At 71.4% G+C, this 55517-nt stretch carries 59 protein-coding genes (1 of these 59 running past the window's edge); 40 read left to right on the top strand and 19 right to left on the bottom strand.

Annotation, left to right across the window (positions count from 1 at the left end):
- The 7 genes from I3F58_RS11210 to I3F58_RS11180 form a co-directional block, all read left to right on the top strand.
- A protein-coding gene (locus I3F58_RS11210; RefSeq protein ID WP_240108174.1) for an ABC transporter substrate-binding protein crosses the window boundary here: on the top strand, positions 1-542 show its end. It extends 1849 nt beyond the left edge of the window; only the last 542 of its 2391 coding nucleotides appear in the window; the start codon falls outside the window, past its left edge; the stop codon is at positions 540-542.
- A 324-nt stretch (positions 543-866) separates the two neighbouring features.
- Complete coding sequence (gene typA / locus I3F58_RS11205; RefSeq protein WP_240108173.1) at positions 867-2774, top strand: translational GTPase TypA; 1908 nt, start codon at positions 867-869, stop codon at positions 2772-2774.
- Positions 2775-3187: 413 nt separating this feature from the next.
- The gene (locus I3F58_RS11200; protein WP_240108172.1) at positions 3188-4804 is read left to right on the top strand and encodes an ABC transporter substrate-binding protein; all 1617 of its coding nucleotides are present in this window, start codon (positions 3188-3190) and stop codon (positions 4802-4804) included.
- Between the two features lie 133 nt (positions 4805-4937).
- Entirely contained in the window at positions 4938-5867 is a 930-nt protein-coding gene (locus I3F58_RS11195; protein WP_240108171.1) for an ABC transporter permease, read from the top strand.
- Complete coding sequence (locus I3F58_RS11190) at positions 5860-6819, top strand: ABC transporter permease (protein WP_240108170.1); 960 nt, start codon at positions 5860-5862, stop codon at positions 6817-6819. The genes I3F58_RS11195 and I3F58_RS11190 overlap by 8 nt, the downstream gene beginning before the upstream one ends.
- A gap of 11 nt (positions 6820-6830) precedes the next feature.
- Positions 6831-7889, top strand: a complete 1059-nt coding sequence (locus I3F58_RS11185) for an ABC transporter ATP-binding protein (protein ID WP_240108169.1) — start codon at positions 6831-6833, stop codon at positions 7887-7889.
- Entirely contained in the window at positions 7882-8964 is a 1083-nt protein-coding gene (locus I3F58_RS11180; RefSeq protein ID WP_240108168.1) for a dipeptide ABC transporter ATP-binding protein, read from the top strand. The genes I3F58_RS11185 and I3F58_RS11180 overlap by 8 nt, the downstream gene beginning before the upstream one ends.
- Positions 8965-9070: 106 nt before the next feature.
- Here I3F58_RS11180 and I3F58_RS11175 read toward each other — a convergent pair whose 3' ends face one another.
- A complete protein-coding gene (locus tag I3F58_RS11175) occupies positions 9071-9310 on the bottom strand; it encodes a hypothetical protein (RefSeq protein WP_240108167.1) in 240 nt (79 codons plus the stop codon).
- Positions 9311-9752: 442 nt separating this feature from the next.
- On the opposite strand from I3F58_RS11175, the gene I3F58_RS11170 reads away from it, so the two are divergent.
- From I3F58_RS11170 to I3F58_RS11115, 12 genes are all read left to right on the top strand, one after another.
- Positions 9753-11366: an ABC transporter substrate-binding protein gene (locus I3F58_RS11170; RefSeq protein ID WP_240108166.1), complete on the top strand. Its 1614-nt coding sequence runs from the start codon at positions 9753-9755 to the stop codon at positions 11364-11366.
- A 12-nt stretch (positions 11367-11378) separates the two neighbouring features.
- Entirely contained in the window at positions 11379-12302 is a 924-nt protein-coding gene (locus I3F58_RS11165) for an ABC transporter permease (protein WP_240108165.1), read from the top strand.
- Positions 12303-12528: 226 nt separating this feature from the next.
- Positions 12529-13464 (top strand): ABC transporter permease, encoded by a 936-nt coding sequence (locus I3F58_RS11160; RefSeq protein ID WP_240108208.1) that lies wholly within the window; start codon positions 12529-12531, stop codon positions 13462-13464.
- An 8-nt stretch (positions 13465-13472) separates the two neighbouring features.
- Positions 13473-14471, top strand: coding sequence for an ABC transporter ATP-binding protein (locus I3F58_RS11155; RefSeq protein ID WP_240108164.1), 999 nt, complete (start codon positions 13473-13475; stop codon positions 14469-14471).
- The gene (locus I3F58_RS11150) at positions 14455-15549 is read left to right on the top strand and encodes a dipeptide ABC transporter ATP-binding protein (RefSeq protein WP_240108163.1); all 1095 of its coding nucleotides are present in this window, start codon (positions 14455-14457) and stop codon (positions 15547-15549) included. The genes I3F58_RS11155 and I3F58_RS11150 overlap by 17 nt, the downstream gene beginning before the upstream one ends.
- Positions 15550-16146: 597 nt before the next feature.
- Positions 16147-16341 (top strand): hypothetical protein, encoded by a 195-nt coding sequence (locus I3F58_RS11145; protein WP_240108162.1) that lies wholly within the window; start codon positions 16147-16149, stop codon positions 16339-16341.
- Positions 16342-16403: 62 nt separating this feature from the next.
- Positions 16404-17297: an N-acetyl-1-D-myo-inositol-2-amino-2-deoxy-alpha-D-glucopyranoside deacetylase gene (mshB, locus tag I3F58_RS11140; protein WP_240108161.1), complete on the top strand. Its 894-nt coding sequence runs from the start codon at positions 16404-16406 to the stop codon at positions 17295-17297.
- The gene (locus I3F58_RS11135) at positions 17294-17653 is read left to right on the top strand and encodes a DUF6113 family protein (RefSeq protein ID WP_240108160.1); all 360 of its coding nucleotides are present in this window, start codon (positions 17294-17296) and stop codon (positions 17651-17653) included. Before mshB ends, I3F58_RS11135 begins: the two co-directional genes overlap by 4 nt.
- A gap of 143 nt (positions 17654-17796) precedes the next feature.
- Entirely contained in the window at positions 17797-19806 is a 2010-nt protein-coding gene (locus I3F58_RS11130) for a hypothetical protein (protein WP_240108159.1), read from the top strand.
- A 170-nt stretch (positions 19807-19976) separates the two neighbouring features.
- On the top strand, positions 19977-20504 hold the full coding sequence (locus I3F58_RS11125; RefSeq protein ID WP_240108158.1) for a hypothetical protein: 528 nt from the start codon (positions 19977-19979) through the stop codon (positions 20502-20504).
- A gap of 95 nt (positions 20505-20599) precedes the next feature.
- Positions 20600-21418, top strand: coding sequence for an alpha/beta fold hydrolase (locus tag I3F58_RS11120; RefSeq protein WP_240108157.1), 819 nt, complete (start codon positions 20600-20602; stop codon positions 21416-21418).
- 32 nt (positions 21419-21450) lie between these two features.
- Positions 21451-21906 (top strand): GNAT family N-acetyltransferase, encoded by a 456-nt coding sequence (locus tag I3F58_RS11115; RefSeq protein WP_240108156.1) that lies wholly within the window; start codon positions 21451-21453, stop codon positions 21904-21906.
- Here I3F58_RS11115 and I3F58_RS11110 read toward each other — a convergent pair whose 3' ends face one another.
- A complete protein-coding gene (locus I3F58_RS11110) occupies positions 21907-22173 on the bottom strand; it encodes a hypothetical protein (RefSeq protein WP_240108155.1) in 267 nt (88 codons plus the stop codon).
- Between the two features lie 114 nt (positions 22174-22287).
- Between I3F58_RS11110 and I3F58_RS11105 the strand changes: the two genes are divergently transcribed.
- Positions 22288-23169: a helix-turn-helix transcriptional regulator gene (locus tag I3F58_RS11105; protein ID WP_240108154.1), complete on the top strand. Its 882-nt coding sequence runs from the start codon at positions 22288-22290 to the stop codon at positions 23167-23169.
- Between the two features lie 25 nt (positions 23170-23194).
- Positions 23195-23326, top strand: a complete 132-nt coding sequence (locus I3F58_RS29620; protein WP_308354979.1) for a DUF397 domain-containing protein — start codon at positions 23195-23197, stop codon at positions 23324-23326.
- A gap of 145 nt (positions 23327-23471) precedes the next feature.
- On the opposite strand, the gene I3F58_RS11095 is transcribed toward I3F58_RS29620, so the two are convergent.
- Positions 23472-23876 carry a DUF3224 domain-containing protein gene (locus I3F58_RS11095; protein ID WP_240108152.1) on the bottom strand — a complete coding sequence of 135 codons (405 nt, stop codon included), beginning with the start codon at positions 23874-23876 and terminating at the stop codon, positions 23472-23474.
- Positions 23877-23987: 111 nt separating this feature from the next.
- Between I3F58_RS11095 and I3F58_RS11090 the strand changes: the two genes are divergently transcribed.
- Positions 23988-24983, top strand: a complete 996-nt coding sequence (locus I3F58_RS11090) for a YafY family protein (protein ID WP_240108151.1) — start codon at positions 23988-23990, stop codon at positions 24981-24983.
- A gap of 81 nt (positions 24984-25064) precedes the next feature.
- Positions 25065-26057 carry a RimK family alpha-L-glutamate ligase gene (locus tag I3F58_RS11085; RefSeq protein WP_240108150.1) on the top strand — a complete coding sequence of 331 codons (993 nt, stop codon included), beginning with the start codon at positions 25065-25067 and terminating at the stop codon, positions 26055-26057.
- Between the two features lie 96 nt (positions 26058-26153).
- Here the strand turns inward: I3F58_RS11085 and I3F58_RS11080 are convergent, their stop codons facing one another.
- Both I3F58_RS11080 and I3F58_RS11075 read right to left on the bottom strand, forming a co-directional pair.
- The gene (locus tag I3F58_RS11080; RefSeq protein ID WP_240108149.1) at positions 26154-26972 is read right to left on the bottom strand and encodes a transglutaminase-like domain-containing protein; all 819 of its coding nucleotides are present in this window, start codon (positions 26970-26972) and stop codon (positions 26154-26156) included.
- Between the two features lie 5 nt (positions 26973-26977).
- Positions 26978-27988, bottom strand: coding sequence for a GNAT family N-acetyltransferase (locus tag I3F58_RS11075; protein ID WP_240108148.1), 1011 nt, complete (start codon positions 27986-27988; stop codon positions 26978-26980).
- A 114-nt stretch (positions 27989-28102) separates the two neighbouring features.
- Here I3F58_RS11075 and fdxA point away from each other — a divergent pair, with 114 nt between their 5' ends.
- The gene (fdxA, locus tag I3F58_RS11070; protein WP_240108147.1) at positions 28103-28420 is read left to right on the top strand and encodes a ferredoxin; all 318 of its coding nucleotides are present in this window, start codon (positions 28103-28105) and stop codon (positions 28418-28420) included.
- 107 nt (positions 28421-28527) lie between these two features.
- Positions 28528-29622 (top strand): bifunctional succinyldiaminopimelate transaminase/glutamate-prephenate aminotransferase, encoded by a 1095-nt coding sequence (locus tag I3F58_RS11065; protein ID WP_240108146.1) that lies wholly within the window; start codon positions 28528-28530, stop codon positions 29620-29622.
- 67 nt (positions 29623-29689) lie between these two features.
- Here the strand turns inward: I3F58_RS11065 and I3F58_RS11060 are convergent, their stop codons facing one another.
- The 4 genes from I3F58_RS11060 to I3F58_RS11045 form a co-directional block, all read right to left on the bottom strand.
- The gene (locus I3F58_RS11060) at positions 29690-30451 is read right to left on the bottom strand and encodes a hypothetical protein (protein WP_240108145.1); all 762 of its coding nucleotides are present in this window, start codon (positions 30449-30451) and stop codon (positions 29690-29692) included.
- A 36-nt stretch (positions 30452-30487) separates the two neighbouring features.
- Complete coding sequence (locus I3F58_RS11055) at positions 30488-31063, bottom strand: hypothetical protein (RefSeq protein WP_240108144.1); 576 nt, start codon at positions 31061-31063, stop codon at positions 30488-30490.
- Between the two features lie 195 nt (positions 31064-31258).
- A complete protein-coding gene (locus tag I3F58_RS11050) occupies positions 31259-31726 on the bottom strand; it encodes an ATP-binding protein (protein WP_240108143.1) in 468 nt (155 codons plus the stop codon).
- Positions 31727-32101: 375 nt separating this feature from the next.
- On the bottom strand, positions 32102-33139 hold the full coding sequence (locus I3F58_RS11045) for a hypothetical protein (protein ID WP_374207953.1): 1038 nt from the start codon (positions 33137-33139) through the stop codon (positions 32102-32104).
- Between the two features lie 99 nt (positions 33140-33238).
- Between I3F58_RS11045 and dapE the strand changes: the two genes are divergently transcribed.
- A complete protein-coding gene (gene dapE / locus I3F58_RS11040; RefSeq protein WP_240108142.1) occupies positions 33239-34378 on the top strand; it encodes a succinyl-diaminopimelate desuccinylase in 1140 nt (379 codons plus the stop codon).
- A 123-nt stretch (positions 34379-34501) separates the two neighbouring features.
- The gene (locus I3F58_RS11035) at positions 34502-35257 is read left to right on the top strand and encodes a TIGR00730 family Rossman fold protein (protein ID WP_240108141.1); all 756 of its coding nucleotides are present in this window, start codon (positions 34502-34504) and stop codon (positions 35255-35257) included.
- A gap of 99 nt (positions 35258-35356) precedes the next feature.
- On the opposite strand, the gene folP is transcribed toward I3F58_RS11035, so the two are convergent.
- Positions 35357-36217 carry a dihydropteroate synthase gene (gene folP, locus I3F58_RS11030; RefSeq protein WP_240108140.1) on the bottom strand — a complete coding sequence of 287 codons (861 nt, stop codon included), beginning with the start codon at positions 36215-36217 and terminating at the stop codon, positions 35357-35359.
- 52 nt (positions 36218-36269) lie between these two features.
- On the opposite strand from folP, the gene I3F58_RS11025 reads away from it, so the two are divergent.
- Both I3F58_RS11025 and I3F58_RS11020 read left to right on the top strand, forming a co-directional pair.
- Positions 36270-36692 (top strand): DivIVA domain-containing protein, encoded by a 423-nt coding sequence (locus tag I3F58_RS11025; RefSeq protein ID WP_240108139.1) that lies wholly within the window; start codon positions 36270-36272, stop codon positions 36690-36692.
- Positions 36685-37317: a DNA-3-methyladenine glycosylase I gene (locus I3F58_RS11020; protein ID WP_374207949.1), complete on the top strand. Its 633-nt coding sequence runs from the start codon at positions 36685-36687 to the stop codon at positions 37315-37317. Before I3F58_RS11025 ends, I3F58_RS11020 begins: the two co-directional genes overlap by 8 nt.
- Before the next feature lie 161 nt (positions 37318-37478).
- On the opposite strand, the gene I3F58_RS11015 is transcribed toward I3F58_RS11020, so the two are convergent.
- Positions 37479-38261: an enoyl-CoA hydratase/isomerase family protein gene (locus I3F58_RS11015; protein ID WP_240108137.1), complete on the bottom strand. Its 783-nt coding sequence runs from the start codon at positions 38259-38261 to the stop codon at positions 37479-37481.
- A gap of 328 nt (positions 38262-38589) precedes the next feature.
- Between I3F58_RS11015 and I3F58_RS11010 the strand changes: the two genes are divergently transcribed.
- The gene (locus tag I3F58_RS11010) at positions 38590-38757 is read left to right on the top strand and encodes a DUF3117 domain-containing protein (RefSeq protein ID WP_009997451.1); all 168 of its coding nucleotides are present in this window, start codon (positions 38590-38592) and stop codon (positions 38755-38757) included.
- Between the two features lie 148 nt (positions 38758-38905).
- Here I3F58_RS11010 and I3F58_RS11005 read toward each other — a convergent pair whose 3' ends face one another.
- The gene (locus I3F58_RS11005) at positions 38906-39607 is read right to left on the bottom strand and encodes an O-methyltransferase (RefSeq protein WP_308354983.1); all 702 of its coding nucleotides are present in this window, start codon (positions 39605-39607) and stop codon (positions 38906-38908) included.
- An 89-nt stretch (positions 39608-39696) separates the two neighbouring features.
- Here I3F58_RS11005 and sigE point away from each other — a divergent pair, with 89 nt between their 5' ends.
- The 5 genes from sigE (at position 39697) to I3F58_RS10980 (ending at position 44382) form a co-directional block, all read left to right on the top strand.
- On the top strand, positions 39697-40485 hold the full coding sequence (gene sigE / locus I3F58_RS11000; RefSeq protein WP_240108136.1) for an RNA polymerase sigma factor SigE: 789 nt from the start codon (positions 39697-39699) through the stop codon (positions 40483-40485).
- Positions 40482-41474 (top strand): anti-sigma factor, encoded by a 993-nt coding sequence (locus I3F58_RS10995; RefSeq protein WP_240108135.1) that lies wholly within the window; start codon positions 40482-40484, stop codon positions 41472-41474. The genes sigE and I3F58_RS10995 overlap by 4 nt, the downstream gene beginning before the upstream one ends.
- Before the next feature lie 112 nt (positions 41475-41586).
- Positions 41587-43047, top strand: coding sequence for a S1C family serine protease (locus I3F58_RS10990; RefSeq protein WP_240108134.1), 1461 nt, complete (start codon positions 41587-41589; stop codon positions 43045-43047).
- Positions 43048-43168: 121 nt separating this feature from the next.
- Positions 43169-43621 (top strand): sec-independent translocase, encoded by a 453-nt coding sequence (locus tag I3F58_RS10985; protein ID WP_240108133.1) that lies wholly within the window; start codon positions 43169-43171, stop codon positions 43619-43621.
- Positions 43622-43710: 89 nt separating this feature from the next.
- Positions 43711-44382: a hypothetical protein gene (locus I3F58_RS10980; RefSeq protein WP_240108132.1), complete on the top strand. Its 672-nt coding sequence runs from the start codon at positions 43711-43713 to the stop codon at positions 44380-44382.
- Positions 44383-44442: 60 nt separating this feature from the next.
- On the opposite strand, the gene I3F58_RS10975 is transcribed toward I3F58_RS10980, so the two are convergent.
- Genes I3F58_RS10975 through I3F58_RS10965 form a run of 3 tightly spaced genes read right to left on the bottom strand, consistent with a single transcriptional unit; the run spans position 44443 to position 47561 of the window.
- Entirely contained in the window at positions 44443-45576 is a 1134-nt protein-coding gene (locus I3F58_RS10975) for an Mrp/NBP35 family ATP-binding protein (protein WP_240108131.1), read from the bottom strand.
- A gap of 43 nt (positions 45577-45619) precedes the next feature.
- Positions 45620-46291, bottom strand: a complete 672-nt coding sequence (locus I3F58_RS10970; protein WP_240108130.1) for a DUF1003 domain-containing protein — start codon at positions 46289-46291, stop codon at positions 45620-45622.
- Positions 46281-47561, bottom strand: a complete 1281-nt coding sequence (locus I3F58_RS10965) for a magnesium transporter MgtE N-terminal domain-containing protein (RefSeq protein WP_240108129.1) — start codon at positions 47559-47561, stop codon at positions 46281-46283. The genes I3F58_RS10970 and I3F58_RS10965 overlap by 11 nt, the downstream gene beginning before the upstream one ends.
- A gap of 179 nt (positions 47562-47740) precedes the next feature.
- Here I3F58_RS10965 and I3F58_RS10960 point away from each other — a divergent pair, with 179 nt between their 5' ends.
- Positions 47741-48508 carry a hypothetical protein gene (locus I3F58_RS10960; RefSeq protein ID WP_240108128.1) on the top strand — a complete coding sequence of 256 codons (768 nt, stop codon included), beginning with the start codon at positions 47741-47743 and terminating at the stop codon, positions 48506-48508.
- 370 nt (positions 48509-48878) lie between these two features.
- Here the strand turns inward: I3F58_RS10960 and I3F58_RS10955 are convergent, their stop codons facing one another.
- Both I3F58_RS10955 and I3F58_RS10950 read right to left on the bottom strand, forming a co-directional pair.
- Positions 48879-49397, bottom strand: coding sequence for a hypothetical protein (locus I3F58_RS10955; RefSeq protein WP_240108127.1), 519 nt, complete (start codon positions 49395-49397; stop codon positions 48879-48881).
- Positions 49398-49410: 13 nt separating this feature from the next.
- Positions 49411-50541, bottom strand: coding sequence for a magnesium and cobalt transport protein CorA (locus I3F58_RS10950; RefSeq protein WP_240108126.1), 1131 nt, complete (start codon positions 50539-50541; stop codon positions 49411-49413).
- 625 nt (positions 50542-51166) lie between these two features.
- Between I3F58_RS10950 and I3F58_RS10945 the strand changes: the two genes are divergently transcribed.
- From I3F58_RS10945 to I3F58_RS10930, 4 genes are all read left to right on the top strand, one after another.
- The gene (locus tag I3F58_RS10945; RefSeq protein WP_240108125.1) at positions 51167-51787 is read left to right on the top strand and encodes a suppressor of fused domain protein; all 621 of its coding nucleotides are present in this window, start codon (positions 51167-51169) and stop codon (positions 51785-51787) included.
- 103 nt (positions 51788-51890) lie between these two features.
- Complete coding sequence (locus I3F58_RS10940; RefSeq protein ID WP_240108124.1) at positions 51891-52529, top strand: DUF6758 family protein; 639 nt, start codon at positions 51891-51893, stop codon at positions 52527-52529.
- A 94-nt stretch (positions 52530-52623) separates the two neighbouring features.
- On the top strand, positions 52624-53490 hold the full coding sequence (locus I3F58_RS10935) for a PHP domain-containing protein (RefSeq protein WP_240108123.1): 867 nt from the start codon (positions 52624-52626) through the stop codon (positions 53488-53490).
- 140 nt (positions 53491-53630) lie between these two features.
- Positions 53631-54239 (top strand): MarC family protein, encoded by a 609-nt coding sequence (locus I3F58_RS10930; RefSeq protein WP_240108122.1) that lies wholly within the window; start codon positions 53631-53633, stop codon positions 54237-54239.
- A 2-nt stretch (positions 54240-54241) separates the two neighbouring features.
- Here the strand turns inward: I3F58_RS10930 and I3F58_RS10925 are convergent, their stop codons facing one another.
- Positions 54242-54391: a hypothetical protein gene (locus I3F58_RS10925; RefSeq protein WP_240108121.1), complete on the bottom strand. Its 150-nt coding sequence runs from the start codon at positions 54389-54391 to the stop codon at positions 54242-54244.
- 86 nt (positions 54392-54477) lie between these two features.
- Positions 54478-55347 carry an alpha/beta fold hydrolase gene (locus I3F58_RS10920; RefSeq protein ID WP_240108120.1) on the bottom strand — a complete coding sequence of 290 codons (870 nt, stop codon included), beginning with the start codon at positions 55345-55347 and terminating at the stop codon, positions 54478-54480.
- Between the last annotated feature and the right edge of the window lie 170 nt (positions 55348-55517).

Below are 55517 nucleotides of genomic sequence, written 5' to 3'. Positions count from 1 at the left end.
TCGGCAAAGACGGTCAGCCGCTGAGCCTGCGCTTCGTGCTTCCCTCGGGCCCCGGCTCCGAGGCCCTGCGCACGGTCGGCGACCGGATCGTGCGGATGCTGGACCGGATCGGCATCCGCACCGAGATCGTGAAGGTCTCCGACGACAGCTTCTTCAAGGACCACATCGCCTCCGGCGACTACGACCTGGCGCTCTACTCCTGGCCCGGCACGGCCTACCCGGCCACCGACGGCCGTCCTATCTTCGCGAAGCCGTCGCCCGCGACGGACGGCTCCCTGCTCGTCGAGCAGAACTACACCCGGGTCGGCACCGACCACATCGACCAGCTCTTCGAGCAGGCGGCGGCGGAGCTGGACGAGAAGGCCGCGCGGGATCTCGTACGGCAGGCCGACGCGCGCATCTGGGCGGCGGCCGGGTCCATTCCGCTCTACCAGCGTCCGCAGTTGGTGGCGGTGAAGAGGACGGTGGTGAACGCGGGGGCGTTCGGGTTCAGGACGCCGCGGTACGAGAACGTGGGCTTCCGGGCGCCGGAGAAGAAGTAGCCTCCGAGACCGGGGCTTCGCCCCCCGGACCCTCCTGATCGTGCTTCCGGTGCGCCTCCTCGGGCTCCGGTGGGACCGGACCCGGTCCCACCGGAGCCCGAGGAGGCGCCGGGGAAGCGGCCCCGCTCCCGGGGAGCGGCGGTGCGGGGAAAGCCCCCTGCGGGGCGGCCCCGGGGGCCCGGGGAAAGCTCCCCGATCATGCCCGGGGCGCCGTTCGCGCGGCAGCCCCGTACCATGGGACACAGCCGTGGCGCATCTGCCCGGCGGGCGTACTGAGGAAAAAGAGACGCCGCACCCACGATCCGAGAGAAGCGCCAGCCACTCATGCCCACGCGCCACGACATCCGTAACGTCGCCATCGTCGCCCACGTCGACCACGGCAAGACGACCATCGTCGACGCCATGCTGAAGCAGGCGGGTGCCTTCGCCGCCCACCAGCTCGACTCGGTCGACGACCGCGTCATGGACTCGAACGACCTGGAGCGTGAGAAGGGCATCACGATCCTCGCCAAGAACACGGCGGTGAAGTATCACCCCAAGGACGGCGGGGCCCCGATCACGATCAACATCATCGACACCCCCGGCCACGCCGACTTCGGCGGCGAGGTCGAGCGCGGCCTGTCGATGGTCGACGGCGTCGTGCTGCTCGTGGACGCGTCCGAGGGTCCGCTGCCGCAGACCCGGTTCGTGCTCCGCAAGGCCCTCCAGCAGCGGATGCCGGTCATCCTCTGCATCAACAAGACGGACCGCCCGGACGCCCGGATCGACGAGGTCGTCAACGAGACGTACGACCTGTTCCTGGATCTGGACGCGGACGAGGACCAGATCGAGTTCCCGATCGTCTACGCCTGCGGCCGTGACGGCGTCGCCTCGCTGACCAAGCCGGAGGACGGCACGGTCCCGGCGGACTCCGAGAACCTGGAGCCGTTCTTCTCCACGATCCTGGAGCACATCCCGGCCCCGGTGTACGACGACGAGGCGCCGCTCCAGGCGCACGTGACCAACCTGGACGCGGACAACTTCCTCGGCCGTATCGCGCTGCTGCGTGTCCAGCAGGGCGAGCTGAAGAAGGGCCAGACCGTCGCGTGGATGAAGCGTGACGGATCCGTTCAGAACGTCCGCATCTCCGAGCTGATGATGACGGAGGCGCTGACCCGCAAGCCGGCCGAGAAGGCGGGCCCGGGCGACATCTGCGCCGTCGCCGGCATCCCGGACATCATGATCGGCGAGACCCTGGCGGACCCGGAGAACCCGGTCGCGCTGCCGCTGATCACGGTCGACGAGCCGGCCATCTCGATGACCATCGGCACGAACACCTCGCCGCTGGTCGGCCGCGGTGGCACCGGCAAGGGCGCCGACGCCAAGGCGGCCGTCAAGGACCGCAAGGTCACCGCCCGCCAGGTGAAGGACCGCCTGGACCGCGAGCTGATCGGTAACGTCTCGCTGCGCGTCCTCGACACCGAGCGCCCGGACGCCTGGGAGGTGCAGGGCCGTGGCGAGCTGGCCCTGGCGATCCTCGTCGAGACGATGCGCCGCGAGGGCTTCGAGCTGACCATCGGCAAGCCGCAGGTGGTCACCAGGGAGGTCGACGGCAAGGTCCACGAGCCCGTCGAGCGCATGACGATCGACGTGCCCGAGGAGCACATGGGCGCCGTGACGCAGCTCATGGGCGTCCGCAAGGGCCGCATGGACAACATGTCGAACCACGGCTCCGGCTGGGTCCGCATGGAGTTCGTGGTGCCGTCCCGCGGCCTCATCGGCTTCCGTACGGAGTTCCTGACGCAGACCCGCGGCACGGGTATCGCGCACTCCATCCACGAGGGCCACGAGCCCTGGTTCGGCACCCTGACGACCCGTAACAACGGCTCGCTGGTGGCCGACCGCTCCGGCGCCGTCACCGCGTTCGCGATGACGAACCTCCAGGAGCGCGGCGTGCTGTTCGTGGAGCCGGGCACCGAGGTGTACGAGGGCATGATCGTCGGTGAGAACTCCCGCTCCGACGACATGGACGTCAACATCACCAAGGAGAAGAAGCTCACCAACATGCGCTCCTCCACGGCCGATGTGGCGGAGTCCATCGTTCCGCCGCGCAAGCTGTCCCTGGAGCAGTCCCTGGAGTTCTGCCGCGACGACGAGTGCGTCGAGGTGACCCCGGAGGCCGTGCGTATCCGCAAGGTGAACCTGGACGCCCGCGAGCGTGCCCGCGCCGCGTCCCGCGCCAAGCACGGCTGACGGTTCCCGTCCCGGCCCGAGGGCCCGGCCCTGTGTCGCATCCGACACAGGGCCGGGCCCTTCGTCAATCCGTTTGCCCCTCCGCCTCCCCGGCGCTGTCCGGATATCGATCTCCGCGCACCGGAACATGGGTTAACAGTCCGTTTCGCGGGTGTCTGTCTGTGATCGTTTTGTCCGGATTTCGGTCACCCGGGGTGGAGTGATGTTGTCAAAACGAGACCCTTTAAGTGTGGTTTACGGACCCGTCGTACTTAATAGTTGGCTCCACTGAGCTCGGGTCAATGGGTCACGCGCTGTGGGGAGCGCGCCGACTCACGAGCACACACAGGGGCAGGTGCGCGAACGCCGTCAGGGGTGTCGGTCGCTCGCGCATGCCTCTCATTCAGTGACAAGTGACTCATGAGGAGGAACCCATGCGGGGTGCGAAGAGCGCCAAGTGGGTGGCAGGCGCGATCGCCGTTGCCATGGCCGCCACTGCTTGCGGTGGAAGCAAGAGTGACGACAGCAAGAACGACAGCAGCGGCAAGCCGGCCGGTTATGTCTCGATCGATGTCGGTGAGCCGCAGAAGCCGCTGATCCCGGCCGACACGAACGAGTCCAACGGTTCGTACGTCATCCAGTCGCTCTTCACCCAGCTGCTCGACTTCGACGGCAACGGCGAGATCGTTCTCACGAACGCCGAGTCCGTCGAGACCGAGGACTCCAAGGTGTGGACCGTCAAGCTCAAGGAGGGCTGGAAGTTCCACAACGGCGAGGCCGTCACCTCGCAGTCGTACATCGACGCGTGGAACTGGTACGCCAACGCCAAGAACAAGCAGCAGAACTCCTTCTGGTTCTCGGACATCGAGGGCTACGACGACGTCCACCCGGAGAAGGGTGACCCGAAGGCCGACAAGATGTCGGGCCTGAAGGCGATCGACGACACCACCTTCACCATCACGCTGAAGACGAAGGTCCCGTACTTCAACTACAAGCTGGGCTACGCGACCTGGGCCCCGCTCCCGAAGGTCTTCTTCGACGACCCGAAGGCGTTCGGCCAGAAGCCGGTCGGCAACGGTCCCTACCAGTTCGAGAAGTGGGACCACAAGAAGCTCATCCAGGTCAAGGCCTTCGACGACTACAAGGGCCCGAACAAGGCTGCCAACAAGGGCATCCAGTTCAAGAACTACGCCACGGTCGAGGCCGCCTACCGCGACGTCGTCTCCGGCAACCTGGACATCATCCGCCAGGTCGGCCCGACGGACCTGCCGAAGTACAAGCAGGACCTGGGCGACGGCGCCATCGAGCAGCCGTACTCGGCCATCCAGACGCTGGTCCCGGCGTTCTACAGCAAGACGTTCAAGGACATCGACCCCAAGGTCCTCCAGGGTCTGTCCATGGCGATCGACCGTGACACGATCACCAAGACCGTCCTGAACAACACCCGCACCCCGGCGAACAGCTGGACCCCGCCGCAGGTCAAGGGCAACCAGGACCTGGGCACCGACGTCTTCACGTACAACCCGGAGAAGGCGAAGAAGCTTGTCAAGGAGGGCGGCGGCGTCCCCGACAACAAGCTGTTCATCCAGTACAACAGCGACGGCGGCCACAAGGAGTGGGTGACCGCGGTCTGCGAGTCCATCCGCAACGCCACCGGTGTGGACTGCGTCGGCGACCCGAAGCCGGACTTCCCGACCGACCTCGAGGCCCGCGACAACGACCAGGTGAAGTCGATGTACCGCGGCGGCTGGGTGGCCGACTACCCGGTCAACGTCAACTTCCTCAAGGAGCTGTACCACTCCAAGGCCGAGTCCAACAACGGTCGTTTCTCCGACAAGGAGATCGACGAGATGATGGCCAAGGGCGACGACGCCACCTCCATGGAAGAGGCCGTGAAGGCCTACCAGGAGGTCGAGAAGAAGCTGCTCGAGAAGATGCCGTCGATCCCGCTGTGGTACTACCGCATCAACGGTGGCCACGGTAAGGGCGTCGACAACGTCGTCGTCGACTTCCACGGCGACATCGAGCTGCCGCAGGTCACCGTCAAGTAAGCCTGCGGGCCCACCCCACTCGGCCGTCAACCGCCGCCGTCGGTGATCCGACGGCGGCGGTGGTCCGAGGGCTGCCACCCACCGACACCCCGGCAGCCCTCCGGACCGCGTCAACCCCTCACGGAGGCACCACATGGGGCGCTACGTCGCACGACGACTGCTCCAGATGATCCCGGTGTTCATCGGATCGACATTCCTGATCTTCAGCATGATGTACGCGCTCCCAGGCGACCCCGTCAGAGCGCTCGCCGGTGAGCAGAGCCGGGACCCGGCGATCATCGAGGCCCTGCGCCACGACCTGGGGCTGGACCAGCCGCTGCTGGTCCAGTACTGGAACTATCTGACCAACCTGATCCAGGGTGACTTCGGTACGGAGATCGCCAGTAAGCGCCCCATCGCGGAGATCATCGCTGACGCGTTCCCGGTCACGATCCGGCTCACGCTGTTCGCCTTCGCGTTCACGGTCCTGGTCGGCATCGGCCTGGGCGTGATCGCGGGTCTGCGCCCCAACTCCGTGCGGGACAAGGGTCTGCTGACGCTGACCCTCGTGCTGATCTCCATGCCCTCCTTCGTGCTGGGCTACCTGATGCAGTACATCTTCGCGTTCCAGTTCCAGCTCGTGACGCCGACGGTCACGGACTCCGAGAACTTCGGGGACCTCTTCCTGCCAGCCATCGTGCTCGGTTCACTCTCACTGGCGTACGTGGCCCGGCTGACCCGTACGTCGATGGCCGAGAACCTGCGTGCCGACTACATGCGCACCGCGGTCGCCAAGGGCCTGCCGCGCCGCCGGATCGTCGGCATCCACCTGATGCGCAACTCTCTGGTTCCCGTCGTCACCTTCCTCGGCACCGACATCGGCAACCTGATGACCGGCGCCATCGTCACCGAGGGCATCTTCAACGTGAAGGGTGTCGGTCTCGCCATCTACGAGGCGCTCTTCCGCCGTGAGGGCGCCACCGTCGTCGGCATCGCATCGCTGATCGTCCTCGTCTACCTGCTCGCCAGCCTGCTCGTCGACCTGCTGTACGCGGTCCTGGACCCGAGGATCCGGTATGCCTGACAAGACCGCTGAGACCACGGCCGAGAAGGCCACGACGGTCACGGCGACCGACGCCGCGACCGTCTCCGAGACGGGTCCCGCCCCGGGCAAGCCGCGCAGCCTCTGGTCCGACGCCTGGCACGACCTGCGCCGCCAGCCGATGTTCCTGATATCGGCCGGGCTCATCGTGCTGCTGCTGGTGATCTCGTTCTTCCCGTGGCTGTTCACCAGCGCCTCGCCGCGGGACGCCGACCTGGCGAACCACTACCTCCAGCACCCGAACTGGACGCACTTCTTCCAGCCGGACTGGCTCGGCTACGACGGCCAGGGCCGCTCCATCTACGCCCGTGTGCTGTACGGCGCCCGCGCCTCGATCCTCGTCGGCGTCGGCGTGACCATCCTGGTCACGCTCCTCGGCACGTTCGTCGGCATGCTCGCCGGCTACTTCGGCGGCTGGGTGGACGCCCTGCTGTCCCGGGTCACCGACATCTTCTTCGGCGTTCCCTTCCTGCTCGGCGCCATGGTCATCCTCACCGCCTTCGAGACCCGTGAGGTCTATGTGGTGATCCTGGCTCTGGCGTTCCTCGGCTGGACGTCCATCGCGAGGGTCTCCCGGGGCTCGGTCATCACCATCAAGCAGGCCGACTACGTCGTCGCCGCCAAGGCGCTGGGCGCCTCCACCTGGCGGATCCTGATGCGGCACATCCTGCCCAACGCGCTGGCCCCGATCATCGTCGTCGCGACCATCGCGCTCGGCGGCTACATCGCGGCCGAGGCGACGCTGTCCTTCCTGGGTGTCGGTCTGGCCGAGCCGACCGTCTCCTGGGGCGTGGATGTCTCCAGCGGCCGTGAGCAGCTGCGCAACGCGCCCTATGTGCTGATCATTCCGTCCGTGATGGTCTCGATCACCGTGCTCTCGTTCCTGATGTTCGGCGATGCGGTCCGCAACGCCCTCGACCCCAAGCTGCGCTGAGGGAGGCGTACGTGACCACCATCTCCAAAACCGCGGACGTCCCCGCGCCTCGCGGCGCCGAGGACGACGGCAGCCCGCTGCTCGACGTCCGGAACCTGCACGTGGAGTTCCACACCCGGGACGGCGTGGCCAAGGCCGTCAACGGCGTGAACTACTCGGTCCGTTCCGGCGAGACGCTGGCCGTGCTCGGCGAGTCCGGCTCCGGCAAGTCTGTGACGGCGCAGGCCGTCATGGGCATCCTCGACATGCCGCCGGGCCGTATCCCGCAGGGCGAGATCCTCTTCCACGGCAAGGACATGCTCAAGATGTCCGCCGAGGAGCGCCGCAAGATCCGCGGCAGCAAGATCGCGATGATCTTCCAGGACGCCCTGTCCTCGCTGAACCCGGTGCTCTCCGTCGGCTACCAGCTCGGTGAGATGTTCCGGGTGCACCAGGGTCTGTCCAAGAAGGACGCCAAGGCCAAGGCCATCGAGCTGATGGACCGGGTGAAGATCCCGGCCGCCGCGGCCCGGGTCAACGACTACCCGCACCAGTTCTCCGGCGGTATGCGCCAGCGCATCATGATCGCCATGGCGCTGGCGCTGGAGCCGGACCTGATCATCGCGGACGAGCCCACCACAGCGCTCGACGTGACGGTCCAGGCCCAGGTCATGGACCTGCTCGCGGAGCTGCAGCGCGAGTACAACATGGGGCTGATCCTCATCACCCACGACCTCGGCGTCGTCGCGGACGTCGCGGACAAGATCGCGGTGATGTACGCGGGCCGCATCGTGGAGGAGGCGCCGGTGCACGAGCTGTACAAGCGCCCGGCCCACCCGTACACCCGGGGTCTGCTGGACTCGATTCCCCGTCTGGACCAGAAGGGCCAGGAGCTCTACGCCATCAAGGGCCTGCCGCCCAACCTGACGCGCATCCCCTCGGGTTGTGCGTTCAGCCCGCGCTGTCCCAAGGCGCAGGACGTCTGCCGTGAGGACGTCCCGGCGCTGCACCAGGTGACCGAGCAGGACGGCACCGAGCTCACCGGCCGCGGCAGCGCGTGCCACTTCTGGAAGGAGACGATCCATGGCTGAGCTGGCCAAGAAGGACGAGGCCGTGGACGCGAAGCCGGCCGCGGACCGGGGTGAGCCGATCCTCCAGGTCCGCAACCTCGTCAAGCACTTCCCGCTGACCCAGGGGATCCTCTTCAAGAAGCAGGTCGGCGCGGTCAAGGCCGTCGACGGCATCTCCTTCGACCTCTACCGGGGCGAGACCCTCGGCATCGTCGGCGAGTCGGGCTGTGGCAAGTCCACGGTCGCCAAGCTGCTGATGATGCTGGAGACCGCGACGTCCGGTGAGATCTTCTACAAGGGCCAGGACATCACCAAGCTGTCCGGCCGCGCGCTGAAGGCCGTGCGCCGCAACATCCAGATGGTGTTCCAGGACCCGTACACGTCCCTGAACCCCCGGATGACGGTCGGTGACATCATCGGGGAGACCTTCGAGATCCACCCCGAGGTGGCCCCGAAGGGCGACCGGCGCCGCAAGGTCCAGGAGCTGCTGGACGTCGTGGGCCTCAACCCCGAGTACATCAACCGGTACCCGCACCAGTTCTCCGGCGGCCAGCGCCAGCGCATCGGCATCGCGCGCGGGCTGGCGCTGAACCCGGAGATCATCATCTGCGACGAGCCGGTCTCGGCGCTGGACGTGTCCGTCCAGGCCCAGGTCGTCAACCTGATGGAGAAGCTGCAGAACGAGTTCGACCTGTCGTACGTGTTCATCGCGCACGACCTGTCGATCGTCCGGCACATCTCCGACCGGGTCGGCGTCATGTACCTCGGCAAGATGGCCGAGATCGGCACGGACGCGGAGATCTACGACCACCCGACGCACCCCTACACCCAGGCGCTGCTGTCGGCGGTCCCGGTCCCGGACCCGGACCTGCGCGAGGGCCGCGAGCGGATCATCCTGACCGGTGACGTCCCGTCACCGGCCGACCCGCCGTCGGGCTGCCGCTTCCGCACCCGCTGCTGGAAGGCGCAGGACAAGTGCGCCCAGGAGGTGCCGCTGCTGGCGGTCCCCGAGCGCTTCCAGAACACGGACACGCCGGCGGCCCACGAGTCGGCGTGCCACTTCGCCGAGGAGAAGGACGTCATCCACGCGGCGTAACCTCCGAGCACGGCAGGCGCCCGCAACCTGATGAGGTTGCGGGCGCCTTTCGTGAACCTGGTATCCCCACGCCGAGACGGCCTTCAGGTTCCTCGGCGTGCTGCGGTCAGCGGGCCAGGGCGTAGAACTTGGTGCCGGTCACGGTGACGGTCGTGCAGTAGTAACCCGGGCCGGCGAGGTTGGCATCACTGTTGCACTTCTTCGCACCCTGAGTGGTGTACGAGTACCACCTGAGGATTGTCTCCGCCGAGGCCGGTCCTGCAGAAAAGGCCACGGCTGCGGCGGTCGCTGTGACGATGGTGCCCACCTTCACGGACCAGTGCCTCACGGCATGCTTCGCGATCATTTCTCCCCCTTCGAAACTGAGATGCGGGCGTGAGCCTTGCACGGATGCGACCTGCACGCGAAGGGTTTTCCTGTCAGCTGCTGAAGAAGGCGGACGTCCTCCGACAGGATGGCTGAATCGCTCCGAGAGCTGGCAGGTTGTGGCCGTAACGAGCATGACGACCGGCCCGGGAGGGTTCACAGCCGGTCTGTCTGTTTCGGGCAGCGCAGTGGACCCGGCTCTGTGGCCGCGTAACCTGCGCCCGCCCCACCCGCCAAGGTCGCTGTACCTCTCCGGGGCGACTGTACGCCGTCGGGCCATGGCCCCCACCCCACCCGTACGGGCGGTTTGGCGCGGCGGCATGGTCCCGGATGGGTGTCGTACAGGTGCGGGAGCAGCATGCCCGCGATCTATTGGGGCGCAGTCGGAAGCACACGGCACCGTCCCGGTCAGGAGGCACTCCATGCGTGGAGCCAGGTACGCCAAGTGGGTCGCATGCGCCATGGCCGCCGCCCTCGCGGCGACCGCCTGCGGCGGCGACTCCGGTGGCGGCGAGGGGATCCTGAGCTCGTCGTGGGGCGACCCCCAGAACCCCCTGGAGCCCGCCAACACCAACGAGGTCCAGGGCGGCAAGGTGCTGGACATGATCTTCCGGGGGCTGAAGAGGTACGACCCGGAGACCGGCGAAGCCGAGAACATGGTCGCCGAGAGCATCGAGACGACCGACTCCCAGAACTTCACCGTCACCCTCAAGGACGGCTGGACCTTCAGCAACGGCGAGAAGGTCACCGCCGAGTCCTTCGTCGACGCATGGAACTACGCCGCGGACATCGACAACACCCAGGCCAACGCCCCCTTCTTCAGCGACATCGTCGGCTACGACGAGGTCCACCCGGCCGAGGGCTCCGCCACCGCCGACACCATGAGCGGTCTGGCCGTCCAGGACGACCTGCACTTCACCGTCGCACTGAAGAACAAGTTCTCCACCTGGCCCGACACCCTCGGCTACAACGCGTTCATGCCGCTGCCCCAGGCGTTCTTCACCGACCACGCCGCCTGGCTGAACAAGCCGGTCGGCAACGGCCCGTACACCGTGGACTCGTACGAGCGCGGCAGCGTCATGCGGCTGCGCCGCTGGGAGAACTACACCGGCCCCGACAAGGCCCAGAACGCCGGTGTCGACCTGCGGGTCTACACCGACAACAACACCGCCTACACGGACCTGCTCGCCGGCAACCTGGACCTCGTCGACGACATCCCCGCCCAGCAGCTCCGCAACGTGGAGAGCGATCTGGGGGACCGGTACATCAACCAGCCGGCGCTGATCATCCAGACGGTCGTGTTCCCCTTCTACCGGCCCGAGTGGAACAAGCCCGGCATGGAGAAGGTCCGCATCGGCATCTCCAAGGCGATCAACCGCGAGGAGATCACCCAGCAGATCTTCCAGAACACCCGCACCCCCGCCGAGGACTGGACCTCACCCGCCCTCGGCGAGCAGGGCGGGTTCGCCGACATCTGCGGCGACGCCTGCGAGTTCGACCCGGACGCGGCCAAGCAGCTCATCGCCGAGGGCGGCGGCCTCCCCGGCGGCAAGATGACCCTCACCTCCAACGTGGACACCGGCTCCCACCGCGACTGGATGGAAGCGGTCTGCAACAGCATCAACAACGTCCTCGCCCAGGGCACCGTCTGCACCGTCAACCCCGTCGGCACCTTCGCGGACTTCCGCAACCAGGTCACCACCGACAAGATGACCGGCCCCTACCGCTCCGGCTGGCAGGCCGACTACCCGCTCATCCAGAACTTCCTCCAGCCGCTGTACTACACCGGCGCCTCCTCCAACAACGGCAAGTTCAGCAACGCCCGGTTCGACCAGCTCGTCGACGAGGCCAACGCCGAGAGCGACCAGGCCAAGGCCGTCGACCTGTTCCAGGACTCCGAGCGGGTCCTCGCGGAGCAGATGCCGGCCATCCCGCTGTGGTACCAGAACGGCAGTGCGGGCTACGCCGAGCGGCTCTCGGACGTGAAGCTCAACCAGTTCAGCGTCCCGGTGTACGACCAGATCAAGGTCGGCTGAGCGGGCCCCGGCATGGGACGCTACGTCATCCGGCGGCTCCTGCAGATGGTCCCGGTGTTCATCGGGACCACCCTGCTCATCTTCCTCATGGTGTACGCCCTCGGGGACCCGGTCGCCGCCCTGTTCGGCGACAAGGCCCCCGACCCGGCCACCGCCGCCCGCATCCGCGAGGACCTCAACCTCGACGAGCCCCTGTGGAAGCAGTACCTGCTCTACATGGCCGCCATCTTCCAGGGCGACTTCGGCACCGCCTTCAACGGCCAGCCCGTCCTCGACCTGATGGCCGACGCCTTCCCCGTCACCCTCCGGCTGACGATCGTCGCCATCGCCATCGAGATCGTCTTCGGGATCGCCCTCGGCGTGATCAGCGGACTGAAGCGCGGGCGGCCCGTCGACACGGGACTGCTCGTCCTCACCCTGATCGTCATCTCCGTCCCCACCTTCGTCTCCGGCTACCTCCTCCAGTACCTGCTGGGCGTGAAGTGGGGCTGGGTGAGGCCGTCGGTGTCCTCCGACGCGACCTTCGACGAACTGATCCTGCCCGGCGTCGTCCTGGCCCTGGTCTCCCTCGCGTACGTCACCCGGCTCAGCCGCACCTCCATCGCGGAGAACGTCCGCGCCGACTACGTCCGCACCGCCACCGCCAAGGGCCTGCCGCGGCGCCGCATCATCACCCGGCACCTGCTGCGCAACTCCCTGATCCCGGTCGTCACCTTCATCGGCGCCGACGTGGGCGCCCTCATGGGCGGGGCCATCGTCACCGAGCGGATCTTCAACATCCACGGCGTCGGCTACCAGCTCTACCAGGGCATCCTGCGCAACAACTCGCCCACCGTCGTCGGCTTCGTGACGATCCTCGTGATCGTCTTCCTGGTGGCGAACCTGCTCGTCGACCTGCTCTACGCGGTCCTGGACCCGAGGATCCGCTATGCCTGACGCACCCGACCCGCCCAGCCCCGAGAGCCCTGAGAGCCCTGAGAGCCCTGAGAGCCCCGAGAGTCCCGAGCCGCAGGGCCACAACCGGCCCCCCGAGGACCACCCGCACGACCCGCCCAGGCCCAAGGACCCCAACGGCATCACCACACCCGGGGGCGTCCACAGCCCCTACACCCCCTACGACGACCCCCGCGAAGTCATCGCCCCGACGGGCGCGGGCGGCCAGATGGACCTCGCCATGAGCGAAGCGGAGACCCTCGACAAGAGGGAGACCGAACCCACCACGACCGACGGCGCCGCCCCCGGCCCCGGCGGCAAACCCCGCAGCCTGTGGACCGATGCCTGGCACCAGCTGCGCCGCAACCCCGTCTTCATCGTCTCCGCCCTGCTCATCGTCTTCCTCGTCGTCATCGCGATCTGGCCGCAGCTACTCACCAGCACCGACCCGCTCCGCTGCGACCTGTCCAAGTCCCAGCAGGGCTCAGAGCCGGGCCACCCCTTCGGGTACGACACCCAGGGCTGCGACGTGTACGCGCGCACCGTCCACGGGGCCCGTGCCTCCATCACCGTCGGCATCGCCGCCACGTTCGGCGCCGCCCTGCTCGGCAGCCTGCTGGGCGGCCTCGCGGGCTTCTCCGGCGGCTGGAGCGACGCCCTGCTCTCCCGTACCGCCGACATCTTCTTCGGCATCCCCGTCATCCTCGGCGGCCTGGTCTTCCTGTCCGTCGTCACCAGCACCACCGTCTGGCCCGTCGTCGGGCTCATCGTGCTGCTCGGCTGGCCCCAGCTCGCCCGCATCGCGCGCGGCTCGGTCATCACCGCCAAACAGCACGACTACGTCCAGGCCGCCCGCTCCCTGGGCGCGAGCCCCGGGCGGATCCTGCTCCGCCATGTCGCGCCCAACGCCGTCGCGCCCGTCATCGTGGTCGCGACGATCGCCCTCGGCACGTACATCGCGCTGGAGGCCACCCTGTCCTTCCTCGGTGTCGGGCTGCGCCCGCCCACCGTGTCGTGGGGCATCGACATCTCCAACGCGGCCCCGCAGATCCGCAACGCCCCCCACATGCTGCTGTGGCCGGCCGGTGCCCTCAGCATCACCGTGCTCGCGTTCATCATGCTCGGCGACGCCGTCCGCGACGCCCTCGACCCGAAGCTGAGGTGAGAGCCGCCGTGCTGCTCGAAGTCCGCGACCTCCACGTCGAGTTCCACACCCGCGACGGCGTCGCCAAGGCGGTCAACGGTGTCACGTACTCCGTCGACGAGGGCGAGACCCTCGCCGTGCTGGGGGAGTCGGGCTCCGGCAAGTCCGTCACCGCGCAGGCCGTCATGGGCATCCTCGACATGCCCCCCGGCAGGATCACCGGCGGGCAGATCCTCTTCCAGGGACGCGACCTGCTCACCCTCAAGGAGGACGAGCGGCGCGGGATCCGCGGCGCCGGAATGGCGATGATCTTCCAGGACGCGCTGTCCGCCCTGAACCCCGTTCTCACCGTGGGCGACCAGCTCGGGGAGATGTTCGTCGTCCACCGCGGCATGTCCAGGAAGGACGCCCGCGAGAAGGCCGTCGAACTCATGGACCGGGTCCGCATCCCCGCCGCCCGCGAACGCGTCGGCCAGTACCCGCACCAGTTCTCCGGCGGCATGCGCCAGCGCATCATGATCGCCATGGCGATGGCCCTCGAACCCGCCCTGATCATCGCGGACGAGCCCACCACCGCCCTCGACGTCACCGTCCAGGCCCAGGTCATGGAACTGCTCGCGGAACTCCAGCGCGAACTGCGCATGGGCCTCATCCTGATCACCCACGACCTCGGCGTCGTCGCGGACGTGGCCGACCGGATCGCGGTGATGTACGCCGGCCGGATCGTCGAGACCGCGCCCGTCCACGACATCTACAAGGCGCCCGCCCACCCCTACACCCAGGGTCTCCTCGACTCCATCCCGCGCCTCGACCAGAAGGGCCGGGAGCTGTACGCCATCAAGGGCCTGCCGCCCAACCTGATGGCCATCCCGCCCGGCTGCGCCTTCCACCCGCGCTGCCCCCGCGCCCGCGACCTCTGCCACACCGACGTCCCGCCCCTGTACGAGGTGTCCCTCACCCGGGCCAGCGCCTGCCACTTCTGGCGGGAGACCCTGAACAAGGAGCCGATCGATGCCGCCCAGCACTGAGAGCAGGGCCGAGACCGCACAGCTCCAGCAGCCCCGCCCGCCGGCCGAGCCGCCCATCCTGGAGGTGCGGGACCTCGTCAAGCACTACCCCCTCACCCAGGGCGTCCTCTTCAAGAAGCAGGTCGGCGCGGTCAAGGCCGTCGACGGCGTCACCTTCGACCTGCGCCCCGGCGAGACCCTCGGCATCGTCGGGGAGTCCGGCTGCGGCAAGTCCACGGTCGCCCGCATGCTCGTCAACCTGGAACGCCCCACCTCCGGCGAGATCCGCTACCAGGGTGAGGACATCACCCGTCTGTCCGGCAGGGCCATGAAGGCCGTGCGGCGCGACATCCAGATGGTGTTCCAGGACCCGTACACCTCCCTCAACCCCCGCATGACGGTCGGCGACATCGTCGGGGAGCCGTACGAGATCCACCCCGAGGCCGCCCCCAAGGGCGAGCGCCGCCGCAGGGTTCAGGACCTGCTGGAGGTCGTCGGCCTCAACCCCGAGCACATCAACCGCTACCCGCACCAGTTCTCCGGCGGCCAGCGGCAGCGCATCGGCATCGCCCGGGGCCTCGCCCTGCGCCCCCGGATCATCGTCGCGGACGAGCCGGTCTCCGCGCTGGACGTCTCCGTGCAGGCCCAGGTCGTCAACCTGCTGGAGAGCCTCCAGGCGGAGTTCTCCCTCTCGTACGTGTTCATCGCCCACGACCTGTCGATTGTCCGGCACATCTCCGACCGGGTCGGCGTCATGTACCTGGGCCGCATCGTCGAGACCGGCACCGACACCGAGATCTACGACCACCCCACGCACCCCTACACCCAGGCGCTGCTGTCCGCGGTGCCCGTGCCCGACCCGGCGGCCCGTGCACACCGCGAACGCATCCTGCTGGCCGGCGACGTGCCCTCCCCGGCGAACCCGCCCTCCGGCTGCCGGTTCCGCACCCGCTGCTGGAAGGCCCAGGAGCGGTGCGCCCTGGAGCTGCCGCCGCTGGAGGTGCCGCCGTGGTTCCGGGACGCGGAGCCGCGCACGGCCGGGCATCCGTCGGCATGCCACTTCGCCGAGGAGAAACACGTGGTGCCGGAAGGCAGTTGAGCGGGGCGCGGCCCGTCGCCGCGTTCCTCCGGGGGACGTCTCCGGCCGGTTAACACGGTGGACACGGCTCCGACCTCGTTCCGATATACGGACACGGAAGTCTGAACTGTGTACGGCCGTGCGGGTGCCGTGGACCGGCCGGGGCGTTGCCATGTCGTCCCGGCCGGTCGCCATGCGGACACCTTTACATATGGATTCGGCCAAGTTCCCGTACGCGGACTCGTGACGCGCGCAGACCCGTGCCGGACCGCGTGGCTCACCCCTTCTCGTACGCCCGATCGGTACAAGTGCCGCAAGGGGTACGGGTGCTCGCCGCCGGGCGGGATCCGGCCGCACGGATGTCCGCCCTGCGGACGCGCCCGCTGCGCGGCCCGCCCTCAGGCCCTTCGGGCAACAGATCCGGCCATGCGGAGCCCGGGAGGCGGGCCCGGTGCGGCGGCGATCATCTGTCCGAAACCCGGGTTGTGCGCCCCCGAGTGCCTCTGTGCGACGGCCACGGGGTGCGAGCGGATCGTTATGATCCGTAGCGCAAGGTGGGTAAGAACCCTCTGGCACATGCGCGCTGACCGTTCCCGACACCGATGGAGGTGAACCGCCGTGGCACTCTCGATTTCGGCGGTGGTGCTGCTGGCGATCATCGTCTTCCTGCTGATCAAGAAATCGGGGCTGAAGGCCGGGCATGCGGTGGTGTGCATGCTCCTGGGTTTCTACATCGCCAGCTCCTCCATCGCGCCCACGGTCAGCAGTCTGACCACGAGCGTGGCGAGCATGATCGGCAGCTTCAAGTTCTAGCGCCACCTCCTGTGCGGCTTCCCGTGCGCCGCTCCGGCGCCGGGGGCTCGTAGGGTGTCCGTATGACGGATCTGCCCACCCGTCGTCTGCTCCTGGTGCACGCGCACCCCGACGACGAGTCGATCAACAACGGCGCCACCATGGCCAAGTACGCGGCCGAAGGCGCCCAGGTCACCCTGGTGACCTGCACCCGGGGCGAGGAGGGCGAGGTCATCCCGCCCGCCCTCGCCCACCTCGCACCCGACCGGGAGGACCGGCTCGGCCCGTACCGCGTGGGCGAACTCGCCGCCGCCATGAAGGAGCTGGGCGTCACCGACCACCGCTTCCTCGGTGGCCCCGGCGCCTACCGCGACTCCGGCATGATGGGCCTCCCACAGAACGAGCGCCCCGGCGCCTTCTGGAGCGCGGACCTCGACGAGGCGGCGGCCCACCTGGTCGCGGTGATCCGCGAGACGCGCCCCCAGGTCCTGGTGACCTACGACCCGGACGGCGGATACGGGCACCCCGACCACATCCAGGCCCACCGGGTGGCGATGCGCGCCGCGGACCTGGCGGCGGACCCGGCGTACGCCCCGGAGCTGGGTGCCCCGTACGCGATCGCCAAGATCTACTGGAACCGCGTCCCGCGTCCGGTGGCGGAGGCGGGCTTCGCGGCCCTGCGCACGGCGACGGACGTGACGTTCCCGGGTGCCGGCACGATCGAGGACATCCCGGGCGTGGTCGACGACGGTGCCGTCACCGCGCATATCGACGGCACGCCGTACGCGGACCGCAAGGCCGCGGCCATGCGGGCGCACGCCACACAGGTCACCGTGCAGGGGGCGTTCTTCGCGCTCTCCAACGAACTGGGCCAGCCCCTCTTCTCCGACGAGTACTACGAACTGGCGCGAGGAGAGCCGGGAGCACCGGAAGGACGGCGGGAGACCGACCTGTTCGCGGGAGTGGTCGCCCCGTGAAGGCGCTGGCGCATGCGGGGCTTGTCGTGCTCGGCGCGCTGGTGGGCACGGCGGGCGCGCTCGTGCAGGGCGGCTGGTTCCCCGGCGGCCTGCTGCTGGCCCTCCTGGCGACCTTCTTCCTCTTCTACGCCGGGCTGCGCGCGACCGGCAGCCACCTCGGCATCCTCAGCGCCGGAGCCGGCTGGCTGGTGGCCGTCATCCTGCTCAGCCGCGGCCGCGGTGAGGGTGACCAGCTGTTCTGGGGAGGACTGGCCGATCTGGTGTACGTGCTGGGTGGCATGTCACTCGCTGTGATCTGTGCCACTTTGGCTGTGGTGCCCCAACACCACGGGCCGGCACGCCCACTTGACAAGTGACCCGTTCGAACTTGCCCCGTCGTGCGTGCTGATGTTCCCCTGGCCGGGAATGGCGCGCCGACGGCGGCCAGTATGGTGGTGCGTCGCCGCCGGACGCCCGCGTGTGTGAGAGCGGGCGGCGGAGCCAACCGGGAGAGCCTGCTTTGACTCGTGAAACTGACACCTCGTCCTCGGGGCCCCAGGGGCGTGGCGGAGCCGCGTACCCCTCGGGGACACCGCCGTACGGAACCGGCCGGTCCCAGGAGACGCCGGGCGACGCCGACACGGACGCCGCCGCTGCCGCCGGGGAGCCGGAGCAGCCGAAGACCGAGACGACGCTGACGACCCGCATCCGGATCAACATCCCCGGGTCGCGGCCCATCCCGCCCGTGGTCATGCGCAAGCCGGTCGGCGAGGGCGACGGGACGGAGGAGGAGGCCGCGGAGCCCGCCTCCGACGTCCCCGCGCGTCGCGCCGCCCCGGAGCCGGAGAGCCCGGCGGAGCGCACGGGCGCGAACCCGCGCGTCCAGGACGAACCGAAGCCCGCGCAGCGCGAGACGGGGACAAGTGACTGGTTCGCCCCGCGGAAGCCGCCGACGGCGGCGGACAGCGCGGCGACGGGGTCCGCCGGGAGCGGGGCCCCCGGCGCCGGTACGGGCTCCGTCCCCGGCTCGGGCCCGGCCGCGGGCGGGAACAGCGGCGGCTACGGGGCCACCGGGCGCCCGGCACCGCCCGGTCCGCAGGCCGACGGGCCCCAGGGCCGGGGGACCCGCCCCGCCGGCCCGGCGATGCCGTACTTCTCGGACGGTCCCGAGCCTCCCTCGGGCCCGACGACCGGCCCCGCGCTGGGCACGACCCACGTCCCGCCGGAGGACCCGGCACCGGAGCCGATGGGCATCGGCATGGGCGCGGGCCTGGGGATGTCGGACGACACGGCGGTCCTGACCCCGCGGCCGTCCCCGGCCGACCCGCAGTCCCCCCGGCAGGAGCACCCCCCGCAGGTGTCGGGCGACACCCTGACGACGGGCATCCCGGTGGTCCCGCAGGACGACCGCGCCGCGCGGCCCGGGCCGTTCCCCATGTCGGGCCCGGCGCAGGTGACGCGGGAACAGACCGCGCCGTCCGGCTACGACGCCTACCCGCCCGCGCTCGACGAGCCCGCCCCGGCGGCGCCCGCGCCGACCCCCGCTCCGGAGACCCGTGTCCCGGCGTCGGCACGCCCGAAGAAGGGCCGCTCGAAGCTGGTCCTGGCGGCAGTGGGCCTCGTGACGGCGGCGGGCGTCACCTACGGCGCCGGTCTGCTGCTGAACCACTCCGACGTCCCGAAGGGCACGACGGTCCTCGGCGTGGACATCGGCGGCGGCACCAAGGAGGAGGCCGCCCAGAAGCTGTCGACCGCCCTCGGCCCGCGCGCCGCCCGCCCGCTGGAGCTGAGCATCGGCGGCGAGAAGGAGACCCTGGCACCCGACAAGGCGGGCCTCACCCTGGACACTCAGGCGACGGTCCGGGGCGCGGCCGGAAGCGACTACAACCCGGTGTCGGTGATCGGTTCCCTGTTCGGCCAGGAGCGCGTCGCACAGCCGGTCATCCCGGTGGACGAGGAGAAACTGGCCGTCGCCCTGCGCGACCTGGCGGGCGGCTCCGGCACGGTCACCGAGGGCACGATCACCTTCGAGCCGGGCAAGGTCACCGCCGTACCCGGCAAGTCCGGCAAGTCCCTGGACATCGCCCGGTCGATGATCTCCGTACGGGACGCCTACCGCGCCCAGGTCGAGACCGGCCAGACGAAGGTCGTCGAACTGCCGCTCGCCACCCAGCAGCCGACGATCACCCAGGCCGAGCTGGACCGCGCGATGAAGGAGTTCGCGGAGCCGGCGATGTCGGGCCTGATCACGATCCAGGCCGGCGGCAGGCAGATCCAGTTCGGCCCGCAGCGCTCGCTGCCGCAGATCCTCTCCATGAAGCCGGTCGAGGGCCGCCTGGTCGAGGTCTACGACAAGCAGGCGATCGACCGCCTTCTGGACGGCGTCTTCGACGGCATCACGATCACCAAGGGCGACGGCCAGCAGCACCAGCTCAGCGCCGACGACGTCGCCAGCGCGATGCAGACCGCCCTGCTGGGCCAGACCCCGGCGGAACGGACGGTCGAGATCGACCTCGACCCGCAGGGGTAGGGGCCGGTACGGCACGAAGGGCGCGGCTTCCGTCCGGCGGAACCGCGCCCTTCGCGCGGAGGGCGCCTGCGCCCGCGGTACGAGGGAAGCGGCCGGCCCGCCGCCGAACGGGCCTGCCCGGTTCGCCGGTTCGGCTGCCGTGCCGCCGGACGGCCCGACAGCATGGACGCATGACAGCAGCAGCGATGCACGAGCCGGTCATGGAGCTGATCCGCGCGTCGATGGACCCGGCGGGCCGACATGTGACTCTGCGGAAGGATCATCCTGCCTGCCAGGTGGTCATCCGCGCGGCGAAGGCCGATCTCACTGCGGGCGGCACCGAGAACGTCAACCGCCTCGCGGTGGGCGCGGGGGTTGCCGCCGCCGGGCTCACCGCGCTGCTCGCGGAGCATCGCGGGCTGGAGCCGGGGGAGTTCGTCGACCAGATCGACGCCACCCCCATCCCCGGGCCCGGGGTGTCACCGGGCGTCGTGGAGATGCTGCGCAGCCTGCTCACCGGAGCTGCGGGCATGCGGCAGACGGCCGAGCTGGTGGTCAGGATGCCGCGCGACGACGAGGAGGGCTACTACGACCTGATCGTCGACCTGGGCGACTACGCGGCTGCCTGCACGGACCTGCTGAACACCCTGGGCGTGAGCGGCACGGAGGACACCCTCGCGGAGCTGGACGGCATGCTGCGCGGCTTCTACGGCGCCTGACGCCCGGCCCTCCCCGTGTCGGGACCCTGCCGGTACATCCCCGCGTGCGAAGGTTGCGCCGAAGTGGTCGGACCCGCACGCGGAGGACGCACGACATGGCGTACGTACAGGCCGGTGAGGTGCAGCTGCACTACGAGGAGGCAGGTGAGGGCGAGCCCCTCGTCCTGGTCCACGGCTCGTGGAACGACCACCGCTCCTGGCTGCCCGCCATCGGGGCCGGTCTCGGAGAGGGCTTCCGTGTCATCGCGTACGACCGCCGGGGCCACGGCCGGAGCGAGCAGGTGCCCGGCCAGGGCACCCGGCGGCAGGACGAGGACGACCTCGCGGCGCTGATCGGGGCGCTCGGTCCGGCGCCCGTGCATGTCGCGGGCAACTCCTTCGGCGCCTCGATCGTCGCCGGCCTGGCGGCGCGCCGCCCGGAACTGCTCCGTACGGTCTTCCTCCACGAGCCTCCGCTCGCCGGGCTGGTCCGCGACGACCCCGCCGTGGCGCCGGAGCTGCAACCGGTGTCGAGCGCGATCGAGGACGTGAGAGAACTGCTGCTCCGGGGCGAGACCGAGGCCGGCGCGGAGATGTTCGTCGAGCGGATCGCGCTCGGCCCCGGCGGCTGGACGTCGATGCCCGAGGCCCTGCGGGGCGTCTTCCTCACCCACGCCGCGACCTGGCTGGATGAGACCGGCGACCCCGACTGGGCGAACCTGGACGTCGACGCGCTCGCCGCCTGCACGGCCCCCGTCCTGCTCAGCCACGGCACGGAGAGCCCGGCCTGGTTCGAGGCGATCCTGGACCGCCTGGCCGCCGTCCTGCCCCACGCGGGGCGCAACACCTTCCGGGGCGCGGGTCACATCCCCCATGTGACACACCCCCAGGACTACGCCGCCACGGTCACCCGCTGGGCCCGCAAACCGAGTTGACGGCCCCGGACCCGCCGGGTTCTCCTGCCGCCATGACCGGCCTGCGCATCCGCCACCTGGACGACCCGGACGACGACGCCACGCTCAGAGACTGGCGGCACGTCCACAACACGATCATCCCGACGCATCACCTGTCCCCGGACGACGTCCGGGACCGCGTCGTACGCCACCACCTGGAGGTGGCCTACACGGGCGAGGTCCTCGTCGGCTGCACCACCGTCCGCCCCCCGGCCGACGGAACGGCGACGGCCACGGTCATCGCCCGCGTCCTGCCCGCCCACCGCCGCCAGGGGTACGGCGAGGAGCTGTACACCCGCGGCCTCGCCCGGGCACGGGCGCTCGGCGCCCATGTGATCGAGACCGTCGTCCTCTCCTCCAACCCGGACGGCCTCCGGTTCGCCCTGAGCCACGGCTTCACCGAGACCGAGCGATACCTGCTGCCCGGCGACACCGTCCCCTGGATCGACCTGAGGCTGTCCGCCGGGTGATCACCACTGCCCCCCGTACTGCCGGCGCTTCGTCCTGAGCCACCAGTCGATCTCGGCGGCCTCGATGCCGGTGGCGACCCGCAGGTCCTTCACGTGCACGCTGGCCACGAAGTGCACGAACCTGACCCGCCGCCAGTTGCAGGGCTCCCCCGCCTCCCCGATGCCGCCGTCTTCGTCGATGACCTTGCCGGGTCCGTAGACGTCGGTGGCGGTGTGGGCGACGTACGTCCCCGTGGGGAAGGGGACGTCCCGCTCTTGCGTGACCATGACCTGCATCCTCTCGCTCTGTGTGGTGAATCGCTCACAGAGTGACGCGGTGGTGGCTAGCCTCGGAAGAGGGGTGAGTGACCCAGCGTCGCAGGATCAGAGGGGAGTTATTCCATGGCCATCGAGGACACGCAGGAGGCCCGGGCGAAGTGGGGCGAGGAACTGCAGCAACTGCGGGCGAAGGCGGGACTCACGCAGGCGGCGCTGGCCGAGCTGGTGATCATGTCGCGGTCCCTGATCGCACACTTCGAGTCGGGCCGCCGCCGCCCGACGCGGCCGGACGCGGAACGCCTTGACCAGGCGCTCGGCGGGGGAGGGGTGCTCGTTCGGTTCCTGCCAGCCAAGGAGACGCGGGACATCGGGGAGCACTTCGAAAGGGCCAAGGAGTTCGAGCGTCAGGCGACGGAGATTCGCGAGTTCGCCAGCACCCTGGTGCCCGGCATTCTCCAGACCGAGGCATACATGCGGGCAGTGTTCCAGCACGCCGTTCCTCCCAAGACGGCAGAGGCGTGTGACAGGGCCGTCGTAGCGCGCCTCAAGCGTGCGCGGATCCTGGACGGCCCTCAGTCGCCCATGGTGTGGGCGCTGATGGACGAAGCCGTTCTGCGGCGCCCGGTGGGCGGACCTGCCGTGATGGCGGAACAGCTTTCGCATATCGTGGAGTTGGGTGAGAGGCGCCGCGTTCATACGCACGTGCTTCCCTTTCGGGTGGGAGCGCACGCACTGGGTGAGGGGATGCTCATGCTGATGCGGTTCGAGGAACTGCCGCCGATCGCCTACGTAGAAGGCTGGAAGACAGGGAAGGTCTGGGACCTGCTGTCCCGGGTTGAGCAGGCCTTCGCTGCATACGATCTTGCTCTGGGCGACGCAATGTCGCACCAGGAGTCGCTGGACCTCATGAGGTCCGTAGCGGAGGGATACGAGCATGAAGCGCAGCGAGCACATCGTCCCGGACGCGTCAGCCCTGTCTGGCTGGCGCAAATCCAGCCACAGTGACCCCAACGCGGGCGCCTGCCTCGAAGTGAACGACTCCGCCTGCCCGGCCCACGTCCCCGTCCGGGACAGCAAGCACCCCACCGGCCCCGCAGTCCTGTTCGGCGCGGTCGCCTGGGCGGCGTTCGTCGGAGCCGTGCAGGCGGACAGCCTCCGCTGACAGCCGTCCCAGCCCGCCGCCGGGGTGCGGCCGCCCGTCGGCGGGAGGTGATGCGGCCCGTCAAGAGACCGGGCCCGCGCGAGCCGTCGTGAGGAGGTGAGCCCCCGGAGCGGCTCCGGCCCCCCACGACGGGGAGGCGCCTTCCTCAGCCCAGCTCGTAGCCCAACCTGTACGGGTACGGCGACTCACCCCGGTACGTGAACGAGCCCGTCCCGAGCAGGCCCGCCAACGCGCCCGTGGCCGAGCCCGGGACCACCTCGAACGTGCCGTGCACCGAGCCGTCCGCGTCGAACGTGCCGCGCTGTTCGACCACGAACGTGCCCTCGCGCCCGTCCAGGCTGCCGGTCAGCACCTCCATGCCCGTGAACGTGCCCGTCTTCTCGGCGACGTACGTGATCGTGAGCGCGCAGGCCGTCTCCGCCGCCTCGATGCCGCCGGAGAAGGTGTTGACGGTCGTGGCCGCGGCGATCCTCGGGTACGTCTCGGTCGAACCGAGCGCCTTCTCCTCCCAGTTGACGTACGCGATGTGGCCGGAGATCTCTACGGGCATGGGTGGTGTCCTGTTCGTTCGGGCGCACGGTGTGTCCGCGCGGCGGTGCTGTGCTGCGTGCCCAGCCTCACCCCCGTACCTGACATCTTCTGTCAGGTACGGTTCGGACCCATGCGCGCCGACCGGCTTGTCGCCCTGCTCCTGCTGCTCCAGAACCGCGGACGGATGACCGCTCCCGAACTCGCCGCGGAGCTGGAGGTGTCCGTCCGCACCGTCTACCGGGACATCGAGGCCCTCGGGGCGTCGGGTGTGCCCGTGTGCGCCGACCGGGGTCCCGCGGGCGGCTACCGGCTGATGGACGGGTACCGGACGCGGCTCACCGGGCTGACCGGCGCCGAGGCCGACGCGCTGTTCTTCGCGGGGGCGCCCGGGCCGGCGAAGGACCTGGGGCTGGGCGCCGTGCTCGCGACCGCCCGGCTGAAACTGACGGCCGCACTGCCGGAGGGGCTGGCGGCACGGGCCCAGCGGGTGCAGGAGTGCTTCCATCTCGACGCGCCCGGGTGGTTCCGGGAGGGCGAGGAGGTCCCGTACCTGGAGGCGGTCGCCCGGGCCGTGTGGGAGCAGCGCGTGCTGCGGGCCCACTACCGGCGCTGGCGCGGAGAGGTCCGCCGGGAGCTGCACCCGCTGGGGCTCGTCCTCAAGGGCGGCATCTGGTACCTGGTGGCGCGGGCGGACGGCGACGTCCGGACGTACCGGGTGTCACGGTTCCTGGACGTGGAGGTCACCACGCAGGGCTTCGAGCGTCCGGACGGGTTCGACCTCGCCGCCTCCTGGGACCACTCCTCCCGGCGGCTGGAGGGCGCGCTGCTCCAGGGGACCGCGCGGCTGAGGGTCTCGCCGCGGGGGCTTCGGCTGCTCCCGATGCTGTTCGGCGCCGTGGGCGTGCGGGCCGTGGAGGGTGCGGGGCCGCCGGGCCCGGACGGGTGGGCCGAGGCGGTGCTGGAGGTGGAGACGACGGCCGTCGCCGTCGGGGATCTGCTGCGGCTCGGTACGGAGGCCGAGGTGCTGGGGCCGCCGCCCCTGCGGGAGGCCGTCGCCGGGACCGTGGCCGAGCTGGCAGGGCGGTACGGGGGCGGGGCGGGTCCCGCGGCGGCCGACGCGCCATGACCCTTACGGGCGGGTGTGGCGGTCGACGCGCCGGTGGAAGGGATCAGCGAGGCGCGGGACCGGTTGACCGGGAGGTGGAGCGTGACGCGGGCGCTGCGGGTCGGGACGTTTCTGGCGACGGGGCCGATCGGGGCGTCGCCCGCGCTGGCGCGGATGCCCGGCACCTCCACGCTCACCGTCCCCGCCCGGGAGCGGTGTCTGGAGCTGCTCTCCGGACTGGAGGGCGTCGAGTTCACCCACGACCTGAACCTGGACCGGACCGTCATCCGTGACGGGCGGGTCCACCACGGGGACGTCTGCCTCAACGACCTCGACCTGTACGTCTGGTACGCGCAGATCGACCGGACGCCCGGCAGTTATCACCGGGAGGCCCTGTGGGCGCTCGGTCTCGACACCCGGGTGGTCGTCGACCCGGACTCCTTCGCCGTCGGTGTCGACAAGTACCGGGCCCATCTGACGCTGAGCCGCGCGGGTGCGCGGGTGCCGGAGACGGTTCTGCTGCACCCGCGGAACCTGGGGGCGGCGGAGGACGTGCTGCGTGCGTGGGGGCGGGCGCTGCTGAAGCCGCGCCACGGGTTCTACGGGCAGGGTGTCCTGCTCGTGGACGACTTCGCCACGCTTCGTGACGCCGTCGGGTACCTCACGGCGACGGCTCCCTGCGTCCCGGACGAGACGCTGCTGCTGGAGCGGTTCTACGAGAACGATCCGGCCGACTGGACGTCCGTGACGGTCGTCGGCGGGGCCGTGATGTACGGGTACCGCAAGCGGGCGGCGCGCTGGGCGACGATGCGCGGCGGGGCCACCAAGGTGTACGACCCGGCCGGGGCGGGGGGCGAGGTGGACCTGTGTCCCGTGTCTCCGGCGCAGGAGGAGCTGGCCCTGCGGGCGCAGAAGGCGCTGGGCGCGGAGATCGTCGGATTCGACATGATCCTTCATGAGGGCGAGCCGATCATCGTGGACGAGAACACGACGCCGGGGCTGTATCCGGAACTGTTCGACGCGGTCGGAAAGGAGCTGGGGGGTGAGCTGTTCCGGGTGATCGCGTGCGCGGTGGACGACTGCCGGTCCGGGTAGACGGGTGCACGTCCCCGGAACGGCGCTCGCCCTCGGTCACCGGACGGGCTGGAGCGCGCCGCACGGGAGCAGGCGCGGGGCCGGACCGGGGAAGGTTCAGTTCAGACGCGACCGCGCCGCCATCGCCTGCTGCCGCAGTTCCTCCGCAGCCGCCCGGTCCACCGGCTCCACCACGTCCGCGTACGCCTCCAGCTCCCCCGCCCCCGCGCGGAACTCGCCGCGCTGGATCAGGACCCTCGCCCGTTCGTAGCGGAGCTTCGCGGGGTGGGAGGGGAGAAGGAGGGCCAGGTCCAGGGCCCACAGGGCGACCGCGGAGTGCTCCGGCCGGGCCACCGCCCACGCGCGGATGTTGTTGAGGACGCGCAGGACGATGTCCAACGTGTCGGCCGGCAGCAGCAGGGACGGGTCGAGGCGCTCGCCGGTCGCGCCCGCCACCAGCAGTCCGGCGTCCGCACCCGTCATCGGACGGCCCCCGGCGAACGGGTCGGCCAGCACCCGCTCGCCCGGGTCCCCGAAGCCGACCACGAAGTGTCCCGGCAGCGCCACCCCGTACACCGGCGCGCCCGCCCGCCGCGCGACCTCCATCCACACCACCGACAGGGTGATCGGCAGGCCCCGGCGGCGGCGCAGCACCTGGTGCAGGAGGGAGGAGTCCAGGCGCCCGTACTCCGCGGGCGTTCCGCCGAACCCGTACTGCTCGCCCAGCAGCTTCTCCAGCGCCCGTGCCCAGGCCACCGGGTCCTTCGGGCCGTACGGCACGAGCCCGGCCAGCCGGTCCAGCTCGATCTCCGCCGCGTCCATCCCCGCCTGGCCCAGCTCCGGCTCGGCTTCCGTGCCGATCAGCAGGCACAGCAGCGCCAGGTCCGGCCGCTCCTCGCGGGCCTCCTGGGCGAACTGGCTCCTCCAGTCCTCCATACCGGTCACGTACCCGCCTCGGAGGCGCGGAAGTGGTGGTACAGGTGATGCACTGCGAAGCCCATCCCCGCGTACATGGTCCGAGCGGCCTGGTTGCCGGTCTCCACCTGGAGCCAGGCCGCCGAAGCGCCCTCCTCCAGCGCCCGTGCCGCCAGCGCGGCCATCACCGCGGTCGCCAGGCCCTCCCGGCGCCGCTCGGGGGCGACCTCGACCGCCATGAAGCCGGCCCACCGGCCGTCCACCACGCAGCGGCCGATCGCCGCGGGCACGTCTTCGGAGGCGGCGCCCGGTATCGTCGCGAACCACACCGACGGGCCCGCCTCCAGCACCCGCACCATGTGCGGCGCGGGCTCGCCCACCCGCTGGTACCGGCGCAGCCACGCGGAGTCCGGATCGCGCGACAGCCCTGCTCCGGGCTGTGCCGCCGCGTCCGCCAGCGGTGCCAGCGCTCCGACCCGCACCTCCGCCGACACCTCCCGCCGCCACCCGCGCTCCTCCAGCGCCGCGCACAGCGCCTCCTGGGTGTCCGCCGCGCCCGTCGCCACCTGCAGGTACGGTGGCAGGCCCCGTTTCCCGTACCAGGCGCGGACCCTCGTCAGCGCCTCGTCGAGCGGCACGCCCGGGTCGCCGAGCGGCAGTACCGAGTTCGCCCTGCGGGTGAACCCGTGAGCCGCGCGCAGGGTCCACTCTCCGAGTGGTTCGCTCTCGACCGGCTGCCAGGCCCGCGCCTGCACCCCCGCCAGCTCCGCGAACGAGGCCGCCGGGCCGCGCCGACGCGCCGGGGCGGCCGGGACGGTCTTCCCCGCGACCATGGAGGATTCCGGGATGCGGACGGATTCCCCGGACTTTCGTGTGATCAGCAACACACCTTCGTCCCAGGATGTGAGCACACCGACCGTGTCGGTGAACGTCCCGAGTCCGTCCCCAGCGTCCCTCAAGCAGCGCACGGACACCCTTTTGCCCACGTCAGAAGGGGTGATCCGGACATCCATCCGTCCGCCCGCAGTGAACTCCACAGCTCTCTTCGCCCCTCCTGTACGGATCCCGTTCAAGAACGGAGATACTAGGGGCGGGCATCGACGACGCCGCGCTCCCGCGCAGAGCCAGCCCTACCAAGGAGGAACGACAGCGTGACCTACGTCATCGCGCAGCCTTGTGTCGACGTCAAGGACAAGGCATGCATCGAGGAGTGCCCCGTCGACTGCATCTACGAGGGCAGCAGGTCCTTGTACATCCACCCGGACGAATGCGTCGACTGCGGGGCCTGTGAGCCGGTCTGCCCGGTCGAGGCGATCTTCTACGAGGACGACGTGCCGGAGGAGTGGAAGGACTACTACAAGGCGAACGTCGAGTTCTTCGACGAGCTCGGCTCGCCCGGTGGTGCCTCCAAGCTCGGCCTGATCGAGCGGGACCACCCCTTCGTCGCCGCCCTGCCGCCGCAGGCATGACGGCTGATCGGATCGCTTGTTGAACACCCCCGGTCCCGTACGGTCGGTTCTCCCGCCCGTACGGGACCGGGGCGTTTCACGCCCGTACGAGAAAGAGAGCAGCCCCCGTGTCCGGAGTCTCGTCCCGTCTGCCCGCCTTCCCCTGGGACAAGCTGGAGCCCTACAAGGCGACGGCCGCCGCGCACCCCGACGGGATCGTCGACCTGTCCGTCGGCACCCCGGTGGACCCGGTTCCCGGCCTGATCCGGCAGGCGCTGGTCGCCGCCGCCGACTCTCCGGGCTACCCGACCGTGTGGGGTACGCCCGCCCTGCGTGACGCCATCACCGGGTGGTGTGAGCGGCGGCTCGGCGCCCGGGGCATGGCGCACCCGAACGTCCTGCCCGTGGTCGGCTCCAAGGAACTGGTGGCCTGGCTGCCGACCCAGCTCGGTCTCGGCCCCGGCGACCGGGTCGCCTACCCGCGCCTCGCCTACCCGACGTACGAGGTGGGCGCGAGGCTCGCCCGGGCCACCCCGGTGGTCTACGACGACCCGACGGAACTGGACCCGGCCGGGCTGAAGCTGCTGTGGCTGAACTCGCCGTCCAACCCGACCGGCCGAGTGCTCGGCAAGGACGAGCTGATCCGGATCGTCGCCTGGGCGCGCGAGCACGGGGTGCTGGTGTTCAGCGACGAGTGCTACCTGGAGCTGGGCTGGGAGGCCGAACCCGTCTCCGTGCTGCACCCGGACGTGTGCGGAGGCTCCTACGAGGGGCTCGTCTCCGTCCACTCCCTGTCGAAGCGCTCCAACCTGGCCGGCTACCGGGCGGCCTTCCTGGCCGGTGACGCGGGAGTGCTGGGCGAGCTGCTCCAGATCCGCAAGCACGGCGGCATGATGACGCCCGCACCGGTGCAGGCCGCGACGGTCGCCGCGCTCGGGGACGACGCGCACGTGGCCGAGCAGCGGGAGCGGTACGCGGCCCGGCGCGCCGCGCTGCGGGCGGCCCTGGAGGGGCACGGGTTCCGGATCGAGCACAGCGAGGCGAGCCTGTACCTGTGGGCGACCCGGGACGAGGGCTGCTGGGACACCGTGGCCCACCTCGCGGAGCGGGGCGTCCTGGTCGCGCCCGGGGACTTCTACGGGGCGGCGGGGGAGCGGTTCGTGCGCGTGGCCTTCACGGCGACCGACGAGCGGGTGGCGGCCGCGGTCAAGCGGCTGGGATGACCCGCGCGGACGGGACGGGAAGCGCCCCGGCGCGGTCCCTGCGGGCCGTACCGGGGCGCGGACCCCGTCAGCCCCTGGCGGCGGTGCTGAGGGCGAAGACGTCCTCGGCGCTGTCGAGCCGTACGGGCTCGCTCTCCGCCTTCCGGCCGCTCGCGCCGCTGCCCTGGGACTTCGCGGGCGCGGAGCCGTCGGGCGCGGACGTTCCGGCGGACGCGGCCTCGGTGCCCTCCGCCAGCTCCTCCGCGACCTCCGGGTCGCGGGGCGTCTCCAGCTTCCCGCCCTCGGCGCTCACCACGCACCGCGCGGCGGACGCGCAGCTGTAGACCGGGCCGTCGGGGCCCTGGTACCAGGACGTGAGGTAGAAGACGTAGCGGCCACCGGGCAGGTCGGCCGCGATGTCGTTCAGCTCGGCCCCGGGCTCGCGGGTGAACTCGACGACCGCCTCGGTCACACCGGGCTTGCTGGACTTCTCGACCCGGATGCCGATGTTCGACGTACGGTTCGGCGGCTTGCCGGGGTCGGTGTAGTCCCTGCCCTCCTCGGCGCCCGCGATCGTGCCCAGGACGACCAGATCCGAGCGGTCGGCCAGCTCGGTGAGGCTCTCCGGGGCGTCGGCCTCCGCGGCTCCCCTGCCCGGGTGGGCGCCCCAGAACCCGGCGGGCGCGGCGGCACTGTCCTGGCGCTCACCACCGGTGCGGGAGCTGTCCGTGCGGGTGTCGTCGGCGCGGGTTCCGCCGTCCGCCGAGCAGGCCGTTCCGGCCAGCAGGACGCCGAGGGTGACGGCGGCGGTGGCCGCCTGTGCGGTACGGGTGCGCTTGCGGTGACTCATCGGTTGCTCACTCTCCTCTTCTCGTGTCGGTCCTGCTCAGTAACGGCCGTTGATGTGCTTCTTGTCGTGCCTGGCGTAGTAGTTGTGGTCGGGGTTTCCCCGCATGCAGGAACGATCCGCCGACTTGTAGCTGCTGTTCTTGCCCTTCGAGTGACCCAGGCCCACGCTGTGGCCGATCTCGTGGCAGCTCAGCGACTTGTAGTTCGAGTGCGGCAGCTTGTGGTTGATCACGATCGTGTGCTGGTCGCACTTGCTGGAGCTGCCGCTCACCCTCTTGACGCAGGTCGTCCACGCGTACCAGTGCTTCTGGTCGCCGGTCGGCCTCCAGGTGGCGTAGACCCAGACGTCCACCTGCCTGTTGTACTTCTTGTTGACGCTCGTGGTCATGTCCGTCTTGGCGCCGAGCGAGTTCCTGCGCGCCCAGTCCATGCCGGAGCGCTGGGCCTTCGACAGGTCGTCGTCGTAGAAGAAGCTGTGTGCCTTGTTGTCCGCGTAGGTCGGTCCGAAGGAGTTGGCGGAGGCCGGCTGAGCGGTCAGGGTCAGCGCGGCGGCCGTGGCGCCGACGGCGGCGAGTACGCGTATGCCACGTACACGACGTATGTCGTGTCCCATTGAGTTTTCCCCGTTTCCTGTTGGTCGTCAGGGCGCCCGGGGAGGGCGATGCGTCCCCCCGGTCGCCCCTGCACCATACACAGGACAACTGGCTTATCCGACAACGAATCTGACGTTCCGTGAGAACGCGGAAGGGCCCGGGTGTTCCCGGGCCCTTCCGCGCGGAGGGGAGCTGCGGTCGGTCGTCCGTACGGGTCAGCCGAGCCCGCCGGGCAGGCCGCCGGTCGGCAGGCCCCCCGGGACGGCGTCGGTCGGCAGGCCGCCCAGCAGGCCGCCCTGCGCGGTGTCGCCCGCGACGCCCTGGGCCGCGCCGGCCGTGTCGGTCGCGACCTCGCCGCCGCTGCGGGTCACGTCCTTGGCGGCCTTCTGCGCGACCGGAGTGGTCTTCTTGGCGGTCTTGCCGGCCGTCTGGGTCGTCGACGGGACGGTCTTCTTGGCCGCGTTGCTGCCCGCGTCACCCGCGAGGTCGGTGGCGTTCTCCGCGGCGCCGCCGACCGTGTCGGTCACCGCGCCCGTGTCGAGGGCGCTCACACCGCCGGCCAGGTCGGTGCTCTGGGGCAGGTCCACGGCGCTCGCGGAGCCGGCCGCACCGACCACGGAGGCCGCTCCCGCTGCGGTGAGCAGCGCGGCACTGGCGATCCGGCGGGTCAGGGGGAGGGACATGGTGCTCCTTCGGGTGGGCTGTGATGCCTGTCCGACGATCGGACGCTGTGACAACCGCTCGGAGGGCGGGGGAGGTTGCGGTGAGCCGAGGTAAAGAGTCGGTAATGCGAAATCCCCGCAGGCGGTGATCTGCGGCACCCAAAACCGGGCAAACAATGGGAAGTTCGGGTGTGGGGGAAAGGGGATGGAGAATCGTTTCCTCCGCGCCGCCCCTTGGTGGCCGGGCAAGTCGGCGCCCTGGTGCATAGCGGCTGGTCGCGGTGGCTGTGCGCAGAGCGGGTCCGACCCCCGTGGGTGAATTCCCGGAACGGTGACCGAATGGTGTGCGGGTGGCTCGTGATTACCCTGTGATGTGGGGCGACTACTATGCGGCGATCAGTCCGGCGGGTCGGCCGCCACACGAATGCGCACGTGCGCGGTGTGTTCCGGGTCCGACGCGTCCCGCCAGCCCTGGCCCGGGTGCCGGGCACTCCACACCCGCCCCGCGTAGGACACCTCCGCGACCCGCAGCGTCTCCGCCTGCGCGACCGCCCACTGCGCCAGTTCCCAGCCACGCCGCGAGCCGGGGACGCGTTCCTCCAGCCCTTCGGTCCCCTCCGCCTCGTCGCGGGCCGTGCCCGGGGGGACGGGGACGGCGAGGGTGTCCGGCGCGTCCGGAGCCTGCGGGGGAGAGGAGGGCGAGTCCGGGAGGCCGCCCTTGCCGTCGTCCACGGACCCGCCGTCCGTGGGCTCGCCGCCCAGCACCGCCGTGCCGAACGACCGCTTCAGTTCCTTCCGCACCTGCGCGACGTCGCCGGTCCGCGACCCCAGCAGCGTCGTGCAGTTCAGTGACGCCGCCGAGCGGCCGGTCAGCGCCGCCGCCAGCAGTGCCGCGTCCGGCTCGTGCTTCGCGTACGCCTGCGGGAAGCCGCTGCGCTGCACCCGCTGGGCGGCGACCGTGAGCGGCAGCCGCGAATAGCCGGGGACCTCCGCCAGCCGGTCGTAGAAGATGCCCGAGGAGTAGACCGGGTCCATGATCTGCTCCGCCGTGCCCCACCCCTGGGAGGGGCGCTGCTGGAACAGGCCCAGTGAATCCCGGTCGCCGTAGTCGATGTTGCGCAGCGCCGACTCCTGGAGCGCCGTCGCGAGCGCGATCGTCACCGCCCGCTCCGGCATGCCCTTCGTCGTGCCGACCGCCGCGATCGTGGCCGCGTTCGACGCCTGCTCGGGCGAGAAGCGGTAGGTGTGGCTGCCGCTGCCCACCACGCAACCCGGTGCCCCACGGCCGCCCGTCTCCACCTGAACCACCACGTACCCGGCCACGGCCAGCAGAACGGCGCACCCCGCCGTCACCCGGGCACGGCGGGAGCCGCGGGCACGCCGGGTGCCGCGTGACGTACGGGACGGACCGGAGGTACCGGTCGTTCCGGACACCCGGCCGGCGGGGGACGGCTCGGAGGGGGGAGTGGCGGGGGACTTGGGCACGCGCCCACCGTACAAGGGGCCCGGACGGCGCCGGGATAGGGTCGGGCCATGCCTGACGCCACGCCCCACGCGACCCCGGACCACGCTCCCGATGCCGCCGCGCAGCCGGCGCCGCGCACCCCGCTCGACCTCACCCAGGACGGCCCGGCGCTGACCGCCGCGCTGGTCGACTTCCCCTCCGTCAGCGGAACCGAGGGGCCGCTCGCCGACGCGATCGAGCAGGCCCTGCGGGCCCTGCCGCATCTCACCGTCGACCGGTACGGCAACAACATCGTCGCCCGTACCCGCCTGGGCCGTGCCGAGCGGGTCGTTCTGGCCGGGCACATCGACACCGTGCCCATCGCGGACAACGTCCCGTCCCGGCTGGACGAGAACGGGATCCTGTGGGGCTGCGGCACCACCGACATGAAGTCCGGCGTGGCCGTGCAGCTCCGCATCGCCGCGACCGTGCCCGAGCCCAACCGGGACCTCACGTTCGTGTTCTACGACAACGAGGAGGTCGCCGCGCACCTGAACGGCCTCGGGCACGTGGCCACCGCCCACCCGGAATGGCTGGAAGGCGACTTCGCGGTGCTGCTGGAGGGCTCCAACGGCCAGGTCGAGGGCGGCTGTCAGGGCACGCTGCGCATGCACCTCAAGCTGTCCGGCGAGCGCGCCCACTCGGCCCGCTCCTGGATGGGCTCCAACGCCATCCACGCCGCCGCGCCCGTGCTGGCCCGCCTCGCCGCGTACGAGCCGCGCAAGCCCGTCATCGACGGGCTGGAGTACCACGAGGGTCTCAACGCGGTCGGCATCGAGGGCGGCGTCGCCACCAACGTCATCCCCGACGCCTGCACCGTCGTCGTCAACTTCCGCTATGCCCCCGACCGCACGATGGAGGAGGCCGAGCAGCACGTACGCGAGGTGTTCGCGGACTGCGGCGTCGACGAGTTCGTGGTCGACGACCACACCGGCGGGGCGCTGCCCGGCCTGGCCCATCCGGCCGCGGCGGCATTCATGAAGGCGGTCGGCGGCACGGCCCTGCCGAAGTTCGGCTGGACCGACGTCTCCCGCTTCAGCGCGCTGGGCGTGCCGGCCGTCAACTACGGGCCGGGCGATCCGGTCTTCGCGCACAAGCGGGACGAACACGTCATCATCGAGCGGATCACCCACTGCGAGCGCAGGCTGTACGACTGGCTGACGGCCTGAGACCTGTCCGAGGGCACCCCGGGGCCTGACGGCTTCCCGGGTGACCACCGAAATTTCGCCACGTGTCACCTTCCCCGTCCTACGCTGATCCCGGCAGAAGACGTTCAGCGAGAGGAGCGCGCCATGGGGAACCCCGAGGCCGAGGATCTGCGGTCACCGGCGGAGCAGCGGCTGGGGCCGGTGCTGCGCCGCAGGGGGCAGGTCCAGCCCGGCACCACGGACCAGCGGCTCCTGGATGTGGTGGGGGACTCCGACTGGGTCCACACCGACCCGTGGCGGGTCATGCGCATCCAGTCCGAGTTCGTCGAGGGCTTCGGCGCGCTCGCGGAACTGCCCAGCGCGATCAGCGTCTTCGGTTCGGCCCGCACGAAGCCGGGCACGCCGGAGTACGAGGAGGGCGTGCGGCTGGGCAAGGCCCTGGTCGAGGCGGGTTTCGCGGTCATCACGGGCGGCGGGCCCGGCGCGATGGAGGCGGCGAACAAGGGGGCGCGGGACGCCCAGGGCGTCTCCGTGGGCCTCGGCATCGAGCTGCCCTTCGAGCAGGGGCTGAACCCGCACGTCGACATCGGGATCAACTTCCGCTATTTCTTCGTGCGGAAGACCATGTTCGTGAAGTACGCGCAGGGCTTCGTCGTGCTGCCCGGCGGGCTGGGCACGCTGGACGAGCTGTTCGAGGCACTGACCCTGGTCCAGACCCGGAAGGTCACGCGCTTCCCGATCGTGCTGTTCGGCACCGCGTACTGGTCCGGGCTCGTGGACTGGCTCCGCGGCACGGTCATCGCCCAGGGCAAGGCGTCGGACCGGGACCTGATGCTGTTCCACGTCACCGACGACGTGGACGAGGCGGTGGCCCTCGTCAGCAAGGAAGCCGCGCGCTGAGCGCGCGCCGCGCGGGCTGAACCGCCCGCTGTGCCCACCGGTGTGCGGCCGCCCCGCATTACCGGCCGGTGGGCACACCGCGACGGCGCGGCACACCGGTCAGGCCAGGCCCCGGCGGGCCACCGCGGGTTCGCGGTGGCCCGCGATGGAGGACACCATGTCCAGCACCTGGCGGGTCTCCGCCACCTCGTGGACCCGGTACACCTGCGCCCCCAGCCACGCCGACACCGCCGTCGTCGCCAGGGTCCCGATGACCCGCTCCTTCACCGGCCGGTCCAGCGTCTCACCCACGAAGTCCTTGTTGGACAGGGACACCAGCACCGGCCAGCCGGTCTCCACCATCTCCCCGAGCCGCCGCGTCGCCTCCAGCGAATGCCGGGTGTTCTTCCCGAAGTCGTGCCCCGGGTCGATCATCACCGACTCCCTCGGCACCCCGAGTGCCACCGCCCGTTCGGCCAGCCCGGCCGTCACCCGCAGGATGTCGGCCATGACGTCCTCGTACGCGACCCGGTGCGGGCGCGTGCGCGGCTCGACGCCGCCCGCGTGCGTGCACACCAGCCCCGCCCCGTACCGCGCCGCGACCTCCGCCAGCTTCGGGTCGACGCCGCCCCATGCGTCGTTCAGCAGGTCAGCGCCCGCCTCGCACACGGCCTCACCGACCTCGTGCCGCCAGGTGTCCACACTGATCACCACATCGGGGTGGCGGTGCCGCACCTCGGCCACGAAACCGACGGTCCGCCGCGCCTCCTCCTCCGCCGTCACCTCCTCGCCGGGTCCGGCCTTCACCCCGCCGATGTCGATGATCGCCGCACCCTCCGCCACCGCCTGGTCCACGCGCGCGAGCGCGGGTTCGTCGCGGAACGTGGCGCCCTGGTCGTAGAAGGAGTCCGGGGTCCGGTTCACGATCGCCATGATCACCGGCTCGTTCGGGCCGAATTCGCGTCGTCCCAGGCGCAGCATCCCGTATGTCCTCCTCGCGTGACGTCCCTGCGACCCTAACCGTCGCGACCGCATGGCACGATCGGGACCAGACGTATTCCGCTCCCGGGAGAGGCGCGCTGTGTTCTGGTTCTTGGCTGTGGCGATGGTGGTCGTGGTGGCCGCGGTGACCATCGCGGTCATCGGCGGCGGGGAGAGCGAGCCGCTGCCCGAGGTGGCTCCGGAGCACCTCGTGGACCCGCTGCCGGTGACCCGGCCGGTGAGCCGCGCCGACATCGAGACGCTGCGGCTGCCCGTGGCGGCGCGCGGCTATCGCATGACCGACGTCGACGACGTCCTGGACCGGCTGGCCGCCGAGCTGGCCGAGCGGGACGCGCGCATCGCGGAACTGGAGGCGGCGCTGGCAGGCGCGCAGGCCACGGCGGACGGCGGCGGCGCCGCGCTGTTCGAGAAGCGTGCGCGGCCGGATGACGACGGGGAGCGGTCCGGTGACTGAGGGCGGGGCGGTGCCCGGCCCGGACGGTGCCCTGCGGTGCCCCTGGGGCGTGTCCACGGCCGACTACCTGCCGTACCACGACGAGGAGTGGGGCCGTCCCGTCCACGGCGACGACGCGCTTTTCGAACGCCTCGCCCTGGAGGCGTTCCAGTCCGGGCTGTCGTGGATCACGATCCTGCGGCGGCGGGAGGGGTTCCGGCGGGCGTTCGCCGGGTTCCGGATCGCGGAGGTCGCGGAGTTCACGGACGACGACCGGGAGCGGCTGCTCGCGGACGAGGGCATCATCCGCAACCGCGCGAAGATCGACGCGACCCTCGCGAACGCGCGTGCGCTGGCCGGCTGGGCGGCGGGCGATCTGGACGCGCTGATCTGGTCGTACGCGCCCGAGCCGGAGGCTCGCGCGGTGCCGCGCACACTCGCGGACGTCCCGGCGGTGACGGACGAGTCGGCAGCCCTCTCCAAGGCGCTGAAGAAGCGCGGGCTCCGCTTCGTGGGCCCGACCACGGCGTACGCCCTGATGCAGGCGTGCGGGCTGGTGAACGACCACCTGGCCGACTGCGTGGCGCGCGGGCAGGGGCGGCGCGCGGCGGGCTCCTCCCCCACCCGCCCCTCGCCTGGGACCTGAGGCTTCGCCCCGGGGCCTTCCGGTCCTCGAACTCCGGAGCGCCCGACGAGCCCGCCCGGATTCCGAGGGCGGGCGCGGCCGGGCGAGGCACGCGGTACCGGGTCCGGGACGGAGTCCGGGGCGGGGACGGAGGACAGGACGACCCCGCCGCCCACGGCGCGCTACCGGCCCACGTACCGAGGCTTCTCCTTCGCCAGGAACGCCTCCACCGCGATCCGGTGGTCCTCCGAGGAGCCCGCCCGGCTCTGCAGCTCGTCCTCCTTCTCCAGCGCTTCGGCCAGCGTGTGGCCGGCCCCGTACGCCATGGCCTGCTTCAGGCCCGCGTACGCGACCGTCGGGCCGGAGGCCATCGCGCGGGCGACCGCGGTCGCCTCGTCGGCCAGCCGGTCCGCGGGGACCAGCTTGTTGATCAGGCCCAGCGCGTCGGCCTCCTGTGCGGACAGGGAGCGAGGGAAGAACAGCAGGTCGGCGGCCCGGCTCGGGCCCACCAGGCGGGGCAGGGTCCAGGACATGCCCGAGTCCGCAGCCAGGGCCACGCCCGCGAACGCGGTGTTGAACGACGCCGTGTCCGCGACCACGCGGTAGTCCGCGGCCAGCGCGAAGCCGAAGCCCGCGCCCGCCGCGACTCCGTTCACCCCGGCCACCACCGGCTTCGCCATGCCGGTGATCGCCCGCACGATGGGGTTGTAGTGCTCCCGGACGGTACGCATCGGCTCGGGGCCGCCCAGGCCCGCCACATGCTCCTTGAGGTCCTGGCCCACACAGAACGCCCGGCCCGTGGCGGTGAGCAGCACCGCGCGCACGTCCGCGTCCGCTCCCGCCGACTCCAGCGCGTCCCGCAGGGCCACCTTGGCGTCCGTGTTCAGCGCGTTCATGGCGTCGGGCCGGTTGAGCGTGACGGTGGCGAGCCCGTCGCTCACCTCGTACAGCACGGTGTCGGACATGGCAGTCGGGGTCCCTTCGAGGCTCCGGGGGCGGTGTCCCGCCCAGCATGACGGAGATCATCCGGCTCCGGTACGAGGCCTGGGGTGTGACCTGCGTCAAAGAACGGCCCCCGGGGCCACCTGCTGCGAGGGCGCAGTATCGCAGGCTGACCCCCGGATTGTGGGGTTTTGAGAGATCGCGTTGTCGAAGCGATGCGGCCCGATGTTGGTCATCGGGTGTCAGCATGCGGGATAATGACCTGGAAGCAATGTGTTCGAAGCCGGTACGCGCCCTTCCATGGGGCCATCATCGGCTTGCGATGAGCTGGTTTCAGGAAGGGGAACGAGCATGGCGGCCATGAAGCCGCGGACGGGCGACGGCCCGCTCGAGGTGACCAAGGAGGGGCGGGGCATCGTCATGCGCGTTCCGCTCGAAGGCGGCGGTCGACTTGTCGTCGAGCTGACCCCGGACGAGGCCGAGGCCCTCGGTGACGCGCTGAAGAAGGTCGTCGGCTGACGCCCGGCGGCTGACGCACGCGGTTCGCTTTGTGTCGAGCGCCCTGGCGAGGTGGGAACCCCCCACCCCACCAGGGCGCTCGCGCGTGTGCGGGTGAGGACGGGCCGGAGCACGGCGCCCGGCCTTCGCGGCATGCCGTCGAGAACCCTCAGCGCCGTACCGCGCAGAGCAGGCCGTCGCCCACCGGCAGCAGCGACGCCACGAGTTCCTCGCTCTCCCGGACCGTCCGCAGGAGTTCCCGGAGCGCGAGGACCTCCGGGGGCTGGGCTGCCGAGTCGACCGTGCGGCCGTCCGCGAAGACCCCCTCGAAACACACCAGGCCCCCCGGGCGCAGCAGGCGCAACGATTCCGCGAGGTAGTCCGGGTACTCGGCGCGGTCGCCGTCGCAGAAGACCAGGTCGTACCCGCCGTCCGCGAGCCTCGGCAGGACCTCCAGGGCGCGGCCCGGGATGAACCGCGCGCGGTTGCCCGCGAAGCCCGCCGCCCGGAACGCCTGCCGGGCGAACTGCTGCCGCTCCGGTTCCGGGTCCACGGTGGTCAGCACGCCGTCCGGGCGCATGCCGAGCAGCAGATAGACCCCGGAGACACCGGTGCCGGTGCCGATCTCCGCCACCGCCTTCGCGTCCACCGACGCGGCCAGCATCCGCAGCGCCCCGCCCGTCCCCGGGGTCACCGAGGGCACCCCTGACTCCCGGGCCCGTTCGCGGGCCCAGAGCAGCGCGTCGTCGTCCTCGCAGACAAAGGCGTCGGCGAACGCCCAGCTCGTCTGCCAGTTGGCGGTAATGGCCCTCTCCTGTCCCCGTGGTCGGCAACCGTGACTGTAGCCGCTCGGGGGCGGGAACCCGCAGATGGGACCGAGCGTTGGTAACGGGCAGGGGGGAGTTCGCGGCCCCAAATTCACGTAAAGATTCTTATCCGGAGCTAACGGGCGAGGTGGCTATGGTAGGGGCTCCACTGGACACCACCAGAGCCGACAGGGGAGGTGCGGCTGCGCCTGTGGATCGGGGAGGAGTGTCGCGGTTGCGGCGCTTTCTCGGATCGGCGGGTGAGCCGAAATCCGTGACCGACATCGCTGACACCCGCGCCGCAGCCGACACCGCAGCCACCACGGCCACCTTCGCATCGGATGCGGAATCTCAGGCGTGGGCTCCGCCCTCCTGGGAGGAGATCGTCAGCACGCACAGCGGCCGGGTGTACCGCCTCGCCTACCGGCTGACAGGCAACCAGCACGATGCCGAGGACCTGACGCAGGAGGTCTTCGTCCGGGTCTTCCGCTCGCTGTCGACGTACACGCCCGGCACATTCGAGGGCTGGCTGCACCGCATCACCACGAACCTGTTCCTGGACATGGTGCGCCGCAAGCAGCGCATCCGGTTCGACGCGCTCGGCGACGACGCCGCGGAACGGCTGCCGAGCCGTGAGCCCTCGCCCCAGCAGGTCTTCCACGACACCCACTTCGACGCGGACGTCCAGCAGGCGCTGGACACGCTGGCGCCCGAGTTCCGCGCCGCCGTGGTGCTGTGCGACATCGAGGGGCTGTCGTACGAGGAGATCGCCGCGACGCTCGGCGTGAAGCTCGGCACGGTCCGCAGCCGGATCCACCGCGGGCGGTCGCACCTGCGCAAGGCGCTGAAGCACCGCTCGCCCGAGGCACGGGCCGAACAGCGTGAGGTGCTGGCGGAGCACCGCGAGTTCGCGGCCGTGGGCGGGGAGGGCGGAGCCGCGTGAGTGGCACCCATCCGACCCCGGCGGAACAGCACCTCGGGGACCGGCTCGCCGCCCTGGTCGACGGTGAGCTGGGGCACGACGCGCGCGAGCGGGTCCTCGCCCATCTGGCCACCTGTGCCCGCTGCAAGGCGGAGGCCGACGCCCAGCGCCGGCTGAAGAGCGTCTTCGCCCAGGCCGCGCCCCCGCCCCCGTCCGAGGGGTTCCTCGCACGTCTCCAGGGCCTGCCCGGGATGCCTCCCGGCAGTCCCGGCGCGGAGGGGGAAGGCGGCGACCCGGGCGGATTCGGTACGGGGCCGGGGAGCGGGCCCCCGGGGGGCGGCGGGCTCGGCGGTGAGCGGATCACCGGCGGAACCTTCGGCGTCCGGCCGGGCGGCGGCTTCGGGTACGTCCCGGCGGCCGACGGCGGCCATCCGTCCGTCCTGCCCGGCGGCAGTGCGCGTACGGGCTTCCGCATCCACGAGGTCGGCCGCGCGGAGGGCGGGCGCGGGGACGACGGGCGCTCGGCCTGGCGCGGGCGGAGATTCGCCTTCGCGGCTGCCAGCGCCGTGTCGTTCGCGGCCATCGCGCTGGGCGGCGCGATGCCGACCGTGACGGCCGGGGACTTCCGGGGTGACGGCTCCGGCAGCAACGTGACGCCTGTGCGGTCGGCGGGCGGGCAGGCCGCGGCGACGGGCAGTGCGGACAGCCTGCGGCGGCGGGGCGGTACGGGCACGGCCGGGACCGGGTCCGCGGTGACCACGACCGCGGGTGCTTCGGCTGCCGCCTCGGCCGGTCTCGGGCGGCTCGCCGGGGTGGAGCGGGGTGGTGCGGCGCCGCCGCCCTTTCTCCATGCGACGACACCGCTGACCGGGGGGTTCGCGCTGCGGTCGGTGCCGCCGGCCGGGCAGCTGAACCCGCTGGGTCCGCTGAGGCGTCCGGCGGGGACGGTACCCGGACCGTACGCCTCCGCGCCGGTGGCGGGCACGGCGAGCGTGGCGGCGACGCCCTGAGGGCCGTGTCCGGGGCGGTTGCCGGGGTGATCTGGTTGAATCCGTGGGCACGGGCGCCGGAAGCGGCGCCGAGCGGCCGGGAGCCGCGGAGCGGCCAGTAGTTGGGGAGAGCATGGACGACGGGAAGCCGAAGTGGTGGAGCAGGCCTGCGCCCGTCTCACCGCCGGAACCCGCGGGCGCGGGTCCCGTGGAGGACGTGCGGCCCCAGGAGGCCGGTTCCGGCGCCGCCGCCCACGGCTCCGGTGACCCCGGCTCCCCCGGCGGGACGGGAGGCCCGCAGCCCCTGCACGAGCCCGACGAGTACCGGACGCCGCCGTACGGCGAGCCCGGGCCCTGGGCACTCGCGCCGCCGGTCCAGGCACCCGTCCACGGGGCCGGGCCGCAGCCGCCCGCCGGGCAGTGGGCGCAGTACGACCCCTGGAGCAGTCCGGGGGCCGTCGCGGCGCAGAAGGGGGCCGCGTCCAGGTCGCGTCGGGGCCTCGGGCTGATCGCCGCGCTGGTGTTCGCGCTGCTCGCGGGCGTCCTCGGCGGTGCCGTCGGCTCGTACATCGAACGCAGCGGCGGTCTGACGACCGTCGAGCTGCCGCAGGCCGACGCCGAGGTCGCGGACCGTGCCCCCGACAGCGTCGCCGGCATCGCGGCCCGCGCCCTGCCCAGCGTCGTCACCCTGCACGTCAGCGGCGGCGGCGAGCAGGGCACCGGCACCGGTTTCGTGCTCGACCGCAGGGGTCACATCCTCACCAACCACCACGTCGTCGACGCGGCGGGCACCACCGGCCGGATCACGGTCACCTTCAGCGGCGGCGAGACCGCCCGCGCCACCCTCGTCGGCAAGGACAGCGGCTACGACCTGGCCGTGGTCAGAGTCCACGGCGTCTCCAACCTGACCCCGCTGCCGCTCGGCAACTCCGACAGCGTCCAGGTCGGTGACCCGGTCGTCGCCATCGGCGCCCCCTTCGACCTCCAGAACACCGTCACCTCCGGCATCATCAGCGCCAAGGGGCGGCCGATCACGGCGGGCGGCGAGAAGGGCGACGGCAGCGACGTCAGCTATGTCGACGCGCTCCAGACCGACGCGCCGATAAACCCGGGCAACTCCGGCGGTCCGCTGCTCGACTCGAAGGCCCGGGTCGTCGGGATCAACAGCGCGATCCGCGCGGCGGGCGACGGCGGCGACGCCGACCGCGCCCAGGCAGGGTCCATCGGTCTCGGCTTCGCCATCCCCATCAACCAGGGCAAGCGCGTCGCCGAGGAGCTGATCGAGACCGGCAGGGCCACCCACCCGGTCATCGGCGTGAGCCTCGACATGCAGTACACCGGTGACGGCGCCCGGGTCGCGGACGAGGCCAGGGACGGCGGCCCGTCCGTCGTCTCCGGGGGCCCCGCCGCGGCGGCCGGGGTCAAGCCCGGGGACGTGATCGTCAGGGCCGGTGACGAGCGGGTCCACAGCGGCGAGGAACTGATCATCAAGATCCGCGCCCACCGCCCCGGCGACAAGCTGCGGCTCACGCTGCGCCGGGACGGCAGGGAGGTCGTCAAGACGCTGACGCTGGGGTCGTCGGGCGGCAGCTGAAACGCCCGCCAGACCCATGGCCGGACACCTGGCTGAACCGCGTGTGAACGGCTGACGGGCTGTCCGTGCGCAGCCGGCGAACCGGGTACCGTGGACCGGAGACCTGAGGAGGAGCTACAAGGTGTTCAGTGACATAGGCGGCCTTGAGCTGGTGGCGCTGGTGATCCTTGCCGTGCTTGTCTTCGGCCCGGACAAGCTCCCCAAGGTCATCCAGGACGTCGCCGGGTTCATCCGCAAGATCCGGAACTTCTCCGAGAGCGCCAAGCAGGACATCCGCAGCGAACTCGGCCCGGAGTTCAAGGACTTCGAGTTCGAGGACCTCAACCCCAAGACGTACATCCGCAAGCAGCTCACCGAGAACGAGGACCTCCGGGAGCTGAAGGAGCTGCGCAGCAGCTTCGACCTGCGCAAGGAGATCGACGACGTGGCGGGCGCGGTCAAGGGCGCGGCCGACGAGCCCGGACCCGTCGCGCCCGCTCCGTCCCCCTCTTCGTCCTCCGCTCCGGATCTGCTGAAGAAGCGGGACACGTCCGGTCCGGGCGATCGGCCCCCCTTCGACGCGGACGCCACCTGAGTCACCGTCGTACCGGCGTCCCCGAAGAGTCCCGCCCGGGTGGATATCCTCTCCCTCTGTCCGAACGGATCGAGGAGGCGGCCGGGCAGATGGAGACGACAAGCCGGGTGGGGGCGCAGGCACAGCCTGAACCCAGCACCACACCCACCTCCGAGGGGGTGCCTGCCGCCCGTCGCGATGCCGACGGGTATCTGCGGGCCTCCTTCCCCTGGTACGGGCTGGACGACGCGTTCACCGGACCCCGCTGGCTGATGCAGGTCGGCACGGCGGCGGACGGCACGGTCCAGCACGGCTCCACGGGGCACGGCGAGGAGCCGACGATAAGGCCCGAGGGCGCCGGCACCGACCGGTCCCGTTTCGCGGTCGTGGTGACCGTCGCCGCGAACCCGGTGCGGCGCTCCGGGGACGGTACGGGTGTCCTGGACGCCACGACCGTCTCCTCCGCCGCATGGCTGGCCGGATCCGGCCTGCTGGCGTACACCTGGCCGGCTCAGCTGGACCACGCGTTGCGGAGCGAGTGGCTGGAGCAGCAGACCGAGACGGCGTTCGAACTGGCCGACGACCTGGCGGGGCCGGCGTGGACGACGCTGTCCCTGCCCGTGGACGGGGCACCCGTGGACTTCCACTACCGGGAGTCCGAGTTCGGCTGGGTCCTGGCGGGCACGGCGCCGGGAGGACCGCATGTAGGGGCGTACGGGCGGGGGCTGAGCGCGTACGGGCTGGGCTTCTCGGTGGTCAAGGACCTGGCCGGGTACGCCTGACACGCGCATGTGGGCGCCCCTCACACGGAGAGGCGCCCACAGCAGGGGGTGGGAACCCCCTCAGAACTTGTTCCGCGGCGTGATGCCCAGGCTCATCCCGGAGAGCCCCCGCTGCCGCCCGCCCAGCTTGCCCGCGATGGCGCGCAGCGCCGCACCCGCGGGGGACTCCGGGTCCGACAGGACGACCGGGCGGCCGTCGTCGCCGCCCTCGCGGAGCCGTACGTCGATCGGGATCGATCCCAGGACGGGCACCGTCGCACCGGTCGTCCGGGTCAGCCCGTCCGCGACCCTCTGGCCCCCGCCCGTACCGAACACGTCGACCATCTCGTCGCAGTGCGGGCACGGCAGGCCCGACATGTTCTCGACCACGCCGACGATCTTCTGGTGGGTCTGGACGGCGATCGAACCGGCCCGCTCGGCCACCTCGGCGGCGGCCTGCTGCGGCGTGGTGACGACCAGGATCTCCGCGTTCGGCACCAGCTGGGCCACCGAGATCGCGATGTCGCCCGTGCCCGGCGGCAGGTCCATCAGCAGGACGTCCAGGTCACCCCAGTACACGTCCGCGAGGAACTGCTGGAGCGCGCGGTGCAGCATGGGCCCGCGCCACACCACCGGGGCGTTGCCAGGGGTGAACATGCCGATGGAGATGACCTTCACACCGTTCGCGGACGGCGGCATGATCATGTTCTCGACCTGGGTCGGACGCCCGTCCGCACCCAGCATCCGCGGCACGCTGTGCCCGTAGATGTCCGCGTCGACGACACCGACCTTCAGACCGTCGGCGGCCATCGCCGCCGCGAGGTTGACCGTCACGGACGACTTGCCGACGCCGCCCTTGCCGGACGCCACCGCGTACACCCGGGTCAGCGAGCCCGGCTTCGCGAACGGCACCTCGCGCTCCGCGGTGGTGCCGCGCAGCGCCGCCGCCAGTTCCTTGCGCTGCTCGTCGCTCATCACGTCCAGCGACACGTCGACGCGGGTGACACCCTCGACGCGGGCGACCGCCTCGGTCACGTTCTTCGTGATCGTGTCGCGCATCGGGCAGCCGGAGACCGTCAGATAGACGGTGACGGCCACCGCCCCGTCCGTGCCGATCTCCACCGACTTGACCATGCCGAGTTCCGTGATCGGTCGGTTGATCTCGGGGTCGTTCACCGTCGCCAGTGCGTCGCGCACCGCGTCTTCCGTCGTCATGCTGACGATGGTACGGCGCGGGGTGCGGGCCCCGGAAAGCCCGTCAGCGGTCGCCTTCGTCACTCCGCGCCGACCCCGGGGGCGGGAATACGGCCCGTTGCTCGTGCAGCTCCCGCACCAGATCCTCCAGCTCCGAGCGGATCCAGTCACGGGTGGCGACCTCGCCCAGGCCCATGCGCAGCGCCGCGATCTCCCGGGTCAGGTACTCGGTGTCCGCGATGGACCGCTCGTTCTGCGCCCGGTCCTGCTCCAGGTTTACCCGGTCCCGGTCGTCCTGCCGGTTCTGCGCCAGCAGGATCAGCGGAGCCGCGTACGAGGCCTGGAGCGACAGCATCAGGGTGAGGAAGATGAACGGGTACGGGTCGAAGCGCAGTGCCGCCGGGGCGAGGATGTTCCAGACCAGCCAGGTCACGATGAACACGGTCATCCAGACGATGAACCGCCCGGTGCCGAGGAACCGGGCGATCCGCTCGGACATCCGCCCGAAGGCCTCGGGGTCGTACTCCGGCAGGATGCGCGGCCTGCGCACCCGCGGCTGCTCCAGCGGCTGGTCGACCCGCACCCGGGGCGTCTGGCCCCGCACGACGGCCCACTCCCGGCTCGCGGCCCGGTCCCGCGCCTCGGTCCACTCGCGGTCCACGGCCCGCTCCCGGTCCCGCTGCGCGCCCCGGCGGGCACGTCCGGGGCCCCGCTCCGGAGGACGCTCAGGTCCCATGGGCGGACCTCCGCCCGGGATCCGGTTCGAACTCCGTCTCGCGCCAGTCCTCCGGGAGCAGGTGGTCCAGGACGTCGTCCACGGTGACCGCGCCCAGCAGTGAACCGCTGTCGTCCACGACCGGCGCCGCCACCAGGTTGTACGCGGCGAGGTGGCGGGTCACGACCCGCAGCGGGGCGTCCGGGGCCAGCGGCTCCAGGTCGCTGTCGACGACCGCCGACACCAGGGTGAACGGCGGGTCCCTCAGCAGCCGCTGGAAGTGCACCGTGCCCAGGTACTTGCCGGTCGGCGTCTCGTCCGGCGGCCGGCACACGTAGACCTGGGCCGCCAGCGCGGGGGACAGGTCCCGCTGGCGGACCCGGGCCAGGGCGTCCGCGACGGTCGCGTCCGGGCGCAGCACGATCGGCTCCGTCGTCATCAGACCGCCCGCCGTGCGCTCCTCGTACGACAGGAGCCGCCGCATGTCCGCCGCGTCGTCCGGGCGCATCAGGGTGAGCAGCCGCTCCTTGTCCTCCTCGGGCAGCTCCGACAGCAGGTCCGCCGCGTCGTCCGGGTCCATCGCCTCCAGCACGTCGGCGGCGCGCTCGTCCTTCAGCTTGCCGAGGATCTCGATCTGCTCGTCCTCCGGAAGCTCCTCCAGCACGTCCGCGAGCCGGTCGTCATGGAGGGCGGCGGCGACCTCCGCGCGCCGCTTCGGGCTCAGGTGGTGCAGCGTGTTGGCCAGGTCGGCGGGCTTCATCCGCTCGAACGTGGCCAGCAGGCTCTCGGCGCCCTGGCCCTCCTCCTCCAGCGAGAAGCCGGTCACCGCCGACCACTCCAGGGTCAGTGCCTCGCCCTTGCGGCGCAGCGCTCCACGCCCGCCCCGGCGGACGAACACCTTGTCGATCTCCCACTCCCGGCGGGCCGGGAGCTGCCGCATCGCCACGTCCAGCACCGTCACCTCGTCGCCGCCGTCGACCAGCCGCACACGCCGGTCCAGCAGCTCCCCGAGGACGAGCCGCTCGGTGGGCCGCTGCTCGAAGCGCCGTACGTTCATCACCCCGGTGGTGATCACCTGGCCCGACTCGACGCCGGTCACCCGGGTCATCGGCAGGAAGATCCGGCGGCGGCCGATCACCTCCACGACCATCCCCAGCACCCGGGGCGGGCGGCGGCCGACGCGCAGCATGGCGACGAGGTCGCGCACCCGCCCGACCTGGTCGCCGTTCGGGTCGAACACCGCGACCCCGGCGAGGTGCGAGACGAAGATCCGGGGTGCGCCACCCGCCATGCCACGCCACCTCCAGCACGTGTCCTGAAGCATCCCCTATGCAGGGATTCAGGCTAGCCCGATACGTTTCGGGTCGGCCACGCAGGCGGTCCGTACGGCTCCGTGCGGATCAGGCCACCCGGCCCCGGTACCCTGCGGGTCTGCGTCCCCCCACGGTTCCCCTCAGAGAGGCAGCGCTGGTGACTGTTCTCCCTCCGGCTTCGCATGCCCGTCGCGCCGCGCTCACCGTCGCGCTCTGTGCCGTGCTCACGGCGGTGCTCGGCGGCTGCGCGGAGGAGGTGGACCCCGACAAGGGCACGAACGGGCTCGGCAAGCTGACCGCGAAGCAGATCGAGGCCGAGGCCCAGACGGCGGCCGGCAGGGCCGAGGCGGTACGGCTCTCGGGAACGCTGGTCAGCAGCGGTGCCTCGTACAAGCTGAACATGCGCCTGAAGAAGGACGGCGCAGCCGGGTCGGTCGCGACCCGCAAGTCCCGCTTCGAGCTGCTGCGGGTCGGTGACGCGCTCTATATGAAGGCCGAGGCGTCGTTCTGGCGGCAGGCGGAGGCGACGGGGGAGCCGACCAAGGAGGACATCCAGGCGGCGGAGAAGCTGGACGGCAAGTTCGTGAAGGTCCCGCAGGACGATCCCTCGTACAAGCTGTTCCGCAGCTTCACCGAGAAGAACGTACTCGTCAACGGGCTGCTGACGCTGCACGGGGACCTGCACAAGGGGGACCGCGACTCGATCGCCGGCAAGCGCACGATCAAGGTCGCGGGAGGGCCGAACGGCGAAGGCGGCGCGCTGGACGTCTCCCTGGACGGTACTCCGTATCCCCTCCGCTTCGCCCGTGGCGGCGGTGCGGGAGTGGTCGTCCTGACGGACTGGGACGAGGACTTCTCGCTGGACGAGCCGGAGGAGGACCAGATCCTCGACTACGGCAAGAAGCTTCCCCGCACCAGCGAGTAGGGTCCCGGCCCCCCGTCGGCGGGTGGCCGCTGCCGCGGCGGAAGGGGGCGTGCCGGGGGCCGCCTTCCGGGGTGAGCCCCGCAGCGGCACGGACGCACGCTTCCACGTGGGGCGCGGCGGGCACGGGGTGTTCGGCCCCGTGGCCGGTTCTGCTGCAGGGACCCGTTCCGCCCGGCGACGACCGCCCACCGCGGCGGGCGTCGTCCCGGCCTCACCGGGCCGTGCCGCCCACGGCCGGGAGGGGACGCACAGGGGGCGGCCCCGAGACCCTGGCGCCTGCGGCACCCGCGGCTCTCCCGGCCCCAGGGCCGCCGGCCTGCGGCGGCGGGCCCCGGAGAGCACCGTCTCGCGCACCCCCGCGGGTGGCGTGCTAGCTGTGGCGCCTGCCGCGGCGGAGCAGGAGGCGGGGCAGGGCCGCAGGGACCGGGCGGCGGGTGGTCGCCGGGGTCGGGAGGGGCGGGGCCGACAGGGACGTGGCGGGCAGGGACGTGGTGGACGCCTGCGGCGTGAGCCGCAGGACGCGGCAGTCACGGGCCCAGCGGGACGGCATCGTCTCAGCGTCCGGCGCGTTCAGCCGCTTGCCCTTCAGCTCGTCCACCGCGGCCTGCCAGTCGGCGGACTCCGGTGCAAGTTCGCGCACCTCCGCCGTCCACGCCACGACCCGCCCGCCCTTGTCCTTGCTGCGTACCGTGACCTCCGCGACCGCCCCGTCGGCCAGCCCGGACGGCAGCGGCTGCTCCCCGGGCCCGTCGCCCACGACCAGCGCCGCGCCCTCGTGCCACACGTGCCACAGGGCCCGCGCGGGCCCGTCGCCGCGCACCCACACGAGGCCGGACTTCTTCGTGGCCTCCTCGACGAGCGCGGGGCCGAGCAGCTGGTCGTCAGTCATGCCCGCAGCTTAGCTACAGCCAGCCGTTGCGCTTCAGGGTGCGGTGGATCGCGAAGCACGTGCCGATGATGGCCGTCAGCACCATGGGGTAACCGAACTTCCACTCCAGTTCCGGCATGTACCGGAAGTTCATCCCGTACACCCCGCACACCGCCGTCGGCACGGCGATGATCGCCGCCCAGGAGGTGATCTTGCGCATGTCCTCGTTCTGCGCGACCGTCGCCTGCGCCAGGTTCGCCTGGAGGATGGAGTTCAGCAGCTCGTCGAACCCGACGACCTGCTCCTGCACCCGTGCCAGGTGGTCCGCGACATCCCGGAAGTACTTCTGGATGTCCGGGTCGACCAGCCGCATCGGCCGCTCGCTCAGCAGCTGCATCGGCCGCATCAGCGGCGTCACGGCCCGCTTGAACTCCAGTACCTCACGCTTCAGCTGGTAGATCCGCCCGGTGTCGGCGCCGCGCGTGCTGCCCTTCGCCGGTGGCGAGAAGACGTCGATCTCCAGCTGGTCGATGTCGATCTCGACCGCGTCCGCGACCGCGATGTACCCGTCGACGACATGGTCGGAGATCGCGTGCAGCACCGACGACGGCCCCTTCGCCAGCAGCTCCGGGTCGGCTTCCAGCCGGTGCCGCAGGTTCCGCAGCGAGCCCTGGCCCCCGTGCCGGACCGTGATCACGAAGTCCCGGCCGGTGAAGCACATCACCTCGCCCGACTCCACGACCTCGCTGGTCGCGGTGAGTTCGCCGTGCTCGATGTAGTGGACCGTCTTGAAGACGGTGAACAGCGTGTCGTCGTACCGCTCCAGCTTCGGCCGCTGGTGCGCGTGCACCGCGTCCTCCACGGCGAGCGGGTGCAGCCCGAACTCCGCCGCGATACCGGCGAATTCGGCCTCTGTCGGCTCGTGCAGCCCGATCCACGCGAAACCGCCGCCGTCCCGCACCCGCCGCATCGCCTCACGCGGCGTCAGGGAGTCGTCCTCCGTCTTCAGCCGCCGCCCGTCACGGTAGACGGCGCAGTCGACGACCGCGGTGGAGGCGGAGGGGTCACGGGTCGCGTCGTAGGCGGTGTACGCCGGATACGCGGCGGCGCCGCGCTTGCGCAGGGACGGCCGTACGACGGCACGCAGCTCACGGATCATCGACATGGCGGGCTCCTTCACACGGGAAGCCGTCGGGGAGTCGTGGCGCAACCCGGAATGGGGACGTTACGGGTGACGTGTCGGGCGTGATGTCGGCACGTACGTCCGCAAAGCGGGTGGCACCGCGGTTCACGAGGACGGTGTTCGCGGTTCGCGGTTCGCGGCTTGCATTCGCTGATCGCCGTTCGCTGTCCGCCGCTCGTGCGGAGCGCGTACCGGGCACGGCTCGTGCGGTGCGCGGGGACAGCGGGGGAGGCGTGCTCTTCCGGCGACGCCGGTGCGCGGGACGCGCGGATGCCATGTGGCCTGATGCTGCGAAGGCCGGGAGCCGGTGCCGGAACGCCCGGGGTGCCTCAGGGAGGTACCGCCGGCGGGCCGGTCAGCGGGCGCGGGTGGTGCGCGGCCTGCGAGGCACGGAAGAGCGGCTGGTACTGCCAGGTCGACTTCGATCCATCGCAGCCCCACCTCCTCCGGCCGGTCCCCCGTGGGGGATGACGAGTCATCGGGACCGGAAGACGCTTCCTCCGGGGAAGTCCCCGGACACGTCGTCCCGACCGGCGGCCCACACTAGCAGCCGACTGAAGGTCAATCCCTTCCTTTGCCCGTTCGATACGCACCCTATGCTCGCCGCATGGCAAAAGTTCTCGCGCTCGTCGAGGCGCGGCTGCGGACGGCGCTCGGTGAACCGGACGCCCGGGCCTCCGTGACCTTCCTCGGCACGGACCGTATCGAGGTGCTGCGCTTCACCGGCACCGAGGACGGCGGCGACTCCCGCCCCGTGGTCCGCTACGCCACCCTCGGTATGTCCGCCCAGCCCATGACCGACCCCACCGACGTCGTCGCGGACCCCGTGAGGGGGCCCCGCGCGGAGCTGGTCCTCTCGGTGCGGGCCGGTCTCGCCGATACCGACAAGGTGCTCCGCCCGCTGGCCGTGCTGGCCGCGTCACCGCAGGTGGAGGGACTGGTCGTGGCACCCGGGGCGTCCCTGGACCTGGGGGAGCCGCTGTGGCCGGGGGCGCCCTTCACCTCCGTGCTGGTCGGGGAGCCCGGCGGGCTGGTCCCGGATCTGGACGAGGACCTGGACGAGCTGGCCCCCGGCATGGATCCGGTGCGCTTCCTGCCGCTGCTGCCGATGACGCCCAACGAGGCCGCGTGGAAGCGGGTGCACGGAGCGCAGGCCCTGGAGGAGCGCTGGCTCGCGGCCGGCACGGATCTGCGCGACCCCCTGCGCGCGGGCGTCCGGCTGGACTGAACGCGCCACGGTAGCCCCTCCGGCCCGCGGAATGTGTCGTTCGGCACACCGGACGGGTGATCGTCCTTGACGCGGCGACGGAGGGGGAGGACCGTTGAACGCTATGAGGGGCGAACCCAGTTGCCCGAAGTGCGGACGCCGGGTCCGGCCGCCCGGCCTCTTCGCCGATCGCTGGCAGTGCGATGTGCACGGACCCGTCTTCCCGCTGCAGCCGGTGGTCCCGCCCAGCGTGGAGGCGCTTCAGGTGGTGGTGCACCGGGCCAGGGTGCCGGTGTGGATGCCCTGGCCGCTGCCGGTGGGCTGGCTGTTCACCGGCATCGCGTACGCGGGGGACGACCGCAGCGGGGGCCGTGCCACCGCCGTCGCCTGCTCGGGGCCGGGACCCCTGGGCGGCGTGGGGGAGCTGCTGCTGGTCGCGGAGGAACTGGGCGTCGGTCTCGGCGCGCGGTACGCGGGCCTCGACGGACCCGATCCGGGACCGCACCTGTGCACGGACAAGGCGCCGCACGCCAAGCTCCTGGCGGGCGGGCGCCCGACACCGCTCTGGCACGTCGGCGGTGCCCCCGAGGACCGCGCGGTGTTCGCGGGCGAGGCGCGGGGGCTGTGGCTGTGGGCCATCGCCTGGCCCGAGCACTCGGGGCTGATGCTGTACGACGAGGTGGTGCTGGCCGACCTGAGGGAGGCGGGCGCCGAAGTGGAGCTCGTACCGTGCGGGGCGCTGTCTCCCCGGCTGCTGGCCTGACCTTCGTGCGGCCTTCCGTGCGGTAAGGGGCACTCCCCGCCTCCGGTTATTCTTGGGTGTCCCGTGTACCCCGCCCCGCCCGGAGGAGAGAGTCGTGCGCATCGACCTGCACACCCACTCCACGGCGTCCGACGGTACGGACACCCCCGCCGAGCTGGTACGGCACGCCGCCGCGTCCGGGCTGGACGTGGTCGCGCTGACCGACCACGACACGACCCGCGGCCACGCCGAGGCCGCCGCCGCTCTCCCCGAGGGGCTCACCCTCGTGACGGGCGCCGAGCTGTCCTGCAGCATCGACGGCATCGGCCTCCACATGCTGGCGTACCTCTTCGACCCGGCCGAGCCGGAGCTGGCGCGGGAGATGGACCTGGTCCGCGACGACCGGGTGCCGCGCGCGCACGCCATGGTCGGCAGGCTCCGGGAGCTGGGCGTGCCGGTCACCTGGGAGCGGGTCGCGGCCATCGCGGGAGACGGCTCGGTGGGCCGCCCGCACATCGCGACGGCACTGGTCGAGCTGGGCGTCGTGCCGGACGTCTCCAGCGCGTTCACGTCCGAGTGGCTGGCCGATCACGGCCGGGTGTACGTCGAGAAGCACGAGCTGGACCCGTTCACGGCGATCCGCCTCGTCAAGGCGGCCGGCGGGGTCACCGTCGTCGCTCACCCCGGTGCGGCCAGGCGTGGCCGGACGATGCCCGACTCCGTACTCGGTGAGCTGGCCGCGTGCGGTCTGGACGGCGTCGAGGTGGACCACATGGACCACGACGAGGCGACCCGCGCCCGGCTGCGCGGGCTGGCCGCCGAACTCGGACTGCTGACCACCGGCTCCAGCGACTACCACGGCAGCCGCAAGACCTGCGGGCTCGGTGACCACACCACGGACCCGGAGATCTTCGGCGAGATCACCCGCAGGGCGACGGGCGCGTTTCCCGTGATGGGTACGGGCGGAAGCCCGGACGCCTGACATCCGGGCGGCGCTGCCGCCGGGCCCTCCATTCCTGGTTCTCCTCACCCCCAGGACGCCGGAAGCCGCGTTCCGCAGGCACAGGCATCTCCTCCTGGGCGGATTTCCCTCGCACGACCCACTTCCGCAAGGCCATCACTGTGTTCGACCTCGCCGTCTTCGGCTCTCTCTTTCTGACCCTTTTTGTCATCATGGATCCCCCCGGGATCACGCCGATCTTCCTCGCCCTGACGTCCGGTCGGGCCACCAAGGTGCAGCGCCGGATGGCGTGGCAGGCGGTGGCGGTCGCGTTCGGGGTGATCACCCTGTTCGGCATCCTGGGCAACCGGATCCTGGAGTATCTGCACGTCTCGGTGCCCGCGCTGATGATCGCGGGCGGGCTGCTCCTGCTGCTGATCGCGCTGGACCTGCTGACCGGGAAGACGGACGAGCCGAAGCAGACCAAGGACGTGAACGTGGCCCTGGTGCCGCTGGGCATGCCGCTGCTGGCGGGTCCGGGCGCGATCGTGGCGGTGATCCTGGCGGTCCAGCACGCGGACGGGGCGGGCGGTCAGGTGTCCGTCTGGGCGGCGATCGTGGCGATGCACGTGGTGCTGTGGCTGGTGATGCGCTACTCGCTGGTGATCATCCGGGTTATCAAGGACGGCGGTGTGGTGCTGGTGACCCGGCTGGCCGGGATGATGCTGTCGGCCATCGCCGTACAGCAGATCATCAACGGCGTGACACAGACGATCCAAGGAGCCGCCTGAGGCTACGAGGCGCCCGCGACCGGCCGGATGTGGATCCGCTGCCCGGTCGCGGCGGCCTGCTGGACGATCCCGCGGACGGCGGCGGCGTCCACGACGGTGCTGTCCACGGCGGTCCCGGTGACATCGTCGAGGCGCGTGATCTCGAAGCGCACGGCGGCTCCCTTCGTCGAGGTGTACGGGCGTGTCAACGCACCGTAGCCGCTATTAATTCCGTACGCTAACGAAATTTTTCGCCTGTCTAACTAACGCACTGGTCCCAGAAGTCGGCCACGGCCCGGGAGGTCTCCCCGGGGCGGTCGGTGTTGGGGGAGTGGTCGGCGTCCGCGATGACGGTACGGCGGGCACCGAGCCGTACGGCCATGTCGTCGAGCAGCGGGACCGGCCAGGTGTCGTCATGGTCACCGGACACGACATGGAACGGCACCCGGGGCCGCAGCGCGGTCAGCTCGGCGATCCGGTCAGGCTCGGTGCTGAGCTGACGGCCGGTGGCCAGGAGCTGGGCCGGGCTGTTGCGCAGCCAGCGCTGCCTCAGCTCTTCGCGGTTCCCGCCCGCGTGCGGGTCATCGGCGTCCTCCGGGGGGTCGAGGGCGCGCATGGCGGTCCAGAGGGTGGCCATGTCCATGGCCCCGAGGGCGTCGCTCAGCATCTTGATCCTGGCGCGCTGGGGGGCGGAGACCTCGGCCGGGCCGGAGGACACGAGGGTGAGCGAGGTGAACGGCGAGGCATCGGTCAGAAGGGCGGCGCGGGCGACCTGTCCGCCGAGGGAGTGACCGAGCAGATGGAGAGGGCCCTCGTCGCGCAGTGCCTCGGCCTGGGCCAGGACGTCCTGGGCCAGCTCGTGCTGGGCGTAGGCGCGCTGTTCGGCGGGGCCGTCCGTCTCGTACTGGCCCCGGCCGTCGACGGCGACCACGCGGTAGCCGCGTTCCGCCAGGGGCTCCAGCATGACGATGAAGTCCTCCTTGCTGCCGGTGAACCCGGGCAGCAGCAGCGCGGTGCCCCTGCGGGGACCCCGCGGCCGGGCGTCCAGGACGGCGAAGGCGCCGCGGGGCGTGACCAGGGCGCGGGCCCGCGCACAGGCAGGCGGAACGAACGTAGGCGGCCGGCTCATGATCCCGAGGCTAGCGCGCGCCGCCCGGCCCGTCGGACCACCCCCTGTCGGCGGGTGGTCCGTGCGCGGGGCGCGCCCGCACCGGCCGGGGCGCACCCGCGAGCGCGACACGGTCGCCGCCGACCGGGACGAGGCCCACCTCGGCCTCGCCGCCCGGGTCGAAGCGCATG

Origin of the sequence: Streptomyces sp. MUM 203J (genome assembly GCF_022414595.1) — a bacterium.
Taxonomy (GTDB): Bacteria; Actinomycetota; Actinomycetes; order Streptomycetales; family Streptomycetaceae; genus Streptomyces.
Note: the sequence above shows the minus strand (reverse complement) of the source record. Positions and strands in the feature narration are given on the sequence as shown.

Coding starts and splice junctions, on each gene's coding strand:
- typA (WP_240108173.1), top strand. CDS start 867: ATGCCCACGCGCCACGACATCCGTAACGTCGCCATCGTCGCCCACGTC.
- I3F58_RS11200 (WP_240108172.1), top strand. CDS start 3,188: ATGCGGGGTGCGAAGAGCGCCAAGTGGGTGGCAGGCGCGATCGCCGTT.
- I3F58_RS11195 (WP_240108171.1), top strand. CDS start 4,938: ATGGGGCGCTACGTCGCACGACGACTGCTCCAGATGATCCCGGTGTTC.
- I3F58_RS11190 (WP_240108170.1), top strand. CDS start 5,860: ATGCCTGACAAGACCGCTGAGACCACGGCCGAGAAGGCCACGACGGTC.
- I3F58_RS11180 (WP_240108168.1), top strand. CDS start 7,882: ATGGCTGAGCTGGCCAAGAAGGACGAGGCCGTGGACGCGAAGCCGGCC.
- I3F58_RS11175 (WP_240108167.1), bottom strand. CDS start 9,310: ATGATCGCGAAGCATGCCGTGAGGCACTGGTCCGTGAAGGTGGGCACC.
- I3F58_RS11170 (WP_240108166.1), top strand. CDS start 9,753: ATGCGTGGAGCCAGGTACGCCAAGTGGGTCGCATGCGCCATGGCCGCC.
- I3F58_RS11165 (WP_240108165.1), top strand. CDS start 11,379: ATGGGACGCTACGTCATCCGGCGGCTCCTGCAGATGGTCCCGGTGTTC.
- I3F58_RS11160 (WP_240108208.1), top strand. CDS start 12,529: ATGGACCTCGCCATGAGCGAAGCGGAGACCCTCGACAAGAGGGAGACC.
- I3F58_RS11150 (WP_240108163.1), top strand. CDS start 14,455: ATGCCGCCCAGCACTGAGAGCAGGGCCGAGACCGCACAGCTCCAGCAG.
- mshB (WP_240108161.1), top strand. CDS start 16,404: ATGACGGATCTGCCCACCCGTCGTCTGCTCCTGGTGCACGCGCACCCC.
- I3F58_RS11125 (WP_240108158.1), top strand. CDS start 19,977: ATGACAGCAGCAGCGATGCACGAGCCGGTCATGGAGCTGATCCGCGCG.
- I3F58_RS11120 (WP_240108157.1), top strand. CDS start 20,600: ATGGCGTACGTACAGGCCGGTGAGGTGCAGCTGCACTACGAGGAGGCA.
- I3F58_RS11115 (WP_240108156.1), top strand. CDS start 21,451: ATGACCGGCCTGCGCATCCGCCACCTGGACGACCCGGACGACGACGCC.
- I3F58_RS11110 (WP_240108155.1), bottom strand. CDS start 22,173: ATGGTCACGCAAGAGCGGGACGTCCCCTTCCCCACGGGGACGTACGTC.
- I3F58_RS11105 (WP_240108154.1), top strand. CDS start 22,288: ATGGCCATCGAGGACACGCAGGAGGCCCGGGCGAAGTGGGGCGAGGAA.
- I3F58_RS11095 (WP_240108152.1), bottom strand. CDS start 23,876: ATGCCCGTAGAGATCTCCGGCCACATCGCGTACGTCAACTGGGAGGAG.
- I3F58_RS11090 (WP_240108151.1), top strand. CDS start 23,988: ATGCGCGCCGACCGGCTTGTCGCCCTGCTCCTGCTGCTCCAGAACCGC.
- I3F58_RS11080 (WP_240108149.1), bottom strand. CDS start 26,972: ATGGAGGACTGGAGGAGCCAGTTCGCCCAGGAGGCCCGCGAGGAGCGG.
- I3F58_RS11060 (WP_240108145.1), bottom strand. CDS start 30,451: ATGAGTCACCGCAAGCGCACCCGTACCGCACAGGCGGCCACCGCCGCC.
- I3F58_RS11055 (WP_240108144.1), bottom strand. CDS start 31,063: ATGGGACACGACATACGTCGTGTACGTGGCATACGCGTACTCGCCGCC.
- I3F58_RS11050 (WP_240108143.1), bottom strand. CDS start 31,726: ATGTCCCTCCCCCTGACCCGCCGGATCGCCAGTGCCGCGCTGCTCACC.
- dapE (WP_240108142.1), top strand. CDS start 33,239: ATGCCTGACGCCACGCCCCACGCGACCCCGGACCACGCTCCCGATGCC.
- I3F58_RS11035 (WP_240108141.1), top strand. CDS start 34,502: ATGGGGAACCCCGAGGCCGAGGATCTGCGGTCACCGGCGGAGCAGCGG.
- folP (WP_240108140.1), bottom strand. CDS start 36,217: ATGCTGCGCCTGGGACGACGCGAATTCGGCCCGAACGAGCCGGTGATC.
- I3F58_RS11025 (WP_240108139.1), top strand. CDS start 36,270: ATGGCACGATCGGGACCAGACGTATTCCGCTCCCGGGAGAGGCGCGCT.
- I3F58_RS11015 (WP_240108137.1), bottom strand. CDS start 38,261: ATGTCCGACACCGTGCTGTACGAGGTGAGCGACGGGCTCGCCACCGTC.
- I3F58_RS11010 (WP_009997451.1), top strand. CDS start 38,590: ATGGCGGCCATGAAGCCGCGGACGGGCGACGGCCCGCTCGAGGTGACC.
- sigE (WP_240108136.1), top strand. CDS start 39,697: ATGGTAGGGGCTCCACTGGACACCACCAGAGCCGACAGGGGAGGTGCG.
- I3F58_RS10990 (WP_240108134.1), top strand. CDS start 41,587: ATGGACGACGGGAAGCCGAAGTGGTGGAGCAGGCCTGCGCCCGTCTCA.
- I3F58_RS10980 (WP_240108132.1), top strand. CDS start 43,711: ATGGAGACGACAAGCCGGGTGGGGGCGCAGGCACAGCCTGAACCCAGC.
- I3F58_RS10975 (WP_240108131.1), bottom strand. CDS start 45,576: ATGACGACGGAAGACGCGGTGCGCGACGCACTGGCGACGGTGAACGAC.
- I3F58_RS10970 (WP_240108130.1), bottom strand. CDS start 46,291: ATGGGACCTGAGCGTCCTCCGGAGCGGGGCCCCGGACGTGCCCGCCGG.
- I3F58_RS10965 (WP_240108129.1), bottom strand. CDS start 47,561: ATGGCGGGTGGCGCACCCCGGATCTTCGTCTCGCACCTCGCCGGGGTC.
- I3F58_RS10955 (WP_240108127.1), bottom strand. CDS start 49,397: ATGACTGACGACCAGCTGCTCGGCCCCGCGCTCGTCGAGGAGGCCACG.
- I3F58_RS10950 (WP_240108126.1), bottom strand. CDS start 50,541: ATGTCGATGATCCGTGAGCTGCGTGCCGTCGTACGGCCGTCCCTGCGC.
- I3F58_RS10945 (WP_240108125.1), top strand. CDS start 51,167: ATGGCAAAAGTTCTCGCGCTCGTCGAGGCGCGGCTGCGGACGGCGCTC.
- I3F58_RS10940 (WP_240108124.1), top strand. CDS start 51,891: ATGAGGGGCGAACCCAGTTGCCCGAAGTGCGGACGCCGGGTCCGGCCG.
- I3F58_RS10920 (WP_240108120.1), bottom strand. CDS start 55,347: ATGAGCCGGCCGCCTACGTTCGTTCCGCCTGCCTGTGCGCGGGCCCGC.